The organism is Amycolatopsis sp. NPDC043887 (genome assembly GCF_056435665.1).
The window spans coordinates 937,516-993,648 of sequence record NZ_JBWKEB010000001.1 but is presented as its reverse complement, the minus strand read 5'-3'; the positions used below and the strand labels follow the sequence as shown (position 1 = coordinate 993,648).

Sequence of the window (56,133 nt, the reverse complement as noted above, 5' to 3'; positions counted from 1 at the left end):
GCACCGGCCCCCGCGACCTCGCCGGCGAGGATCCTCCGCTCCAGCAACCGCAGTTCCGGCCCGGGTTCGAGGCCGAGCTGATCGACCGAGACCCGGCGCGCACGCCGATACGCCGCCAGCGCGTCGGACGTGCGCCCGGCTCGCCAAAGAGCGTCCATCAGGAGGTACTGGGCACGCTGCCGCAACGGGTTCCGCCGCACCAGATCCGCCAGCTCGACGGCCGCGCTCGCGTGCCGCCCGAGGTCCAGTTCGGCCTGGTAGAGCTCTTCGAGCAGGACCAAGCGGTGCTCCGAAAGCCGCATCGTCTCGTCCGAAAGCAGCGGGACGTCGAGGCCTTCGTAAGGCGCGCCATGCCAGTGCGTGAGGGCCTGCCGGATCAGCGAGGCGCGCTGCGCGGGGTCGGCGGACTTGAGCGCTTGACCCGCCAGCGTCTCGAAGGTCTCGACGTCGAGTTCGCCGGGGTGGACCTCCAGCCGGTAGCCGCCGTTGTCGAAGCCGAGCCGGTCGCCTTCGGGCAGGGCCTGCCGCAGCTTGTGGACGTGCCAGTGCAGCTTCGGCACCGCCCGCGGCTCCCACTTGCTCTCCCACAGGGCCTCGGTGAGCACGTTCACCGGCACGAAGGTGTTCGCGCGGACCAGCAGCACGCCGAGGAGCGTTCTCCTCATCCGGCCGTGCAGCGGGACCGACCGCGATCCGGAAGAGATGCTGAACGTGCCCAGTACTTCGAACCTCACGTGCCGTCCTCTCGCTCGATGGCGTGAGGGGACGATGAATGCCGGTTGTACAAAAGAGATACAAAGTGATCATGTGTGTGCGGAGAGCATTCCCCGCACCGACCGTGGCCAGGCGAATTCCTCCGCGCGAGCCCGCGCCGCCGAGCGCCGCACGTCCTCGGGACTCTCCAGCAGACCAGTGACGGCGCCCGCGAACGCCGGGGCGCGATCGTCGACGGCCTCGCCGCAGCCGGGCCGCACGATCTCCCGCAGCGCCGACGACGCCGAGACCACCACCGGCGTGCCCGAAGCGAGCGCCTCCAGCGCGGCCAGCCCGAACGTCTCGTGTGGACCGGGCGCGAGGGAGACGTCGGCGCTGGCCAGCAGCCGGGCGACGTCGCCGCGTCCGGAGAGGAAGCCGAGAAAGGTCACCGGAAGGCAGTGTGCCCGCCGTTCCAGCGCCCGCCGGCGTGGCCCGTCGCCCGCGATGACGAGCCGTACGCGGTGCCCCGTCTCGGTGAGCTCGGCGACGGTGTCCACACTGCGCTCGACGTGCTTCTCCGGCGACAAGCGTCCACAGTGGACGATCAACGCGTCGGCGTTCCCGGTCAGCGCGTGCCGCCAACCGTCGTCGCGCCGGGCCGGGGCGAAGGTCGTGAGGTCGACGCCGAGCGGGACGCGCCGCACGTTCGGCGCGGCGATCCGGTCGAACTCCGCGCGGGCGAAGGCCGTCGTGCAGACGACCGTGTCGTAACGCCGCGCCATCCGCCGGTTCGCGACGTCCGCGACGCGCCGCGCGACGGGTTCGGGCATCAGGAACTGCTCCAGCAGCCTGTCGAGACGCTCGTGCGAGATCACCATGCTGGGTACGCCGTTGCGCCGCGCCCAGACGCCCATGCCGCGCAGAGTGAGCCTGTCGGACACTTCGAGCCTGTCCGGCTCCAGGCGTTTCAGCACCGCGCGCACCCGATGCGGATCGACCGCGCGGTAGCCGCCGGCGCCGGGGATCTGCGGCGCGGGAAGGGAAAACCGGCGGACTCCCGACGGCAGCGTCTCGTCCGCGTAGCGCTGCCCGGGCACCACGAGGGTCACCTGATGGCCGCTGGCCACGTAACCGGCGCCGAGGTGATGCAGCGCCGTCCGCAGCCCGCCCGAGCGTGGTCCGTAGAAGTTGGCCAGCTGGACTATATGCATTCCAGTCCACCTCGTGCCCGGTCTCTTCCCGGCCGCTGCATCGGTCAGGCCGCGCGCGCGATCTTGCCCTGGACTGCCTCGTAATGGCCGACCAGTTCATGGCAGACGGCGGGCCAGGTCCGGCCCAGCACGACCTTGCGCGCCTTCTCCCCCAGCCTGGCTCGCAACGCTTCGTCGCGCAGGTCGTTCACCTTGTCCACCAGCGCCGTCGCGAACCCGGCCCGGTCGGCGGGCAGCAGGTACCCCGTGCGGCCGGGCAGGACCAGATCCTTCGGCCCGCCCGCGTTCGGCGCCAGCACCGGCAGCCCGGACGCCATCGCTTCCTGGATGGCCTGGCAGAACGTCTCGTGCGGTCCTGTGTGGACGAACACGTCGAGGCTCGCGTACGCGGCGGAAAGCTCTTCGCCGTACCGGGCGCCGAGGAACGCCGCACCCGGGATCCGCTCGCGCAGCATCGGCAACTCCGGCCCGTCACCGACGACGACCACGCGGATGCCGTCGACCCCGGCGAGCGCGGTCAGCCGCTCGACCTCCTTCTCCGGCGCGAGCCTGCCGACGAAACCGACCAGCAGTTCGCCGTTCGGCGCCAACTCGGCCCGCAACGCGGGGTCGGCGTGGACCGGCGAGAACCGCTCGATGTCGACGCCACGCGCCCAGCGGTGCACCCGCGGGATCCCGTGCAGTTTCAGCTGCTCCACCGAGTCCGTCGACGGCGCGAGCGTGCGGTCGGCCCGCGAGTGCAGGCGGCGCACCCAGCGCCAGGCCGCGCGGGCGGCGATGCCGAAGCCGTACGCGGCGGCGAACCCGGCGATGTCGGTCTGGTACACCGCGACACACGGCACCCGCAGCCGTCTGGCCGCAGCGAGCCCGCGGGCGCCGACCACGAACGGTGACGCCAGATGCACCACGTCCGGGCCGAAATCGGCCAGCGCGGTGAGCACCGTCCTGGTCGGCACGCCGACCGGGAGGGAGTTCACGCCGGGGAAGTCGAGGGCGGGGATGCGCACGACCGGGGCGCCGAGGTACTCCACGGGACCCGGCCCCGGAGCGATGATCAGCACGTCGTGCGCGCGGTCGCGGAGGTGTTCCACGACGCGGAGCACGGAGTTGGTCACGCCGTTCACCTGGGGCAGGAAACTTTCGGTGACTATCGCGACTCGCACGCGGATCACTGTCGCATCCGGTTGTGACGCCCACGCCAACAAAAACGGAACAGACGACATGTCATCTCAAGGTCGTGTTCCGTAAACCAGGCTCGGCCACACTAATCAGGCATGACCCTCCTGTCGTCAAGGCCGCCTCAGCCCGTCGAGCCAGGGCTGGTGTCGAGGGCCCTCGAAGTGGCCGGGCGGCTGGCCAACGACGCGACCGACGTGATCACCGCGACCGCAGGCCGGGGCGCCCAGCCCGATCCGAAGGACTCACCCTTCGACTGGGTGACCGACACGGACCGGATCTTGGAACGCCACACCCGCCGCGTGCTGACCGCGGAATTCCCCGGCATCCCCGTCGTCGGCGGTGAATTCGGTGCCGACCACGGGGCCGACGTCGCGGAGTACCGCTGGGTGGTCGACCCGGTCGACGGCACCGCGAACTACGTCGCCGGTGTCCCCTGGTGCGCGTACAGCCTCGCCCTGATCGACGCTTCGGGTCCGGTGGTCGGCGTGGTCGCGGACCCGTACCGCGCCCAGATCTACGCCGCCGCGCGCGGCCGCGGCGCCCGGGCGAACGGCAAGCCGATCACGCTCACCGACCGGTGCGGGACCGCGGGGGCGATCGTCTGCACGGAGCTCACGCGGAAGGGTGTCTGGCCGGGGATGGGCCAGTTCATCGAACGGGCCGCCGCCGCGCACGCCGGGGTCCGGGTGCTCGGCTCGGCGGCGCTGGCGATCGCGCAGGTCGCGCTGGGGCACGCGGCCGCGGCGGTGCTGCACAGCTACCGCGAATGGGACGTCGCCGGATCGGTCGCGCTGGCCATCGAGGCGGGTGCCGTGGTCCTGGACCGGCACGGGGAAGGCGCGGCCCTGCCCGTCGACGCGCTCCTGGTCGCGGCGCCGGGGGTGGCCGACGAGGTCTTGGGCTGGTGGCAGGAGTCGGTCGGCTGAGTTCGCCTTCCGATCACGCGAGTTCCGTCCCCCATCACGCGAGTTACGCCTCCAAGCACGCGAGTTCGCCTCCTGATCACGCGAGTTCGCCGATTCCGCACAGCAGGCTCGCGGGGCTGGGCACGGAACTCGCGTGCTTGGCGGCGGGACTCACGTGCTTGAAGGCGTAACTCGCGTGATCAGGCGGACGACTCGGCGAGCGAGTGCCGGTAAGCCAGCCGTTGCCGCCGGATCCACCACAGCAGCGGGCCGGCGATCAGCCAGGTGAAGAAGATCATGCTGCCCAGCGGCAGCAGCGTGTTCGACGCCGAGCGGCCCGCCACCCGCGCGAGTTCCGGGTCGCCGACGTCGTACTCGATGTTCACGAGCTGCCCGGCGGCGAGCCCGGCCGGGTAGAGCACACCGTTGGCCGGGCTGTGCATGATGCCGTCGGGGGTCGCGTAGTTGATGATCGTTCGGTCGAAGGCCACCGACTCGACCTGCGCCGTCGCCTGCCCGAGCTGCGCTTCGATCGCGCTGTCGTTGCGGATGGCGGCGAACAGCAGCGAGACGCCGAGCACGGTGACGAGTGAGGCGACAACGAGGGTGGCATACCACCCGATGCGCCTCACCCGCTCCGCTTTGGCCGTCACGCCGCGAGCGTAGCGCTACCCGTCAGTGGGCGTGTCGCTCGGCGAGGAATTCATGGGTCGCCTTGATCTGCGGGTAGGACTTCGGTGCGACAGGCGCCACAGCGGCCCGGAGAGCCTGCGTGCCGTTGGGGCTCGCCGCGGGCTTGCCCTTGGTGTACAGCCACGTCTGGAACAGGTCGTACAGCGGCTTGCCCGAGATCTTCTCCGCCAGCGCGATGAACTCTCCGATCACCGCCGACTTGGCCTTCTTCACCTGCTGCCAGGTCTGCAGGATCCGGAAGAACGTGTCGTCACCCACAGCCTTGCGCAACGCGTGCACGGCGAGCGCGCCGCGGTCGTAGACGGCCGCGTCGAACTGGTTGTCCGCGCCCGGGTCGGCGGGCAGGACCTGCCAGAACGGGTCCTCGGCTGGCACCGAGTCGTAGATGTACTGGGCGAGTTCGTCTGCCGTGCCCTCGCCGCTCTCCTCCGACCACAGGAACTCGCCGTAGGAGGCGAAGCCCTCGTTCAGCCAGATTTCGCTCCACTTGCCGAGCGTGACGCTGTCGCCGAACCACTGGTGCGCCTGCTCGTGGCCGACGATCGACGTGTTGGAGCCGGACCGGAAGGCCCTGGCGCCGTACACCGGCCGCGTCTGGTTCTCCAGCGCGAAGGTGATGCCGGTGGTGACGACGCCGCCCTGCGCCTCGAACGGGTAGGGCCCGAACTTCGAAGCGAGGAATTCGGTGATCTCCGGCGTCCGCTCGATGCTGGCCTTGGCCGCGCCGAGCGATTCGCCGAGGTCGGCGCCGTAGGCGGTGATGAACGGCTTGCCGTCCGGCGTGGTCTGCTCGTTCACCTCGAACTTGCCGACCTCCAGCGACGTGAGGTACGTCGCCTGCGGTTTGGTGCTGCGCCAGTTCCATCGCGTCCAGCCCGGCCGCTGCACCGTCTTGCGCACGAGCGTGCCGTTCGACAGCGCGGCGACGTCGTTCGGGACCTCGACCGAGACGTCGTAGGTGGCCAGGTCGGTCGGGTGGTCGTTGGACGGGAACCACCAGGCCGCGCTCTGCGGTTCGTCGACGGCCAGCGCGCCGTCCGGGGTCTTCTTCCAGGCGGTTAAGCCGTCGATCTTCACCTTCGACGGCGTGTCCGCGTAGGCGACGACGACCGTCGCCGTCTGGCCTTTCTTCAACGGCGAGGCCGGCGTGACGGTCAGCTCACCGGTGCCGTCGGTCGATGTCGCGAACTTCGCGGGCCGGTTGCCGACCCGGACGCTCGACACCTTCAGCCCGAAGTCGAGGTTGAACGCCGAGAGGTCCTGCGTCGCGGTGAGCAGGATCGTCGTGGCGCCGGACAGCAGGTCGGTGGACGGCTGGTAGGTCAGCCGGAGGTCGTAGTGAGCGACGTCGTAGCCGCCGTTCCCGGCGTGCGGGTAGTACGGGTCGCCGATGCCGATCGAGCCGGGCGCGGGTGCGGCGGCCGCGCTGCCGGCGAGTAGCACCGAGACGACGCCCGCGGTCAATCCGGCGAAGCCGGAGCGAGTCTTCAAGCGCATTGCGAATCCTCCCAGGATTTGTCAGCGCGCTCGAACGTAGCCAGACGATCAACGCGGAGACACGTCCGAAGGAGGGGTTCCTAGCCCCTGGACTGAGATCAAAAACGGCTAGACAGCGCGTACGGCCGACGAAACCGCCGTACGGAGGCGCGCGTGCAGGTCACGGTGTCGCGTTCGGTCCACGCGGACCTCCACCACCCGCAGCCCCGGCGCGGGCTTGAGCGCCGCACGGAACTCGGTGAGCGTCTCGGCGACGACGTGCGGCACGCGGTAACCGGCGCACAGGGCACCGAGGTCGGCGCCGTGCGGTGTGCCGAAGACCCGCTCGAAGCTGGCGTTGTGCTCGGGCGCGCCCTGCTCCAGCAGGGAGAAGATGCCGCCGCCGTCGTCGTTGAGCACCACGATCGTCAGGTCGGGGCGCTGTTCGGCGGGCCCGGTCAGCAGGCCGCTCGCGTCGTGCAGGAACGTCAGGTCGCCGAGCAGGGCGTACGAATGTCCCCTGTGGACGGTCGCGGCGCCGATAGCGGTCGACACCATGCCGTCGATCCCGGCGACGCCGCGGTTGCGGTGCACGAGGACGTCGGGCCGCAGCCGTCCGGCGAGGGCGACGTCACGGGTCGGGTTGGACGAGCCCACGACCAGCAGCGACCCCTCCGGGACCGCGTCGACCAGCTCGGTCGCCAGGCGCAGCCCGCTCGGCCACGGTTCGTCGGCCAGTGTTTCGGCCACCGCCGCCGACGCCGCCTTGTCCGCGCGCTGCCAGCCGGCGAGCCACTCCGGATCGGCCGGTTTGGTCGGCTCGTCGAACCACTGGCCGACCTGGCGGACGTTGTGCGCGGGCGCGGGCCAGTCCGAATCGGGCCGGACCAGCAGCACCTCGACGTCCGGATCGGACAGCACCCGCTGGACCTGCCGGAACACCGTCGGGCGCCCGATGCACAGGACCTGTTCGGGCTTGTGCCGCGAGATGAACTCCTCGACGCCGAGCAACCAAGCGCCCGACGAGATCGCCGTCGCGCCCGCCATCCCGATGCCGCCGGTCTCGGAGACGACCGGCCAGCCGTGCAGTTCGGCCCATTCGCTGGCCGCCTGCACGCCGGTGTCGCACGCGATGACCAGGCCGTGGCGGGCCGAGGGCACCACGAACGAGGGAAGCGCGCCGAAGTCGGGAAGCTCCGTCCAGCGAGCGCCGTCGGGACGCCCTTCGAGTGACTCGTACCACTCGCCGTCATCATCGATATCGGGCACGAGCGGCTCCCGGAACGGGATGTTCAGGTGCACCGGCCCGCAGCGCCATTCGCCGTAAGCGGCGTTCCAGGCGCGGCAGATCTGGCCGCGCCAGTACGAGTTCTGCCCGGCGCGGCGTTCGGCGACGGCGAGCTCGTCGAAGTAGCGGACGGCGTTGCCGTAGAGCTGGTGCTGGTCGATGACCTGGCTCGCGCCGGCGGCCCGCATCTCGGGCGGCCGGTCGGCGGTCAGCACGATCAGCGGGACACCGGCGCGGTCGGCCTCCAGCACGGCGGGGTGGAAGTTCGCGGCCGCGGTGCCCGACGTGCACAGCACGGCCACAGGGCGGCCGGTGCGCGCGGCGATGCCGAGGGCGAGGAAGGCGGCGCCGCGTTCGTCGATGCGGACGTGCAGCTGGAGCCGTCCGGCGGCCGCCGCGTCGTACAGCGCGATCGACAGCGGGGCGTTGCGTGAGCCCGGGCAGAGGACGACGTGCGAGACGGTGTTGCGGACGAGTTCGTCGACGATGACCCTGGCCTGCGCGGTGGATGGATTCACCGGCAGACCTCGGGTTTCACACTACGACTCACGGCCACACGTCCTATTCTCCCAAACGTGGATGACGCCCAGGTTTCCGAGCTGTTCGACCCCGCCTTGTGGACCGAGGTCGAAGGTTTCGACTTCACCGACATCACCTATCACCGCTCCTCTGAGAGCCGCTCAGGCAAACGTGTCGTACGTGTCGCGTTCGACCGTCCCGAGGTCCGCAACGCCTTCCGCCCGCACACCGTCGACGAGCTGTACCGCGCGCTCGACCACGCGCGGATGAGCTCGGACGTCGGCTGCGTCCTGCTCACCGGCAACGGCCCCTCGCCGAAGGACGGCGGCTGGGCGTTTTGTTCCGGTGGTGACCAGCGTATTCGCGGACGCTCCGGGTATCAGTACGCGGATGGGGAGACCTCCGACACGATCGATCCGGCCAGGGCCGGAAGGCTGCACATTCTCGAGGTCCAGCGGCTGATCAGGTTCATGCCGAAGGTGGTCATCGCGGTCGTCCCGGGCTGGGCCGCCGGCGGCGGGCACTCGCTGCACGTCGTGTGCGACCTCACGCTCGCCTCGGCCGAGCACGCGCGGTTCAAGCAGACCGACGCCGACGTCGGCTCCTTCGACGGCGGCTACGGCTCGGCGTACCTGGCCAAGCAGGTCGGGCAGAAGTTCGCGCGGGAGATCTTCTTCCTCGGCCGCGAGTACACCGCCGAGCAGATGCAGGCGATGGGCGCGGTCAACTCCGCCGTCCCGCACGCGGAGCTCGAGGCCGAGGCGCTGGACTGGGCGTGGGCGATCAACGGCAAGTCGCCGACGGCGCAGCGGATGCTGAAGTACGCGTTCAACCTCACCGACGACGGTCTGGTCGGCCAGCAGCTCTTCGCCGGCGAAACCACTCGACTGGCGTACATGCAGGACGAGGCCGTCGAAGGGCGCGACTCCTTCCTGGAGAAGCGTTCCCCCGACTGGTCGGCCTTCCCGTACTACTACTGACCCCTCGCATTTCGTCCTCTGAATGCGGTAGTTGCGTGCGCAACGATCGCATTCAGAGGACGAAATGCGGGACGTAGGGTGGTGGGATGCGTGCGGTGGAGGTGGACGGGAGTCCAGGGTCGGTCGACGAGCTGACCTCGGCACTGGCCGAGGCGCTCGACGGCGGCCAGGCCGTCCTCCCCTACACGTCCGAGGTCCTGCGGGACGCGATGGAGCCGACGCGCCCGGCCGAGCCCGGAACGGCGGTGATCATCGCCACCTCCGGCTCCACCGGCGAGCCGAAGGGTGTGCTGCTGTCGGCGTCGGCGCTCACCGCGTCGGCGCACGCCACCCATGCGCGGCTCGGCGGACCGGGCCACTGGTTGCTCGCGACCCCGGCGCACTACATCGGCGGGCTCCAGGTGCTGGTGCGCTCGCTGCTGGCCGGGACGACGCCGTCCGTGCTGCACGCGTCCGGTTTCCGGCCGGACGACTTCGCGGAAGCCGCCGCGCCGTTGCTGTCCCTGGACGGCCCGCGCTACACCGCACTCGTGCCGACCCAGCTCGGGCGGCTGCTCGACGCGGGCGGCCCCGGTCTGGCGGCGGCCCGCGCCTTCGACGCGATCATCGTCGGCGCCGCGGCGACGACAGCGGATCTGCGCGAGCGCGCCGCCGAAGCGGGCGTGAAGATCGTGCCCGCGTACGGCATGAGCGAGACCGCGAGCGGCTGCGTCTACGACGGCGTACCGCTGGACGGAGTACGCGTCGCACTCGAGGACGAGCGGGTCTGTATCACGGGTGACGTTCTCGCGCACGGCTACCGGCTGCGACCCGACCTGACCGCGGAGGCGTTCGAGGACGGCCGGTTCCGCACTTCCGACCGCGGTCGGTGGTCGGCCGACGGGCGGTTGGAGATCCTCGGCCGGATCGACGACATGATCAACACCGGCGGGGTGAAGGTGGCCGCCGCGACCGTCGAGCGGATCCTGACCGCGCAGCCCGGGATCCGGGACGCGTGCGTGGTCGGGGTACCTGACCCGGAGTGGGGCGAAGCCGTCGTCGCGCTCGTCGTCGGCGCTGGTCGCGACGTCGATTCGCTGCGTGCCGCGTGCCGTGAAGAGGCCGGCGCGGCCGCTGCTCCGAAGCGGGTCGAATTCGCCGAAGAGCTGCCGTTGCGAGGCCCCGGCAAGGTCGACAGGACGGCCGTCAGGAATCTCCTACGAAGGTCGTGAATTCCCCACCGATTACTGGGACGTTGTTGACACGATCATTACCCGCGGGTTTACGTCTACGTATGACGCGCTGGACACGCACAGTATTGGCCTGCACCGCCGTCACGATGGGACTGGTCGCTTTGGCCGGACCCGCGCTGGCGGACGAACCGGAGACCGCCGTTCCGAACAGCGGCACCCTCACCTGGACGCTGGAAGACGTGATCGACGACCTCAAGTAGCGCGACTCGTCACCTGCTCGCGATGCCTCGAGCAGGTGACGAGCCCCGCATACCGGCCGGTAGTGGCCAGGGCCAGAATGGCGGCATGGCGACTGCTGGTGAATGGATCGAAGGGGCACGCCCGCGGACGCTGCCCAACGCGGTGGCGCCGGTGGTCGCCGGAGTCGGCGCGGCGATCGCGCTCGACGGCTTCTCCTGGGTCCGTTCGATTCTCGCGCTGCTCGTCTCGCTGGCGCTGATCGTCGGCGTCAACTACGCCAACGACTACTCCGACGGCATCCGCGGCACTGACGAGAACCGCGTCGGCCCGCTGCGGCTGGTCGGCTCCGGAGTCGCGAAGCCGAAGGCCGTCCTGGCGGCCGCTCTCGTGGCCCTCGGGCTCGCCGGAGTCCTCGGGCTCGTGCTGGTCGCGATCAGCGGGCTGTGGTGGCTGCTGGCGATGGGCGCGGTCTGCATCCTCGGCGCCTGGTTCTACACCGGCGGTAAGAAGCCTTACGGCTACTACGGTTTCGGCGAGATCGCGGTCTTCGTCTTCTTCGGGCTGGCCGGGGTTCTGGGCACCGTGTACGTCCAAGCCGGACAGCTCAGCTGGACCGCCCTCGGCTGCGCGGTCGCCGTCGGCTCGTTCTCGACCGGCGTGCTGACCGCCAACAACCTCCGCGACATCCCGACCGACATCGAGTCCGGCAAGCGCACGCTCGCCACCCGGCTCGGCGACGACGGCACCCGGCGCCTTTACCTGACGCTGGTCGCCATCCCGTACGTAATGAGTGTGCTGCTCGCCTTCGTGACGCCGTGGGCGCTGCTGGGCCTGTTGACCGCGCCGCTGCTGCTGAAGTCGGTCAAGGCCGTCGGCGGCGGGGCGCGGGGACGGGCGCTGATCCCGGCGCTGCGGGACACCGGGTTCGCGATGCTGGGGTGGGCGGTGCTGACGGCCGTCGCTCTCGCCTTGTGAGTCCCCCTTGATGCGGGACTGTGTGGATTTCGGGGCGTTGGGTGACCCGGAATCCACACAGTGCGGCGCGAGAGGGCCGGTCACGACCAGTCGGGCTCACGTCGGCCCCTGCGGGATGAACGCACCGTTCATCCCTTGAGCTTTTGCCTTAGGGCCACTACCTGTAGTGCTCCGACGCCTGGGCGACCACTAAATGCGGCCCACGCGATAGCAAAGGTCCCTTGCTCTTTTGGTGATCCGGCGCCCCTGAGGTAGGCCGCCCAGCCGACGTTGCGAAAGACCCCAGTGCCTCAGTCCTCTGGGGCGAGCTTCCCGCTCCCCAGGAACTCCCGGTACTTCTCCAGGTAAGGCGCGATGTCGATGTTCTTCTGCGCTAGCCACGCGTCGTCGTAGTACGTGTTGGCGTACCGCTCCCCGCCGTCGCACAGCAGCGTGACGATACTGCCCGCCTGGCCTTCCGAGACCATCCGCGAGATCAGCGTGAAGGCGCCGAAGAGGTTCGTCCCGGTCGAGCCGCCCGCCCAGTGCCCGGTCCGCTCGCGCAGCACGCGGATGGCCGCCAGCGAAGCGGCGTCCGGCACCTGGAACATCTCGTCGATCACGCCGGGCACGAACGACGGCTCGACGCGCGGCCGCCCGATTCCCTCGATCCGCGAAGGCATGCCGGTGCTGTAGTCAAGCGCCCCGGTCTGCCAGGCGCCGAAGAACGACGAGTTCTCCGGGTCGACGACAGCGATCTTCGTGGTGTGCCGCTTATAGCGCACGTAGCGGCCGAAGGTCGCGCTCGTGCCACCGGTCCCGGCGCCGACGACGATCCACGTCGGCACAGGGTGCCGCTCGGACTGCATCTGCGCGTACACCGACTCGGCGATGTTGTTGTTCCCGCGCCAGTCCGTCGCGCGCTCCGCGTAGGTGAACTGGTCGAGGTAGTGGCCGTTGCACTCCGAAGCGAGCCGTTCGGCCTCCGGGTACATGTCCGGCGCGCGGTCGACGTAGTGGCATTCGCCGCCGTAGAACTCGATGAGCGCGATCTTCTCCGGCGAGGTGCTGCGCGGCACCACGGTGATGAACCGCAGCCCGAGCATCCGCGCGAAATACGCCTCCGAAACCGCCGTCGAGCCGCTGGACGCCTCGACGAGCACGGTGTCCGGCCCGATCTGACCGTTCACCAGGCCGTACAGGAACAGCGAACGCGCGAGCCGGTGTTTGAGCGAGCCGGTCGGGTGGACGGACTCGTCCTTCAGGTACAGGTCCACGCCCCACTCCGGGGGCAGCGGGAAGACGTGGAGGTGCGTGTCGGCACTGCGGTTCGCGTCGGCCTCGATGATGCGGACGGCTTCGCGGACCCAGCTGCGGCTGTGCAGGAGGCTCACGCTGCGCCGTCCACCCGGTCGCCGCGGAGCTGCGAGCGCAGTTCGGCACGGGCGCGAGCGCGCTTTTCGTTGCGGCGGGCGAGCCCGGCGGTCACGCGCGCGTTCAGCGGGCGGAACAGCAGCAGGCCCAGCGGCAGCCCCACGACCAGGCCGATCAGCAACGCGACGAGCAGCGGGACGTTGACCAGCAGCAAGCCGCCTGCGATGACCCCGACCAGGAGGAACCTGGCCAGCACGTACAGCGTCAGGTCACGGGGCAGGTGATTATCGCTCACACCATGGCAGGCTACGCGCTGCCGTTGCGGCCCTCATCCAGGCCCGCGTTGTTGGGCCGTCCTTCGAAGCGGGTGGAGAGCACGACGGTGGTGTTCGTGCGGCCGACACCGGGGATCCGCCGCAGCCTGCCGAGGGTCCGCTCCAGATCGTCGACGGTCGCCACCCGCACTTTGACGACGAAGGCTTCGTCGCCCGCGACGGCGTAGCAGCTTTCGACCTCGTCCAGTGCCCCGAGCGCCTCCGCGACGTCGTCCTCGGTCGCGGTGTCGGTGGGGTGGATGCCGACCAGCGCCGTCACCCCGAGTCCGACCGTGTTCGGGTCGACCATGGCGTGGTAGCCGGTGATCACGCCGGCGGCCTCGAGTTTGCCGACCCGTTCGTGCACTGATGAAGCCGAGAGCCCGACAGACCGGCCGAGGTCGGCGTAGGTAGCCCGCCCGTTCTCCCGTAATGCCGCGATGATCTTCCGATCCACCTGGTCCACCGCTACACCTTAGGTGCCACGGCCCGATTCGCGTGATCAGGGCGCGTTTTCGTACATCCGTGACAAGACCGCGGGGCCGGAAGGCGCATGTCGCGGTTGTCGGTTTTGACCTTTAAGGGCTCTTTACTGTTGGACAACCGTTCGAGTACCTGACGGGTGAGATGCAACGATTGCCGTGTTGGCTACCCGGCACGACGGGCACAGGGCCCGCCTCCGGTTTAGCACTGGAACCGTGAAGGAGGCGGAAAATGACCGCGACCATGGGCGGCAGGTTGCTCACCCCCGGCGAAGTGGCGGCTCTGTTCCGGGTCGACCCCAAGACCGTGACCCGCTGGGCGACCGCGGGCCGCATCGGCTCGATCCGCACCCCCGGCGGGCACCGCCGGTTCCGCGAGGCCGAGGTGAACGAACTCCTCGCCGAGCTCACCACCGACGCCAGCGAGCCCGCTCGCAAGGTCTGAGCAGGCATTTCCCGCAAAAAGGACTCCAGTGACGAAGGGCTCGTAACCGCCCTTCGTCACATTGGGGTATCCATGAGTCCCCCCGCGCGCGGCAAAGGGGCTAGCCTCGTGGGATTGAGCAACGTCCTCCACGCGGAAAGGGACCGAGCATGATCTATCTGCTCGCGGCCATCGGAGCGCTCACCGTCGCCGTGGTGTTGTGGCGGGCGTTCGGGATCGAGCGTGTCGGGGTGCCCTCGTCGCGACCGACGCTGGCCCCGGACGACGACCCCGACTTCCTGCGCAAGCTAGGTGAGCAGCAGCGCAAAGGTAAAGACGAGGACAAAGACTAGGCCTGGGAGCCCCGCTCCTCCGTTGAGGGTGGCGGCGGGGGCATGGATGGACTAAGGCTGGATCGGCTGGTACTGCTGGCCGCCGAAACCGTCGGCGACGGTGGCGGCCAGTTCCAGCAACGCCAGCCGGGTGTCCGCGTCGAGCCGGTCCAGCTCGATCTCGGCGCCCTCTTCCAGATGCGGGTCGAACGGGATCCGGCACACCGAACGGACGCGCGCGCCGAAGTGCGCGGAGAGCTTGTCGAGATCGACGGAGCCACCCTTCGGCCGCACCGAGTTGATCACCGCGACAGAGCGTTTGACCAGGTCACCGTAGCCGTGCGCTTCCAGCCAGTCGAGCGTGGCCGACGCACTGCGCGCCCCGTCGACGGAGCCTGAAGAGACCACCACCAGCGCGTCCGCGACGTCCAGAACGCCCTTCATCGCCGAGTGCATCAAACCGGTCCCGCAGTCGGTGAGCACGATGTTGTAGAAGTGCTCCAGCAGGTTGACCGTGCGCCGGTAGTCGTCCTCGGAGAAAGCCTCCGAAACCGCCGGGTCCTGCTCGCTGGCGAGGATCTCCAGCCTGCTCCCACCCTGCGAGGTGTACGAACGGACGTCGCTGTACCTGGTGATCTTGTCCGCGTCCCGCAGCAGGTGCCGCACGGTCGCGGTGGTCTCGATCGGGATCTTCTGCGACAGCGTCCCGCGGTCCGGGTTCGCGTCGACGGCGACGACCCGGTCACCGCGCAGCGAAGCGAACGTCGAGCCCAGCGTGGTCGTCGTGGTGGTCTTGCCGACGCCGCCCTTGAGGCTCAGCATCGCGATCTTGTAACACCCGCGCAGCGGCTGGTTGATCTGCGCGATCAGCTCGCGCTTGCGCGTGTCCTTGGGGCTCTCGCCCGGGTTGACGAGCTTGCCGGTGCCCACGTAGAGGGCCTTGCGCCAGCCCGACTGCGGCTTGCGCTTCTGCGGCTTCACCAGGCTCGCGGTGGCGAGCTCGTCCGGGAGCGCGTGCCTGCCCTGCGGCTGCGGAAGCCCCGGCACCGCCTGTTGCTGCGGCGGCTGCGCGTACTGCTGCTGCGGCGGGTACTGGGCGGCAGGCTGCGGCGGGGACTGCTGGGGCTGCTGAGGGTGCAGCGGGGGCAGGTTCTGGTCGTAGGGCTGCTGATACTGCCCTTGCGACGGCTGCGGCAGCGGCGGCTGCTGCTGCGGGTACTGGGCCTGCTGCGGCGGGTACTGCGGCTGGACGACCTGGGTCGGCTCGGCCTCGAAGCCGCTCGCCGTCGGGTGCGGCGCCGAATCCGTCCGGTCCTCGGAGAACAACTCCGAGGGCTGGACGCTCTCGGTGGGTTCGGGGTGGCCAGGAGCCGATTCTTCGCTGGGTCCGGTCACCGCTGAATTCCTCCTCCGCGCACGTCTTCCCCGATTACCTCAGTATTGACGGTAGTCGGCACGCGCGCAGGGGCGGCGGTCAGCCCCCGGCGTAGGAGTGCAGGCCCGACGTCACCAGGTTCACGAAGAACATGTTGAAGATCGTCGCGGAGAACCCGACGATGTTGATGATCGCGGCCCTCTTCCCGCGCCAGCCCGCGGTGGCACGGGAGTGGAGGTACGCCGCGTAGACGACCCACGCCACGAAGGCGACGGTCTCCTTGGGGTCCCAGCCCCAGAACCGGCCCCACGCCGCCTCGGCCCACACCGCGCCGCAGAGCACGCCGAAGGTGAAGATCGGGAAGGCGAAGATGGTGGTGCGGTAGGCGATGCGGTCGAGCACGTCCGCGGCGGGCAGCTTCGGGCCGAACTTGGCGAACTTCGCCGGGTTGTCGTCGTGTGCGGCGCGGAAAAGGTAAAGGACGCTCGCGACACCCGGCACCAGGAAGACACCCGAGCCGATGATCGCCGCGGAAACGTGGATGATCAGCCAGTACGACTGGAGCGCGGGCTGCACCGGCGCGGCCGTCGTGTACAGCATGGTGCCGTTGACGAACATCAGGATCACGACCGGCAGCAGCAGGAAGCCGGTGAGGTGGCGGACCGGGAACTTCCGCATGATGACGAGCCAGGTCACGACGGCGATGAAGGTCGTGGCCATGCCGTATTCGTAGAGGTTGCCCCACGGCGCGCGGTGCACGGCGAACCCGCGCAGCACGATCGCGGCCAGGTGCAGCACCGCGGCCAGCACCAGCAGCGCGGCGCCCATGCGGCCGATGCGCTCGGGGCGGCCGATCTCGCGCGGGGGCTCGACGGGCGTCCCGTAAGCCGGCGGCGGGCCGCCCGCGCCGACCAGTTCGCGGGAGCGCTGCATGCTGCGCTGCGCCGCCAGACGGCCCTTCGCGCCGAAGCCCTGCTCGATGAGGGCGAACATCAGCGCGAGGACGTAGATCGCCGCCGCGGTGGTGTAGGAGTAGTCGCTGTACTGGGACAGCGTCTCGTTGATCGGCATGACCTCTAGTTGCCTCTCTGCCCCTGGACCAGCTTGTCGCTGATCCGCTGGAACTCTTCGCCGTAGCCCGCCTGATCGGTGCGCGCCAGCCCGGCGACCTCGATCACGGTACCCGTCTCACCTTCGCGCGCCGGGGTCACCCGCACCCACACCCGGCGCCGTTTGACCAGCAACGATCCCGCCAGCCCGATCAGCATCGCGACCGCGCAGACCAGCACCCAGCCCTGCACCGGATCGTGCGAGACCTGGATGGCGACCCATTCCTGGACGCCGTCGAAGCGGACTTTCGTGCCGTCGTCCAGCACGGTCTCCTGGCCCTGGTCCAGGTTCTGCCGCGTGAGCTTCTTGAGCCTGCCGTCCTCGACGAGCGACTGGTCGATCTGGAAGATCGACTGCCCGCGGCCGGCGTCGAGACCGAGGTCGCCACGGTAGATGTCGACGGCCACGGCCGGCTTGTTCGCCTCGGGCCGCGAAGACGTGAGCACGTTGCCGTGCATGAACGCGGTCGGCGCGAGCAGGCCGGTGATCGCGAGCTGGCGGGTGCGGCGTTCGATCGGGTCGGTGATCCCCGGCTGGTCGATCTTCGTCGCGCCTTCGGAGAGCTTCGTCGGCTCGTCGGCGGGACGCCACGGAGTGATGTTGGTACGCACGGTGCCGTCGGGGAAGGTCACGGTGAACTTCGGGGAGTAGCCGAAGTTCAGCAGGTAGACGCGGTCTCCCGCGGTGCGCAGCGGCGAGTTGACCTCGAGCCCGTACGGCTTCCAAGCACCGGTCTTCAGGTCTTCGCCGGACTGGTACTCCATGTTGGAGTGGTAGTAGTTCGCCTGCCCGCTCTCGGTGTAGCGCGCCTCGAAGTCCTTGAGGCGGATGCAGAACGCGTTGAGGTCGGTGCCGTCGACGCGCAGCCCGGCGTTGAAGGTGTCGTAGCCGAGGATCCCGGAGTTGCACCACGGGCTGCCGTCGGCCTGGACGATGACCTGGCCTTCGTAGCCGAACATCTTCCCCAGCGCGAAGAAGATGATCAGGCCGAGCATGCCGAAGTGGAAGACGAGGTTGCCGGTCTCGCGGAGGTACCCGCGTTCGGCGGAGATGCTCCGGCTTCCGTCTGCCTCTTCGCGCTCGACACGGCGCCAGCCCTTGAGCAGCGTGTGCGTGTCCTTCATGACCGTCTCGGGGGTCCGGTCGGTCGTGGTGGACACGTGATGCGGCATCCGCGAGAGCTTGCGCGGCGTGAGCACCGGCTTCGCGCGCATCGCCTTCGCGTACTCGAAGCTGCGCGGCGCGAGACAGCCGATGAGCGAGACCATCAGCAGGATGTAGATCGCCGAGAACCAGACGCTGCCGTAGACCTCGAAGAACTGCAAGCGGTCGAGCAGTTCGCCCCACCAGCCGTGCGCGGCGATGTACTCGTCGGTCTTGGCGACGTTGAGGTTCCGCTGCGGCAGCAGCGCGCCGGGCATCGCGGCGAGCGCGAGCAGGAACAGCAGCACCAGCGCGGTGCGCATCGACGTCAGTCCGCGCCAGGTGTTGCGCAGGAAGGCGATGGCGCGCTTGAGCGGCGTCGGGCGGTATCGGGTGGTCACAAGGGCAGCCTGAGGTCGTTCACGAGGGTGTTCCGGATCCAGCCGATCATGTCGCCCCACAGCCCGGTCACCAGCAGGATGCCGACGATCATCAGCAGGACACCGCCGAAGACCTGCACCTGACGGCCGTGGCGGCGCAGCCAGTCGGTGGCGCGGACGGCCCAGCGGGCGCCGACCGCGATGAGGAGGAACGGGACGCCGAGGCCGAGGCAGTACACCAGGATCAGCGCGTAGCCGCGGACGGCGGCGCCACCGGTGGCGCTGGCCAGGGTGGTGACCGCGGACAGCGTCGGCCCGATGCACGGCGTCCAGCCGAGCCCGAACACCGCGCCGAGCACCGGCGCGCCCCACAGTCCGCCGCGCGGCACATGGTGCGACCGGAACTCGCGCTGCAGGCCAGGGATCCAGCCGAGGAAGACCAGCGCCATCGCGATGGTCAGCACGCCGCCGAGGCGCTGGAGGAGATCCATGTTGAGCTGGACGACGTCGGCGATCCACACCAGCGTCCCCAGCGTCACCACGAAGACGACGGTGAACCCGAGCACGAACAGCGCCGCCGCGCCGACGACGGCGTAGCGGCCCTTCTTGCGCCCCTCGTCGGGGCTGACCGCGGGGGCGTCCGCGCCGACCAGCGCCGCCAGGTACGCGAGATACCCGGGCACCAGCGGCACGACGCACGGCGACGCGAAGGAGATCGTCCCGGCCAGCAGCGCCACACCCGCCGCGAGCAGCAGCGGCCCTGAGAGCGCCAGCTCGGTAACACCGTTCACGCAAAGGAGCGTAGGGAGTGTGGTTCAAGTGAAAACGCCGGGGCTGGCCCAACGGGACCTACGTCGCACCCGGTCAGGACCTTGGTCCCGTCCCCTTTACCGCGTTTCGTCCTCTGAACGCGGTAGTTGCACACGCAAGGACCGCATTCAGAGGACGAAACGCGTGAAGTGGTCAGGCGGGTTCGGCGGCCAGGCGCTGGACGACGGGCAGCAGGTCCGACGCCAGCAGGTCCCGCAGGAACACCGCGGCGACGCGGTGCTGTTTGTCCAGCACGATCGTCGACGGGATGATGTTGCGCGGATAACCCGAAAGCTGCAGCAGCGTCCGCCCCGACGGGTCGTAGATCGACGGGTACGTCAGTTTCCGGTCCCGCATGAAGTCCTGCGGCGGCTTCCGGTCGTTGTCGCGCAGATCGATGCCGATCACCTCGACGCCGGACGCCTTGGTCTGGTCGTAGACCTTCTGCATCTCCGGCGCCTCGACGCGGCACGGCCCGCACCACTGGCCCCACAGGTTCAGCACGATGACCTTGCCGGGGAAGTCCGCGATCGAGAGCTGCTTGCCCTCGTTCATCAGGTCGTCGCCGGACAGCGTCGGCGACGGTTGGCGGTCCGCGACGTCGTAGGTGATGTCGACCTTCCCGCCCGGCGACACGAAGTTGAACGAGCCGCCGGTGACGACGGCGTCCTTGCCGGTGGTGCAGCCGGTGACGACGAGCGCCAGCCCGACGACGGCCGCCACGAGTCGCTTCATGCGCCGGTCACCTTCGGGTCGGTCGTGCCGGCGGGCTCGCTGTAGACGATCCGCACGAGTTCCTCGCCCTCGAAGACCAGGCTGGTCAGCGACGCGAGCGAGCACTGCCGGTTGCGCGGGTCGTGCCAGAGCCGCTTCGCCTCCAGGAACCGCCGCACGGTCCAGATCGGGAGCTGGTGCGAGACGCACAGCGCCTCGTGGCCCTCGGCCGCCCGCCGCGCGCGGTGGATGGCGCCGAGCATGCGGTGCGCGATCTCGACATACGGCTCGCCCCAGGACGGCCGGAACGGGTTGACCAGCTTCGGCCAGTGCTTCGGCTGGCGAAGGGCGCCATCGCCGACGGCGACGCGCTCGCCCTCGAACTGGTTGTCCGCCTCGATGAGCCGATCGTCGGTGTCGACGTCGAGGCGGTGCGCGGCGGCGATCGGCGCCGCGGTCTCCTGCGCGCGCTGAAGCGGCGAAGCGACGACGTAGGTGATGTCGTGCTTCGCGACGGCTTCGGCGACCGTCAGCGCCTGACGTTGTCCGCGGTCGGAGAGCTTGAAGCCGGGCAGGCGGCCGTACAGGATCTTGTCCGGGTTGTGCACCTCACCGTGGCGGAGCAGGTGCACGATCGTCGTCTCGCTCACGCCTGGACCGCCTCGGCGGCGGCGCGTGCGGCGACGCGCAACGCGGAGGAGATGATCTCGAACTCGGCGTCGCCCATGGCCGCGTTGACGAACCACGCCTCGTACGCGCTCGGCGGCGCGTACACGCCGTTGTCCAGCAGCGCGTGGAAGAACGCCGGGAACCGCCAGGTCTCCGAGGCCTGCGCGCCCGGGTAGTTCGTCACCGGGTTCTCGCTGAAGAACACGCTGACCAGGTTGCCCGCGTACTGCACGGTGTGCGTGACACCCGCCTCGGTCAGCGACCGGTCGAACAGGTCGCCGAGCCGCTTCGCGTTCGCGTCGAGGGCCGCATACACGGCGTCGTCGGCCGCGCGCAGCGTCGCGAGCCCGGCGGCGACGGCGACGGGGTTCCCCGACAGCGTCCCCGCCTGGTACACCGGCCCGCCCGGGGCCAGCTTCGCCATCACGTCGGCGCGGCCGCCGAAGGCCGCGGCGGGCAGCCCACCCGACATCACCTTGCCGAAGGTGTACAGGTCACCGGCGACGCCTTCGAGGCCGAACCAGCCCGCCTTCGAGACGCGGAACCCGGTCATCACCTCGTCCATGATCAGCAGCGCGCCGTGCTCGTGCGCGATCTCCTTGAGGCCGGCGTTGAAACCGTCGGCCGGGGCGACGGCGCCCATGTTGCCCGCGGCGGCTTCGGTGATGATCGCGGCGATCGAGTCCGGGTTGTCCACAAAGGACTTCCGGACCGCGTCGAGGTCGTTGTAGGGCAAGACGATCGTGTCGGCCGCCTGCGCGCCGGTGACACCGGGCGAGGTCGGGAGGCCGAGGGTCGCGACGCCGGAGCCCGCTTCGGCGAGCAACGCGTCGACGTGACCGTGGTAGCAGCCCGCGAACTTGATGATCTTCGCCCGGCCGGTGAACCCCCTGGCCAGCCGGATCGCGCTCATCGTCGCCTCGGTGCCGGAGTTGACCAGGCGCACCTGCTCCACCGGCTCGACACGGCCGATGATCTCTTCGGCCAGTTCGACCTCGCCACGCGTCGGGGTGCCGAAAGACAGCCCGTCGACAGCGGCTTCACGCGCGGCGGAGACGACGTCCGGATGCGCGTGCCCGAGGATCATCGGGCCCCACGAGGAGACCAGATCGACGTAGCGGTTGCCGTCGGCGTCCCAGAGGTACGGGCCCTCGCCGCGCACCATGAACCGCGGGGTGCCGCCGACGGAGTTGAAGGCCCGCACCGGGGAGTTCACCCCGCCCGGGACCACGGCCTTCGCTCGTTCGAACCATGCCTTGGACTGATCGACTCCGGTAGTCACGTCCCCAGTCTCGCAAATCACGGATGACACCCGCCGTTAGGTCGTGTCCTGGTCCTCGCGGTTCCGGGCACGGCGTGACCAGGCCCACTAGGGTGGGAGCACTCCCGTCGAAACCCTCGCGGAGGAATCCACGTGTCCACGGTGCCGTCACCACCGACCCACCACCGTCGCCTGCGCTGGCAGGCCTTGGCCGGATTCATCGCCATGGCGGGAATCGTGGGCATCGTGGCCGGGCTGGCGGTCGCCACCCGCTCCGAAACGCACAACGCGCTGGCTCGCCCGTCGTGGGCGCCGCCGGGCTGGCTCTACGGGCCGATGTGGTCGGTCCTGCTGCTCCTGGTCGCCTTCGCGGGCTGGTGCTACTGGCGCACCGACGGCGAAACGCGCGGCTTCGCCTTCTACGGCGTCTGCCTGCTGCTGACCCTGCTGTGGACGCCGCTGTTCTTCGCCGGCGGCGCACACGCCCTCGCCCTGGCCGACGTCGTCGTGCTGGACTTCGTCGTGCCCATCACGATGGCGGAGTTCGGCCGCCGGTCGAAACTCGCGGCCTGGCTGCTCGTGCCGTATCTGCTGTGGCTGCTGTTCTCGACCGCGGTCAACGCCGCGGTCGTGTGGCTCAACTGAGCTTCGGTTCCTTGGGCTTGCGGCCCTTGGCCCGGATGGCGAGCAGGAACTGGCGGATCGCGTCCACCACCAGGATCGCGGCCAGCACGCCCAGCCCGATGGCGCCGGCGAGCGGGCCACCGAAGTAGCGCTGCGATTCAAGCGTCGTCGTCTCGCCGTAGGTGATCACGACCGGGACGACACCGGCCTTCCAGCACGCGAAGGAACCCCACACCGCGAGCGCGGCGAGGATCAGTTCGACCGCCCCCACGACGGCGCGCAGGGGTTTGTGCAGCCGGGCGTCTCGCCGGGAGTCCTCCGGTGGCCACAGATCGGCACCGGTCGGCTGGGGAAGGTCGATCACGGTGGGCAGTTTCTCATGACTCTGTGGTGCGGGCACGCACCAAATCCCCGAGTGCCTCGCGGAGGGCGTCCGGATCCTTGGCCCAGGCGCGCACGAAAACGCCGTCTTCGAGTTTCAACCCGACTTCGCCGTGCTTCTTGGGGATCGTCCAACCTCCGCCGAGGACCCGCGAGCCGACCGGGGCCTCGTCTTCGAGTACCTCGGCGATCCGGGCCGCCTCCAGCGTTTCCCTGCCCTGCCGGTAGCCGTCCGCGGTGACCTCGAGCGAGAGGTACCGGCGACGCGCGTACACCCAGGGCACGGTGATCGCCACCAGCCCCACCGCGACCAGGATCCAGGCGAGCCAGTGGACCGGGCCACCCGTCGCCAGCTCCGCGAGCAGCCCGGCGAGGGCGAACAGCGGCGCCCACAGCAAAGCCGTCCAGCCGACGCCGGGTTCGTCGTAGAGGGACGGCTCGGAGGTCATGGCAGCGTGCGCCCGACCTTCGGGAAATGGTCGGCGACGCTGGGCAGGTACATGAGCACCAGCGCGATCGCCACCAGCAGGGTGGACACCAGCAGGAACACGTTGAGCGAACCGCGCAGGATCAGCAGTTCCACCAGGACCAGGAAGACCGCGCCCACGGTGAGGACCGTCCTGGCCGACCGCGTTCCCTCACGGGCCTTGTACGCGAACAGCGCGAACAGGACCGCGAAGGTGAGCGCGCCGCCGAACAGCATCCACAGCAGGGTGTTCACGCCGGAAGCGACCTGCACCGGATCGGCGGGCTGACCGGGAACCGGGTTCTCCCTGATCTGCTTGAGGATGCCCTCGGTCAGTTCGTCCTTCAGCACCAGCAGGGCGATCTGCCCGGCCACCAGGACGACACCGGCGAGGATCCACAGCCAGAACGAGATGGCCACCGGCTTCGGCACCGTGATCTTCGGCGGCTTCTGGCCGGGGAGGATCGGATCCGGTGACATTCCCCGCTTGCGGCGCTCGTCGTCCGTTTCGTCGGCTCTGCTGTCGCTCACGCGAGGCAGCTTAGTCCAGCCAAGCAGCGGCTTCGGCGGCCCAGTAGGTGAGGATCATGTCCGCCCCCGCGCGGCGGATCGACGTCAGTACCTCGAGGATCGTGCGTTCGCGATCGAGCCAGCCGTTCGCCGCGGCGGCCTCGACCATCGCGTACTCCCCCGAGATGTTGTACGCCGCCACGGGAACCGTCGACGTCTCGGCGGCGGCCCTGATGACGTCCAGATAGGTCAGCGCGGGCTTGACCATGATCATGTCGGCGCCCTCGGCGATGTCCAGCTCGATCTCGCGCAACGCCTCGCGCACGTTGCCCGGATCCTGCTGGTACGTCTTCCGGTCGCCCTTCAGCTGCGAATCGACGGCCTCACGGAAGGGGCCGTAGAACGCGCTGGCGAACTTCGCCGAGTACGCGAGGATGCCGGTGTCCGTGCGCCCGGCGCGGTCGAGCGCGGCGCGGATGACGCCGACCTGGCCGTCCATCATGCCACTGGGACCGAGCAGATGGGCCCCCGCCTCCGCCTGCGCCAGCCCCATTTCCGCGTACACGCGCAGGGTCGCGTCGTTGTCGACACCGCCTTCGGCGTCGAGGACGCCGCAGTGGCCGTGGTCGGTGAACTCGTCGAGGCACGTGTCCGCCATCAGGACCGTCGCGTCGCCGAGATCGGACCTCAGGTCGCGCAGGGCGACGTTGAGGATGCCGTCCGGGTCGATCGCGCCGGAGCCCTCGGCGTCCCGCGCCTTCGGGATACCGAACAGCATCAGGCCGCCGACCCCGGCGTTGACCGCGTCGACGGCGGCTTTGCGCAGCGTGTCGCGGGTGTGCTGGACGACGCCGGGCATGCTGGAGATCGGGCGGGGCGCGTCGGCGCCCTCGGCCACGAACATCGGGAGGATCAGCTGGCGGGGGCGCAGCGTCGTCTCACCGACCAGCCTGCGCATCGCCGGAGTGGTACGGAGCCTGCGGGGACGATGTTCGGGGAACACCCCTACGACGGTACTCCCGCTCGCTAGAGGGGCGGTGAACGGCTCAGGGGCCAGGCGGCCGAACCTTTCCTAAGGAACGGTAAAGAGTCGCCTTTGTCCGATTCATACGCGGTGTGACGTGGGTTACCTTTCCCTCCATGTCGAGCTCAACGGTGACCGACCAACTGGAAGAACCGCCCGTCGGCTGGCGCGCACGGCTGCGCCAGGTCGGGCCAGGGATCATGGCCGCGGCGACCGGGGTCGGCGCGGGTGACCTCGTCGCGACGATGGTGGCCGGATCGCGCTTCGGGTACACGCTGCTGTGGGCGGTACTCGTCGGCACGATCTTCAAACTCGCACTGGCCGAAGCCGTCGGCCGCTGGCATCTGACCTCGGGCCGGACGATCCTGTCCGGCTGGCGAACACTGGGGATCTGGGCGCTGATCTACTTCGGGATCTACGCGGTGATCTGGGGCTTCGTCTACGGCGCGACCGCGATGTCCGCGTCGGGCCTGCCACTGAACGCGCTCTTCCCCGCGCTTTCGGTGCGGTACTGGGCGATGATCTGCGGCCTGCTCGGCTTCGCGCTGGTGTGGTTCGGGCGCTACGCGATCATCGAGAAACTGATGACCGTCCTGGTCGGCATCATGTTCGTGACCGTGGTCGGGACCGCGATCCTCGTCGTGCCGAATTTCGCGGAACTGTTCAAGGGCGCTGTCCCGACCCTGCCCGACGGCTCGCTCGTCTACGTCCTCGGCCTGGTCGGCGGCGTCGGCGGCACGATCACCATGGCGGCGTACGGCTACTGGACGCTCGCGAAGGGCTGGCGTTCGTCGAAGTGGCTCCCGATGATGCGCACCGACAACGCCGTCGGGTACGTCATGACCGGGATCTTCGTGATCGCCATGCTGATCGTCGGCGCGGAACTGCTGATGGGCCAGAAGATCATCTCGGGCGACAAGGGCCTGCTGTTCCTCGGCGACACCCTCGCCGCGGACTACGGGCAATGGGCGCGGATCCCGTTCCTCATCGGCTTCTTCGCCGTTTCGTTCACGTCGGTGATCGGTGTCTGGCACGGCGTGAGCCTGCTCTTCGCGGACTGGTGGCGCATTCTGCGGCTGCCCAGGAACGCGACGGAAAGCGTTGAGGCGTATGAGAAAAAGGCCGGTGAGCGCAGTGTCGCGTACCGAGGATACGTGCTGTGGCTGACCTTCCCGCCGATGGCGTTGCTGTTCCTGGACCAGCCCTTCCAGCTCACCGTGATCTACGGCGTGCTGGGCGCGTTGTTCATGCCGTTCCTGGCGGCGACCTTGCTGGTGCTGCTGAACACTTCGCGGGTGCCTCGGGAAGGGCGTTCGCGGTGGCTGTCGAACGGGCTGCTGGGCGTGTGCCTGGCGATGTTCGCGTACCTGGCGTACACGGAGGTCGTGAAGTTCTTCTCGTGAGTGGTAAGGACGGTTCTAACCGTCCTTACCACTCACGAGACATGCCCCACCACGCCACCGCCACCCTTGCTCGCCCCTGCACCCGCCTGCATGTACTCGGGAAGGTGTGAAGGTCGAGTTTCCTCGGCTGAGCCGAGGAAGGGGGGCCTTCACGCGGCGCCGCTGTGACTGCTGAGGCTGCTGGTGTTGCTGGGGCTGCGGGTGGGCGATCGCGTAGTCCGTGAAGGCCTCCTTCCCTACCTTCAGGGTAGGGAAGGAGGCCTTCACGGACTCACGACCAATGCCGCCACACGAGGCCCGTATCCGCACGCCCGCCGGGGACACGCTGAACTCGGCGGGCGTGCGCCGAGACGGGAGAACGGTCGGTCACCGTGACCACTTGGACCGCGCACCCGGCCGGGGTGCAGACCTCGAAGGGCGTGGCGGCGGCCGCGGTGCCCGGGAAACCGAGGGCCAGCACACCCAGGGCGGCGACGGTGAAGGCCAGAGACTTCATGATCGCTCCCCCGTGCTTGTCGGAATCACCGAGGCTATGACCGGCCGCTACGCACACGGCGAAGTTTCACTGAGGAACGAAAAAGCCCCTCCTCACGCGAACGTGAGAAGGGGGCTTTTCGTGAATCAGGAGCGGCGGGCTCGCTTCGCCTTGCGAGGCGGCGGGAGCGCACCTTCGGCACGGAGCCGCGCGGCGTGCTCGGCGAGCGCGTCGACCAGGTGCGGGACGTCGGCCTTCTCGGGCTGGACGTCGACCCGCAGCCCGAACTCCACGGCGGTCTCCGCGGTCTTCGGGCCGATGCACGCGACCAGCGTGCGGGTGTGCGGCTTGCCGGCGATGCCGACGAGGTTCCGCACGGTCGAGGACGAGGTGAAGCAGACCGCGTCGAAACCGCCGGTCTTGATCATCTCGCGGGTCTCGGCGGGCGGCGGCGCGGCGCGCACCGTGCGGTACGCGGTCACGTCGTCGATCTCCCAGCCGCGTTCGCGCAGACCGGCCGAAAGGGTCTCGGTGGCGATGTCCGCCCGCGGCAGCAGCACGCGGTCGACCGGGTCGAGGACGTCGTCGTACGGCGGGAACTCGGCGAGGAGGCCCTCCGAGGACTGCTCGCCTTCCGGGATCAGCTCGGGGATGATGCCGAAGGAGCGGACCTTCGCGGCGGTCGATTCGCCGACACAGGCGATCTTCACACCCGAGAAGGCGCGGGCGTCGAGGCCGAACTCCTCGAACTTCTCCCACACCGCGCGGACGGCGTTGGTCGAGGTGAAGACGATCCACTGGTAGCGGCCGTCGACGAGCCCCTTGACCGAACGCTCCATCTGGGCGGGGCTGCGCGGCGGCTCGACCGAGATGGTCGGGACCTCGTGCGAGGTGGCGCCGTGGCCGCGAAGCCGCTCCGCCATCTCACCGGCCTGCTCCTTGGTGCGCGGCACCAGGACCTTCCAACCGTACAGCGCGCGCGACTCCCACCACGACAGCTTCGAGCGCTGGCCGACGGCCTGGCCGATGGTCACGATGAGCGGGCCGACGAGCTCGCCCGCCTCGTTCGCGACGGTGGCCAGCGTGGTGTCCAGGGTGCGCTGGGTGTTGATGGTGCCGTTGGACGTCACCGCGACCGGGGTGGTCGGCGCCAGCCCGTGCTCGGTCAGCGCGGACGCGGCCTCGGCCAGGTGCGCCGACGTCGCGTGCAGCACGATCGGGCCGGGGGTGGCGGCCAGCGCGGCCCATTCGACGTCGCCGCGGACGTCGACCTCGGTGTGCGTGCCACCGAGCGCGACACCGGCGTACGCCGGGACGGCCGCGCCGGGCGAGACGCCCGGGATGATGTCGAATACGGCGCTGGTCCGGGAAACGGCCTGCACCTCGGCGACGACGGCGGGCTGGGTCAGCGGGTCACCGGCGATCAGCCGGAGCACCAGCCGTCCGGCCTTGGCCTCGTTCACCAGGTCCTTGGCGACCTCGGTGGCCTCGCCGACGGCGGGGCGCACTTCGGCACCTTCGGCGGCGAAGGCCAGGACGCCTGCTGGGACGTCCGGGTCGGTCACCACGACCTCGGCCTTGGCGAGCAGCTCCTGAGCGCGGACGGTCAGCAGACCGGCGTCACCGGGGCCCGAGCCCACGAAGGCGACACGCCCGGTGGTCTTACGCGCGGGGGTCATCTGTGCGTTCTCCTCTTGAGCGGCCGCAGTCGAGCGCGGCCCTACCTTCAACGTTCTGACTCACTGGGCGGGGCCGGACAGCGCGCCGGCCCCCAGGTCGAGCAGCTCGGCGGCCAGTGTCCGGCCGAGCTGATCAGCATCGCGGAAGTCGGCGAGCGCGGAAGCGCGCACCATGTCGACCGCGTCCCCGTCCCCTTCGACGGCGGCGGTGCCCCGCAACGAGATCCGCTCGACGACCCGCCCTTCGGCGTCCAGGTCCTCGACGATCTCCGCCAGCGCTCCGACCGGTGCGCTGCACCCGGCTTCCAGCGCCGCGAGCAACGCCCGTTCGGCGGTCGCCACGGCGCGGGTGCCTTCATCGTCCACTGTGGACCCGAGCAGGTGCTCGATGTCCACGTCACCGGTCCGGCACTCCACCGCCAGCGCACCCTGTGCGGGCGCGGGCAGCATCTGGATCGGGTCGAGGGTCTCGGTGATCTCCTCCGCCCGGCCGATCCTGGCCAGTCCGGCACGCGCCAGGATGACGGCGTCCAGCTCTCCGTCGCTCACTTTGCGCATGCGGGTGTCGATATTGCCTCGGATCGGCACGATTTCCAAACCGAGACCGAGCGCGCGCAGCTGCGCGGTCCGCCGCGGCGAGCCGGTGCCGACGGTCGAGCCGGGCGGGAGCTCGCCCAGCGTCAGCCCGTCACGGGCGATCAGCGCGTCGCGCGGGTCCTCGCGGGGCGGCACGGCGGCGAGCGTGATGCCCGGCTCCGGCTTCGTCGGCAGGTCCTTGTACGAGTGCACGATGACGTCGACTTCCTCGCGCAGCAAGGCTTCGCGCAGCGCGGAAGTGAAGACGCCGACCCCGATCGTCGGGATCGGCGCGGACGACTTGTCGCCGGGCGTCGTCACGGTGACGAGCTCGACCTCTGCGCCGGTGGCGCGCAGGGCGTCGGCGATGGTGCCGGTCTGCGCGAGGGCGAGTTTGCTGCCGCGCGTCCCGATGCGGATGACTCTGCTCACTGGATGATCACTCGTCTTTCGGCGTCGCAGTAGGACTGGCCACCGCGGCGGGCGCCTGCGGGTCGAGGCAGAACAGCTCGCGCAGCGCGTTGGCGTAATCGGTGTCGGCCGTCTCGGCGGCCAGCTGCTTGACCCGCACCGTCGGCGCGTGGAGCAGCTTGTCGACCACGCGGCGGACCGTGCGGCCGACCTCCTCGCGAACCCCGGGTTCGAGGTCCGGCAGGCGGTTGTCCAGCCGCAGCAGTTCGGCGTCGACCACCTCGGCCGCCCGGCGCCGCAGCGCCGTCACCGTCGGGGTGACCTCGGCGCTGCGCTGGCCGGCGAGGTACTCGCGCACCTCGTCGAGCACGATTCCGGCGGCCTTCGCGGTCTGCCGTTCGGTGGTCGGGGTGCCCGCTTCCCGCATGCGGCGCTGGATGGTCTCGAGATCGACCACGGTGACCTCGGCCAGTTCGGCGACGTCGTGGTCGACGTCACGCGGGAGGCCGAGGTCGCAGACCACCAGCGGGCGTCCGGCGCGGGCCGGGACGTGCTCGGCGGTGAAGACGGCGGCCTGCGCGCCGGTGGAGCAGACGACGACGTCCGCCTCGGCGACCGCGTCCGCGATGCCGCTCATCTGGACGGCCTTGGCGGGCACGCCCTGCTCGACACTGGCGGCGGCGAGGCGGGCGGCCCTCGCCTCGGTGCGGTTGGCGATGGTGATCTCGCCGATCCCGGATTTGCGCAGGTGGGACGCGGTCAGCGCGCCCATCGAACCGGCGCCGACGATCAGCGCGTGCTTGCCCGCGATGTCGCCCGCGGCGGCCAGCGCCTCGGAGACCACCGAAGCGCCCAGCTGGTCGAGGCCGGTCTCGGTGTGGACGCGCTTGCCGACGCGCAGCGTGGTCTGGATCAGCTCGTGCAGCGTGCGGCCGACGGTGCCGGCCTCACGCGCGGTGGCGTACGAGGACCGGATCTGGCCGAGGATCTGCGTCTCGCCGACGACCATCGAGTCCAGCCCGGAGGTGACCGAGAACAGGTGCTCGATCGCGGCGCCCGCGTAGTGCACGTACAGCGAGTCGTACAGGTCCGCGGGCTGCATCCCGGCCTGGCGGGCGAGCACGTCGGAGACGTCGTTCAGACCGCCGTGGAAAGTCTCGACGACGGCGTAGACCTCGATGCGGTTGCAGGTCGAGACGAGGATCGCCTCGCTGACGTGCTCGGCCTGCTGCAGCTCGTTGAGCACCTTGGTCACGTCGGTCGCGGGGACCGCGACGCGTTCCAGGGTGCTCAGCTCGGCGCTGCGGTGTGAGAGCCCGACCGCCAACACGCTCATTTCAGCGCACCACCATTCCGTTGCCGTGGCCGTTCACGCTGCCATTCTCGGGGCTCCCGGGGCCACCGTCTCCTCCGCCGTTGCCGTTAGCGGCCAGATCGGCGCGACGAGCGACGTGGAACGACAGGATCTGCAGTTCGACCGCGAGATCGACCTTGCGCACCTCGATATGTGCCGGAACCTGCAGCACCACCGGGGCGAAATTCAGGATGCACTGCACGCCACCTGCGACAAGCCGGTCGCAGACCGACTGCGCGGCGGTGGGCGGAGTGGCGATGACGCCGATGGAGATCTGCCGTTCGGCGCAGACTTTGGGGATCTCGTCGAGATGCGAGACCGGGAGGCCGCCGACCGGGACGCCGACCAGATCCGGGTCGAGGTCGAACAGCGCCTCGACCGGGAACCCGCGGCCGGGGAACCCGCCGTAGTTGGCCAGCGCGTGCCCGAGGTTACCGATACCGACCACGGCGACCTTGTGCTTGCGGGTCAGGCCGAGGATCCGCTCGATCTGGCTGACCAGGACCTGGACGTCGTAGCCGACGCCGCGGGTGCCGTACGAGCCGAGGTAGGACAGGTCCTTGCGCAGTTTCGCGGAGTTGACGCCCGCGGCCTGCGAGAGTTCCTCGCTGGAGATCGTCGTCGCGCCCTGCTCGGCCAGCCCGGAGAGGACACGGAGATAGACGGCGAGGCGGGCGACAGCGGCCTCGGGGATCGACTTCGCGCGGACCGCTTCCGGTTCGGCGGTGGCCTCGACGGCGGGCATCTCCGCGGTGGGCGCGTTGTCGGCGTCCGGTGTCACCCGGGTGCGCCGGCCTCGTTGCGACACCACGCTTGTCCGCTCCTCTGGTCCTGCTGACGACATGATTCGCCCGAACCTGGAAATCGGCTCTTGACCCGCGGCGCTGAGTCCGGTTCGATGCCGGGCGCTTTCGGAGGCGACGTATCTACGGTAGCCACTTGTGAACGCAGGCACAAAGTCACAGGTGAGGGCTGTGTCCAATGTCGCGCGGGGGCTTCTACCGCTACCGGCGGACCGTCCGCTCGGTAGCGCGTCAGCGCGACGAGGGGACTTCACCGGCGCGCGCCTCTTTCGGGCCGAAGGCCCACGGAAACGTTTTGCAGGGCGCCCTTCGCACCTGGGTGACGCGTAGAACGGCCCCGCGCCCTGCGAAAGGTTTCCGTCAGCGCGCGTTAAAAGACACCGTGTGCCAGCCGGTTGCGCCGTCGGGCACGGTTCCGGCGCGCTCCGGCGTCTGCGTGTAGCCCGACTGGTCCGTCGCCCGGACGGCGATCTCGTGCTGACCAGGGCCGGCCTGGACCTCGGTCCACCACATCCGCCAGGTGTCCTTCGACGTCTCGGCCGACAGGACAGCCTCCTGCCACGGCCCTTGATCGACCCGGACCTCCACCTTCGCGACACCGGTGTGCTGCGCCCACGCGGTCCCGGACACCACGACCTTCCCCGCGTTCACCGCCGAGCCGGGCGCGTCGATCCGCGACTGCGTCTTCACCGGCGCCTCCCTGGCCCAACCGCGGCCGAGCCAGTACGCCTGGCGCTCCTCCCACGTGGTGATCTCCAGCTCGGTCACCCATTTCGTGGCGGACACGTAGCCGTACAGCCCGGGGATCACGATCCGCGCGGGGAAGCCGTGTTCGATCGGAAGCGGTTCGCCGTCCATGCCGAGGGCGAGCATCGCGCCGCGCCGCGGGTCCAGGGCGGCTTCGACCGGGGTGCCGCAGGTCCAGCCGTCGACACTGGTCGCGAACATCTGCTCGGCGCCCGGTTTCACGCCCGCTTCGTTCAGCAGGTCGCGCAGGTCGATGCCGATCCAGCGGGCGTTGGAGATGTACGGGCCGCCGACCTCGTTGGAGACGCAGCACAGGGTTACGTCGCGTTCGATCAGCGGCCGCGAGCGCAGATCTTCATACCTATAGGTGACCTCCCGCTCGACCATGCCGCGGATCTGCAGGCTCCAGTCCTCGGTGCGGACCTGCGGGACCACCAGCGCCGTGTCGATCCGATAGAAATCCTTCGAAGGAGTGATGTACGGCGGGGTGCCGAGCTTCGCGAAGTCCGCGTCGGGCGGGATCGGCGGCGCGGTCCTCGCCGCGACGAGCCTGCCGACGGCGGCACGCGACTCCTCGGCGTTCTTCCTGGTCCCGACGATCTGACCGGTCAGCGCGGCGACACCGGCCCCCGCCGCCACGGAGGCCCCGGTGATCAGCACCTTCCGCCGGTCCGGGCCCTCGCCTTCACGGTCGTCGAAGAACACCTTCGGGCGGAAGAACGAGTGCAGCCGGGTGAACACGACGAGCGCGACGACGGTGGCGATCACCGGCGCCAGCAGCGCGATCTGCCCCAGGTCGGTGCGCACGAAGACGGCGGCGACACCCGCCGCGCCGAGAACGCCGACGATCACCTGGCCCGGCAGCGGAGTGCGGCGCGAGAGCCGCCCGGCGAGCAGCGCGAACAGCACCAGCACCACGGCGAGACCGATCTTGAGGACGAACTTGTCCCAGGTCTCCAGGGTCTGCTCGGCCCAGGCGACCACCGCGTGCGGGCTGTGGTCGATGACGAAGTTCGCGACGGCGACGAACGGCGAAGCCGTGTACCCGACGAAGCCCGCGACGAGATGCCCCACGCCGAGGGCGGCGGCCAGTGACAGGAGCCCGGTCAGCGCGGCTTGGGAAGCGGTGAGCCTGCGTTCGTCCACGACTCCATCTTCGCCACGGATACGCCCGGAAGTCGGCCGATCGCCCTTACGAGACTGTTACGCCAGCGCCTTCCGGAGCCTGTCCTCTTCGACGCGCCAGTAGCCGTGCTCGGCGTCGTCGATCAGGATCACCGGCACGCGGTCGCCGTATTCGGCGCGCCATTCTGGGTCGCTGTCGACGTCCCGCGCCGACCAGGCGACGCCCAGTTCGCCGCAGATCCGCTCGATGTCCTGTTCCGCGACCTCGCACAGGTGGCAACCCGTGCGGGTCATGACGGTCACGTGGTGGGCCATGCGTCCAATCCTTACCCGGTCCGAGGCACTCTTTCCCGCCGAGGGCCCATCAGCGCAGTCGCATACGGCGCAATTTTCCAGTGGCGGAATGCGGCAGCGACTCCGCGAACTCGACCGTGTGCGGCACCTTGTACCCGGCCAGGTGCTCCGCGCAGTGCTCGACGACCTGCTGTTCCGAGAGCGAAGCGCCGGGCGCGGGGACGACGACGGCCTTCACCGCTTCGCCGGTCCGCTCGTCGACGACGCCGACGACGCCCGCCTCGACGACCTCGTCCAGCATCGAGATCACGTTCTCGACCTCGTGCGGGAAGACGTTGAAGCCGTTGACGATGATCAGGTCGTTGGCCCGGTCCACCAGGTGCAGGTCGCCGTCGGTGTCCAGGTAGCCGACGTCGCCGGTGCGGAACCAGCCGTCCTCACCGGGGCCGTGCGAGCCGTCGGGCCAGTAACCGGAGAACAGGTTCGCACCGCGGATCGACACCAGACCGGTGCCGCCGTCCTCGTCGAAGGCGTCGCCGAGGTCGTCCGGGTCCAGCGGGACGGGCTCCGCGTCGCCGTCGCTGTCGACCAGCCGGAGCTCGACGCCGGGCAGCGGCCGCCCGACCGAACCCGGCTTCGGGTAGCCGGTGACCAGCGTCGTGGTGACCACCGGCGCGCATTCGGTGAGGCCGTAGCCCTCGTAGACGTCGAGGCCGGTGGCGCCGCGGAGCGCGGTGAGGACCTTCGGGTGCAGCGGCGCCGCGCCCGACGTCATCCGCCGGACGGTGGACAGGCCACGGCCGAGTTCCTCGGGGTCCATCGCGGCGAACTCGGCGTACATCGCGGGCACGCCGGCGATCGACGTCACCCGGAATTCGGCGCAGTCGGCCAGCGTGCGCTCGGCGAGGAAGCGTTCGGACAGGATCGCCGTCGCGCCGACCGCCGTGGTCTGCAACAGACCGGGACCGAGGCCGTAGACGTGGAACAACGGGATGGTGATGAGCACGCGGTCGCCGTGCACGAGCGGCGCCGGGACGATGCGGCTCAGCTGGCCGAGGTTCGCCAGCAGCGCCCGGTGCGACAGCATCACGCCGCGCGGCGGGCCGGTCGTGCCGGAGGTGTACGAGATGACCGCTATGTCCTCACCGGCGCCGGACTCGTCGACCGGTTCGGCTGCTCCATCCGAGGTAACAGGCGGTGAGAGGCTTGTCACTCCCTCGGGGAGCTCCTCGGAGACCTCGCGTTCGAGCACGAGCCGTGCGCCGCTGTGCTCCAGCAACCCGTTCAGCTCCGCCGCCGGCCCCTGCGGCGAGATCGGGACGACCACCGCGCCCGCCCGGAGCGCCCCGAACAGCGAGACGGCGAACGCGGCCGAAGTCGGCAGCCGCAACGCCACCCGGTCGCCGCGCTCGATTCCCGCGTCGAGCAGGGCGCGGGCCAACGCGTGGGCGGCGTTGTCAAGCTCCGACCAGGTCAGTGCGACCCCGCCGCCGGTCTCCTGGACGGCCGCTTTGCCTGGCCACTGACGGGCGGCCTCGGCGAGCAAAGTGGGCACGCTTCCTTCGGCAACCTGCTCCGCGCTCAACTGCGAACCTCTTCCCTCGGTGAACGGCGTTGTCAGTTTGTCATCTCGGCCACCGTCATGGGGGTCACTCGCTTTCGTCGCAGTTCCGTAACCCCGGCACCGCTACCTACTTCGCGGTAACTACACGTATGCTGCTGGGCGTCGTCGAGTGGTGTTGATCACTCGATGGTGAGAAAGGGAGTCCGGACGTGCAGATCTTGCAGGCCCACGCGGCGGTGGGACATGCGGGCCGGTGCTCCCTGTCCGGAACGGGAGGTGCGCCATGACTCTTCCCGCACCGAATCCCGTCTCAATGGTGGCGGGCCACATCCTCCGCCGGAGTGGTTTCCCCGCGGCGCCGTCGCCCCGGGCGAAGGTCGACGAGGGCGACGCCGCGGCCGAAGCCGCGAAGGCCGAAGCGTGGGATCTGGTCAGCGCCGCGCAAGGCGGTGACACCTCCGCATTCGGGCGGCTCTACGACCGCTACGTCGACGTCGTCTACCGCTACGTCCTGTTCCGCCTCGGCGACCGGGACCTCGCCGAGGACGTCACCAGCGAGACGTTCCTCCGCGCGCTGCGCCGCATCACGTCGGTGAGCTACCAGGGGCGTGACGTCGGCGCCTGGTTCGTCACCATCGCGCGCAACATCATCCTCGACCACGTGAAGTCGAGCCGGTTCCGCCTCGAGGTGGTCACCGACGAGGTGGCCGAGCCCAACGGGGCGCCGATCGGGAACGTGGGCGTGCAGGCGGTCGCGGGACCCGAACAGCAGGCCATCAGCCGCGCCACTCGAGCCGAACTGCTGCGCTGCGTCGCCGAACTCGGCGAGGATCAGCGCGAGTGCATCGTGCTGCGGTTCATGCAGGGGCTTTCGGTCGCCGAGACCGCGGCGATCATGAAGCGCAACGAGGGCGCCATCAAGGCCCTTCAGCACCGCGCGGTACGCCGTTTGGCACAACTTCTGCCCACCGGATTGCGTTAAAGTCCCATATTTGTCCCTCGCCGGGCCTTGCCGTAACCCTTGGGCGTCCCCGCTCGTTTTCACTGCCAGACCGGTGTCAGGACCGGGCTGAGCAGATGGAGACTTCGCCGTGGGCGTGCCGGGATGGTTCGCGCGGGAGCGGGCGGACGGTGACCGCTTCGCCGACCTTGTCGACGGCACCGAATCCCCGGACGACGACGAGTTCGCGCACGAACTCGCGCTCGTCGGCGGCTTGCGCGAACTCGGCGCCGGCGGCGCCCCCGACGCGGAGACCCGGCAACGGATCCGTGACGAGATCGCCGGACGACTCGCCGAGGCCGAGGCCGCGCCCAAGCGTCGCGGTCACACCGTCGCCAACCTCGCCGCGGCCGCCGTCGCGCTCGTGCTGGCCCTGGGCGGCATCACCCTGCTGCTATCCAAGGACGCGTTGCCGGGCGATCCGCTGTACGGCATCAAACGAGCGGGTGAATCGGCCGCGCTCGGGCTCACCTTCGACGAGCAGGACAAGGCGAAGAAGCATCTGGAGTTCGCCGCGAACCGCGTCGGCGAGCTCGACGAACTGACGCGGCAGGGCGCGCCCACCGACGCCTACTTCACCGGCCTCACCGATTTCGAGACGGATCTGCGAGCCGGTGTCTCCCGGCTGACCGCGTTCGTCACCGATCAGGGTGGCCAGACCCGGCTCGCCGAACTCCGCACCTGGGCGCGGCAGCAGTCCGACCGGCTCGGTCTCCAGGTCGACCAAGCCCCCGCCGAGGCGCGCGACAAGTTCGCCGCGGCCCGTGTCCTGCTCGACAAGGTCCAGGAGCGGACGACGGATCTCGGCTCGCGCCTGGTCTGCTACACGATCACCACGGGCTCTTCCGACGAACTCGGCGCGGTCCCGGCCGTCGGTGACTGCGTCCGCGACCCCGATTCCCCCCACGCGGTCCTGCCGCCGGTGACGTCTCCCCCGCCGTCGTCGGCACCGACCGGGTCACCGGCGCCGACCTCGGTGCCGCCGTCGTCGTCCGCCGTGGACACCGCGGCCCCGACCGGGCCGATCGCACCGCCGACCGGAGGCACACCGCCACCCGTGGTCCCCGTCCCCGGACCCACGAACCTGCCGCCACTGCCGACGACCACCACCACGCCGAAGCCGCCGCTGGTTTCGATTCCGCCGCTCATTCCGGGATTACCGCCGATAACCATCGGCTGACTCACCGTCGATGAGGGAGGCACCACACCCGGGGCAGCGTGGTCGGCCGCTCGCTACGCTGTGCACAGGCACCTGGGATTCCGGAGGCGGTGTGCGTGTCAGTTTGGCGGGGCAAGGATAAGAGTCAAGAGCTCGAACGACTGGCCGAGCTGGCGGGCGAGGCGTCGGCCGAGGCCGCCATGGCGACCGCGTCCGCCGAAGCACTCGAACCGCCCGCGCCGCCCGCTCCGCCGGACCTGACGGCGGCCGCGTTCTTCGACGTCGACAACACCATGATGATGGGCGCGTCGATCTTCTACTTCGCCCGCGGCCTGGCCGCGCGCAAGTTCTTCACCTCCGCCGATCTGGCCGGATTCGTCTGGCAGCAGGTGAAATTCCGGCTCGGCGGCCGGGAGAACAAAGAGGACATCAAGACCCACCGCGAGCGCGCACTGTCCTTTGTGGCCGGCCGCACCGTGCAGGAACTGACCGACATCAGCGAAGAGATCTACGACGAGCTGATGGCGGACAAGATCTGGTCCGGCACCCGGGCGCTCGCGCAGATGCATCTCGACGCCGGACAGCGCGTCTGGCTCGTCACCGCGACCCCGATCGAGCTCGCGGCCATCATCTCCCGGCGCCTCGGCCTCACCGGCGCGCTGGGCACCGTCGCGGAGACCAAGGACGGCGTCTACACCGGCCGTCTCGTCGGCGACCTGCTGCACGGCCGGGCGAAAGCCCACGCCGTCCGGGCGCTGGCGTCACGCGAAGGGCTGAATCTCAAGCGCTGCACCGCGTATTCGGACTCGCAGAACGACGTCCCGATGCTGTCGGTAGTCGGGACCGCGGTCGCGGTGAACCCGGACGGCGGTCTTCGCGACGTCGCGCGGGCGCGCGGCTGGGAGATCCGCGACTTCCGGACCGGACGCAAGGCCGCGAAGATCGGCGTGCCTTCGGTGCTCGGCGTCGGTGCCGTGGCCGGTGCCGTCGCGGCGGGCATGGCCTATCGGAAGCGCTGACCTTCCACGCAATCAGTCACCTACTTGCGGCGATCGCGGCCGTGAGCAGGTGAGTCGGCGGCCGGAGCGGGCCCGCCACGAAGGCCTGGCGCTCCCCAGACCGTCCATAAGGGACGCTAATCCTGATCAGGATGCCCGATTCGGGGATTTTGCGCAGATTCACGAGGGGTCGCGAGTAGTAAAGAGGGTTGGAACCCAATGCCACGTAGCTTAAGTTGATCTTGGATGGGGCCTGGATCGTAAGCGGTGAGGGCTGCCGCAGGTCACGCGCTCGGTTGCCCTGGCCGACAAATCCCACCAAAGGACCATCATCACTGTCGTGAGTGGCGTTTCGGGTTAGAACCCGAAACGCCACTCACGACCAACCCGACCCACGAACCGTACTTTGGCCATCAATCGGTCATTCAGGGCACGGCCGGCCTGAAGCCCGTCACTCGCGAGTTCCGGGTCTGATCACGCGAGTGACGCGTTCTAGCCCTTGAAGACGCTCTTCCGCTGCGAAAGGCGTTTGTACAGCGACTGCTGGATCGACTCCCGTACCTGGTCGGTCAGCGTGAAGACCAGCATCGGGTCGTCGACAGCGTCCGCGTCATAGGTGTCCGTGCGGATGGGCTCGCCGAACTCGATGCTCCACTTCGTCGGCAACGGGATCGCGCCGAGCGGGCCGAGCAGCGGGAAGAACGGCGTCACCGGGAAGTACGGCAGGCCGAGCACGCGCGCGAGGAGCTTGATGTCGCCGATCTTCGGATAGATCTCCTCCGCGCCGATGACCGACACGGGGATGATCGGCACGCCGGTCCGCAGCGCGGCCGAAACGAAACCACCGCGGCCGAACCGCTGCAGCTTGTACCGCGACGAGAACGGTTTCCCGATCCCCTTGAACCCCTCCGGCCAGACGCCGACGAGTTCTCCCTTGCGCAGCAAGCGTTCCGCGTCGGCGGCGCAGGCGAGTGTCTGCCCGGACTTGCGGGCGAAGGAGCCGACCAGCGGCACCTGGAACACCAGATCCGCACCGAGGCCGCGCAGATGCCTGCCGCCGGGGACGTGGTCGTGCACGGCGACGGCGGTCATCAGCGCGTCGAGCGGCAACGTGCCGGAGTGGTTCGACACCAGCAGTGCGCCGCCGTCGGCGGGCAGGTTCTCGACGCCGAAGGTGTCGACGCGGAACCACTTCTCGTACAGCGCGCGCAGCGGCGGCAACAGCAGGGTCTCGGTGAGCTCGGCGTCGAAGCCGAACTCGTCGACGGTGTAGTCACCGGTCAACCGGTCACGCAGGAACCCCAGCGCCGTCCTGAGCGAGGCCGGGAGGAGATCCGCGTCGGCCGGACGGGTCCTGGCGGGCGCGACGCGCGCCGCCCCGGGGAATTCGACGACGGGCGCGTCCGCCCGGCGCTCCTGCTCCAGATGTTCTCGCGCTTCTTCCGACTCGCGAAGATCCCGTTCCGCTTCGACCGCCGGGTCCGGCTTCTCTCTGCCGGGGCCGTGCAACGGGATGACCTGCGCTTCAGCGCCGCTCACGTTTTCCGCCTCGCCTTCGTGAGAGTTTTCGGGATCGTTCTCGTGTGGCCTGCTCACCGGTGCGCCGCCTGTCCGGTCGCCGCGGCCACCAGCACCTTGCTCGCGAACCCGGCCAGCTTGCCGCCGTCCACCACGGGACGGAGCCCGCGGCCGGAGATGTAGTCGTCGAACGCTTCCCGCGTCGTCCAGCGCGGGGTGTAGCCGAAATCTTTCTTGAGCTTCGTGTTGTCCACGACGCGGCCGAAGTTCAGCAGCCGCACCTGGTCGGCGGAGAAGTCGACCACGCGGGCTCCGCGCAGCACTTTGCCGACCGACGGCACGACACCGCTGGGCATCGGCAGCTCGACCCGGCCGGCTCGCCGGATCGCCTGTGAGAGGGTGAGTACCCCGTCCGAACCGACGTTGAACACGCCTGGCTTGTCGTTCAGGGTCGCCTGCTCGAACACCGACAGCGCGTCCGAAGCGTGGAGCAGCTGGAGCCGCGCGTCGTAGCCGAAGACGGTCGGGACGAACGGCAACGCGAAGTAGCGCGAGAGCACGGTGTCGATCTCGGGGCTGATGATGTTGGCGAACCGCAACAGCGTCGTCGTGATGTCGGGACGGCGACGGAGTAGCCCGCGGACGTATCCCTCCATCTCGACGGCGTCCTTCGCGTAACCGCTGGTCGAGGTGGGGATGAGTTCGGAATCCTCGGTGAAGACGGCCTGCGAGCGCGCGCCCGCGCCGTAGACGGCGGCCGTCGACTTCACCACGAGCTTGCGCACGAGCGGCGAGCGCTGGCAGGCCGCCAAGAGCCGCATCGTGCCGATGACGTTGACCTCTTTGATCGCCGTCCGGCGAGCCGGGCCGGCCGGATGCGCGGTGCACGACGCGTGCACCACGGTGTCGACCTTGGCCGTGCTGATCACCTTGGCGATCAGCGGGTTGCGGATGTCGGCACGGACGTATTCGGCGTGCCCCATCCGCTGCAGGACCGACTTGCGCGGAGGCGTGGTGTCGACGCCGATCACCCGCTCGAACTCCGGATTGTTGCCGAGTCTGGCGAGCAGCTTCCCGCCAAGGTCTCCCCCGACCCCGGTCACGAGCACGATGTTCGACGGCATAGGACTCCCTGCGGCTTGGGCGGTTCTCGGACTTCGATCACGGGGTCCGGATGACCTTGAGCACTGGTCGATCCACCGAGTGTGCGCGTACCTGCACTCATGGGAAGCATCGCGCGGCTGCCCTTGAGATGTTACCGCTCATTAGGGGTAGTCGAGGCAGCGCTTACATGCTATTAACCAGCCGCTCGCAGAGGGGATGCACGTCTCACTCGGATGGGCGGAAACCGCCCACCAAATGGGAATGGCCCGTCCAGAAACTGGACGGGCCACTCACCGGCTGTGTCTTACTTGCCGGCCTTCCTACGCTGAACACGCGTCCGGCGCAGCAACTTGCGGTGCTTCTTCTTCGACATGCGCTTACGGCGCTTCTTGATCACAGAGCCCATCGTGAGCGCTCCTTCCTTCGTCGTCGGTCACGCTGCCCGGCGCAGCGTCCAACGGGTGGAGCGCACAGGCACGAGCGGTCTTCCAGGGTACTCGCGCCCCGGAAGACGCCCTCGGGCGGGCACGTTGTGCCCCGCGAAACGGGCCTCAGCCCACGTCGAAGTACGCGCCCTGCAGATACTCATGAACGGCCTTTTCGGGCACTCTGAACGACTTCCCGACGCGCACCGCGGGCAACTCGCCCGAGTGAACGAGGCGGTAGACGGTCATCTTGGAGACCCGCATCAGCGTGGCCACCTCGGCGACCGTCAGGAACTGGACCTGGCCCACTGAGGGCAGATCGTCTTTCTTGTTCGGCGGCATGTTTCACCGTGTCCTTCGACACGTGTCGCGCCACGAGGCTTCCCCACCTGTGGTATCGACACGCACGTGCTCTCCTGAGAGTAGCGGGACACGTGTGGCTAAAGCGACGCGAGTCACCGAGATGGGCCCGTACGACTACGCATTTAGTCCTCTAAATGCGGTAGTCAGACTACGAACTACCGCATCCAGAGGACTAAATGCGGGGATCGTGGGCGGCGCCCAGCTCGGTCGAGCGGTCCTTCGCGGCCTCGATGGCGGCCAGCAGCGCCGCGCGGACGCCGTGCTTCTCCAGCTCGCGGATGGCGTTGATGGTCGTCCCGGCGGGCGAGGTGACGGCTTCGCGCAGCAGCACCGGGTGTTCGTCGGATTCGGCGAGCATCTTCGCCGCCCCGACCGCCGACTGGATGATCAGCTGCCCGGCGAGCGCACGGGGCAGGCCGAGCAGGATCCCGGCGTCGATCATGGCCTCGACCAGGTAGAAGAAGTACGCGGGCCCGGAGCCGGACAGCGCCGTGACGGCGTCCTGCTGCGACTCGGGCACCTCGACGACCTGCCCGACGTGCGACAGCAGGTCCTTCACCACCGCGATGTGCTCGGCGGTCGCGTGCGCCCCCGCGGAGACCGCGCTCATCGCCTCTCCGACGAGCATCGGGGTGTTCGGCATGACCCGCACCACCGGGACGCCGTCGGCCAGCCTGCGCTCGTACAGGGCGGTCGGGAGGCCCGCGCACAGCGAGACCACCAGTGACTCCGCGCCGAGCAACGGCGCGAGCTCGTCCAGCACCGGTTCGATGTCCTGCGGTTTGACCGCGACGACCAGCACGTCGGCCCGGCGGGCGGCGTCGGCGACGGTGACCCCGTGCACGCCGTAGCGCTCGGTCAGCTCGGCCGCGCGCGCCGGGTACCGCTCGGTGAACAGCAGGTCGTCCGGGCTGTGCCCGCCGTGCAGCAGGCCCGAGAGCAGGGCCTCCCCGATCTTCCCGGCACCCAGAACCGCGATCACGCTCATGCCTTCTTCCCGTACTGGGTCACGTTCCGTCGCATGAGCGGGCACTGCGTCGATGATTCGCTCGCAAGCTCGCTCATGCTCTTCAGCGTGCCAAACGGCCGTCAGCCACCGGGCGCCGGGGCAAGCGCCAGCTGCCGCGCCTGGCAGACGAGCCTGCCCTGCGAGTCGACCACGAGCGCGTCCGAGTCGAACCAGGCCTCGTGCACCGACTGGCTCTGGACGAGCACCCGCAGCCAGCCCGGCGCTGGCCGCGTGCGCAGCAACGCGGTCAGCTGCACGGCCGGCGCCCAGCCGACCCGGCCGAGGTTGTAGACCACCGGCGGGTTCACGTCGCTCGCGAGCAGGGCGAAGAACGGATCCGCGAGCCCGTGCCTCGGCCGGACCCACAGCCGGATCCTCGGCGGGTCGCCGATCCGGCCGTGCAGGTAGCCGACGCTCGCGGGGTCGAGCCGGACCTCGCAGCCCTTCGCGAGGTTGAACCGGCCTTCGGAGGTCTCACCGGTCATGGGGACCGCGCCGGGCGGCGGCTCCGCGGGCATGGCGGGGACGTCGGTCCACTCCGGACGCCGCATCGGCAGCCGCCCGGTGGTCACCCTGGCCTCGACGCAACTGCGGCCCCGCTGCTCCAGCGTGACCGCGACGACCGAGGCGCGCCTTCCGACCTTCCGGACGTCCATGCGCAGCAACACCGGCCCCACCGCCGGCGGGTGCAGGAACTCCGCGCTGATCGCGAGCGGCTCGGACGGCGGCTCGCCGCGTTCGTGGAGGAAGGTGAGGGCGGCCCTGGCCATCAAGGCCATCAGGAAGCCGCCGTGGGGGTGTCCACCGATCGACCATTCGGTCCGGAGGACCGCCGTGAAAGTGCCGTCACCCAGTGATCTCGTCGCGCACGCCGCGTCGAAGGAGGTGCTCGTTTCGTCAGCCGCGCTCACCGAGCACTGACCCAGGCCACGAGCCGATCCATCGGGGTGCGGGAGATCAACAAGCGCAGCTGCTTCACGGTCGGAACTTTACGTGTACCAGCGCCTCGAGCGCAGGGAGGAATGAATCTCCGCACCCGGAGACGATCTTTGTCACTGGCCGAGGTGAAGCCTCGCGAACAGGAGTGACTCCGCGAGGTCCCGCGACCGCCGCGCCGCGCTCGGCGACCGCCGGGTGTTGATCTCCAGCACGACCTGCCCGGAGAAATCGCTGTTCACGAGCTTTTCGAGCAGTTCGGCGCAGGGCTCGATCCCGCGTCCGGGCACCAGGTGCTCGTCCTTCGGCAGGCCCGTGCCGTCCGCCAGATGGACGTGCGCGAGCCCGGAACCCATCCGTTCGGCGAGCGCGAGGGCGTCCATCCCGGCTGCCGCTGTATGGGACAGGTCGAGCGTGTAGTGGCGAAACCCTACGTCCGTAGGGTCGATCGACGGCCGGAAGGCCGACACGCGCGACGTCCGCGAGCCGCCGGGCGGCCGGACCTTGAACATGTTCTCGACCGCGATCTCGATCCCGCTGGCTTCTTCGAGCTCGTCGACGAGGTCACCGAACGCGTCGCCGTAGCGGCGCTGCCACCGGAACGGCGGATGCACCACGACCGTGCGCGCGCCGAGCTCCTGCGCCGCGTCCACGGACATCCGCAGGCGCACCTCGGGATCCGGCGACCACACGCGCTGGGTGATCAGCAGCGAAGGCGAGTGGATCGACAGCACCGGCACACCCGTACGGCGCGACCAGCGGCGCAGCGCGGAGATGTCCTGGCTGACCGGGTCCGCCCAGACCATCACCTCGACACCGTCGTAACCGAGGTCGGCGGCCAGCTCGAACGCCGTGCCCGCCCGCAACGGCCAGACGGACGCCGTCGAGAGACCTACCGGAATCTGCTGAACCATTCCGGCATCCTTCCCGAGGCCGCTAACGCGCGACCAGCAGGAGTGCGGCCGGTGAGACCGTCACCACCAGTCCGACCAGTACCGCGAGCACCAGGGTCTGGAGATCCTCCGCCTTGCGGATCTTCCGGACGATCCACACCAGCGCGACGATCACCAGCAGCGCGGCGACCAGCGCGGCGGCGGGGATGTTCACCCACAGCCAGTTGAAGCCCAGCCAGACACCGGCGCCGCCGACGACGCCGAGGGCGAGCTGGCCGGCCAGCGCCAGCCACTGCTTCCCCGGCGAGACCTTCTCGGCGGGTGCCGCGGGCTCGTCGTCCTCGACGACATCGTCGACGCTGTCGTCGTAGTCGTCCTCGTAGTCGTCGGCGCGGTAGCCATAGTCGTTGCGGCCGAAGTCCGGGCCGCCGTCCGGGTACGCCGGGTCGGCGAACTCGCGCTCGTACTCGTCGAGGTTGTCCTGCCGGTCGCGGTCGTCGAGCGAATGCGGTGGCACGAAGGGCATCGGCGCCGGATGCCCCATGGTGGGCGGACCGGCGTCGAACGGGTCTGGCTCGGGGTCGGCGTCCGGTTCGACGGGCGCGACCGGGGGCGGCACCGGCGGGATCCCGCCGATTTCGGTGTCCTCGGACTGCACCTTCTGCCTGCGCTTGCGCCATCCGGCGAGGCCGGCGGGCGGCGCCGGAGGCTCGACGGGCGCGGGGACCTCGGGTTCGGCCGCTGCTTCGTCACCGACCGCGGCGAACTGTTCGGTGCTCGGCTCGGCCTTCGGCTGGGGCGGGCGCGCCGCGGGACGGCGGCGCCGCGCCGGCTGGGCGGGCGGCGTCGCGAACGCGCCGCTGGCCATCGGGCCCGGCTGGTCCTGAACGTCTTCGGCCGGGGCGTCGAGGCCGCCGTCGAGCCTCGCCGACAGCCCCGAGGACGGGGGTCCGGCGGGCGGCTCCGGGCGACGGCGGACCGGCGGCATCGCGCCACGGGTCTCCTCCGGACGTGGACGGCCACGCGGGGGCAGGCCCTCGGAGTCCGGCGGGCGCTGCTGGTAACCGGACTGCTCCTGCGGCGGAGCCGGCCGGACGAACTGACCGGACTGCTGCGGGGGACGCTGCTGATAACCGCTCTGCTCCTGCGGCGGAGCCGGCCGCGGGAATTGACCCGACTGCTGCGGCGGACGCTGCTGATAACCGCTCTGTTCCTGCGGCGGGCGCACCGGCGGCGTCTGCCGGGTCGGGGTGGACGCGACGTCCGGCGGCACCGGCAGCGGCGCGGAGTCCTGCTGCGGCTGCGGAAGCGGACGCGCGCCGGAATCTTGCGGGCGCGAGCGGCGTGGCGGACGGTTGGCGGGCGGCGGGGTGTCGCCGGACACCCTGTCGATGATCGCCTGCGGCGCCGTATCGCTCGGGGACGGCGCGCGCCGCCCGCGAGTGGGCTCGGGAGCCTCGTCGTCGTCGGCCGCGCGGCGTCGCCTGCGGCGCCCGCCCTCGGGCTGGGCTCCGTGCTGCGCGAGCAGCTCCGCCACGGTCTTCTGTGGCTGGCCGCTCTCTGTCTCGTCCGTCATACCGTGCAGTCCAATGCGCGCTCAAGCCGTTGCGAACCGGCACGCGACGGGGCATCGGCGGCGTTGCGCGCGCTGTCCACCGTCATCCGCATTTCCGTCACCACTTCACCGTGCCCGTTCTCCGTCGACTAAGTCCAGTCGGGCGCTGCCGCCCACAGTCTCGTCCGCACCGTTCGAATGGTCCAGCCGTCGAAGGATGACACCTTCTCGCAGCGCCCACGGACAGATCTCCAGTTCTTCCAGGGAAAGCGCCCGCATGGTGGCTTGTGCGACGAGCGCGCCCGCCACCAGCTGATGCGACCTGCTCGCGCTGACCCCCTCGAGTTGTGCCAGGTCATGGGCGGTCATCCGGGAGATGAACGCGATGAGCTGGCGCAACGCGGTGTCGGTCAGGGTACGGCGCACATGCGGCCCGCCGGCCGACGGCGCCGCTCCGGTCAGCCGGGCGAGCGACCGGAACGTCTTCGACGTCGCCACGACCCGATCGGGTTCACCCAATTTGGCGACCTTCTTCGCGAGCGGGGCGAGTTGTTCTTCCAGCCACACCGAAGTCGCGATGAGCTCCGACCGGGTGGGCGGGTCGTGCTGGAACCGCGTCCGGGTGGTCCGGCCCGCGCCCAACGGCAGCGATTCGGCCAGATCCGGCTCCTCGTCGCGGCCCATCGCGACCTCCAGAGAGCCGCCGCCGATGTCGAGCACCAGCAGCTTTCCCGCCGACCAGCCGAACCAGCGGCGGACGGCGAGGAAGGTGAGCCGGGATTCGTCGATCCCGGAAAGCACCTGTAGTTCGACGCCGGTCTGCTCCTGGACCTTCGCCAGGACCTTCGGGGCGTTCTTGGCTTCGCGGACCGCGGAGGTGGCGAACGCCATGACCTCTTCGCAGCCGAGCCGCGCCGCGGCCGCTTTCGCCGATTCGACCGCACGCACGAGGCTGTCCGCGCCCGCGCGGCTCAGGTCGCCGTTGCGGGTGATCTGCTCGGCGAGCCGGAGGACGGCCTTTTCGGAATGCATCGGGGTCGGGTGGGCGCCACGGTGGGCGTCGACCACGAGCAGGTGGACGGTGTTGGAACCGACGTCGAGTACCCCTAGGCGCACGAGCGTCTACGGTACCCGCCCCCACATCAGGTCACGAAACCGTAACCGTGATCTGTATCGCAGGGGCGGGTACCGGACCTGTCACGTCTCGAACTTGTAGCCCAGGCCACGCACCGTGACCAGATGCCGGGGCGATCCCGGGTCCGGCTCGATCTTCGAGCGCAGGCGCTTCACGTGGACGTCGAGCGTCTTGGTGTCGCCGACGTAGTCCGCACCCCACACCCGGTCGATCAGCTGCCCGCGGGTGAGCACGCGGCCCACGTTGCGCAGCAGGTACTCGAGCAGGTCGAACTCCTTCAGCGGCAAGGAGACCTCCTGGCCGTCGACGGTCACCACGTGCCGCTCGACGTCCATCCGCACCGGCCCGGCCGCCAGCACCAGAGGCGCCAGATCGCCTTCGGAGCCCGGCTCACCACCGCGGCGCAGCACCGCTCGCACCCGCGCGATGAGCTCACGGGCCGAGTACGGCTTGGTGACGTAGTCGTCGGCGCCGAGTTCCAGGCCGACGACCTTGTCGATCTCGCTGTCGCGCGCGGTCACCATGATCACCGGTACGGCGGAACGCTGCCTGAGCTGCTTGCAGACGTCGGTGCCGCTCATCCCGGGGAGCATGAGATCGAGCAGGACGATGTCGGCGCCGTTGCGGTCGAACTCCTCGAGTGCCTGCTGCCCCGTCACGGCGACGGCGGCGGTGAAGCCCTCTTTGCGGAGCAAGAACGCGAGCGGGTCGGCGAACGACTCTTCGTCCTCGACGATGAGAACCCTCGTCACAGGTTTCCTCCATGGTCGGGGCTTTCTTGCCCTGTTGCCACGAGACGGGGTGTCCGCTCGGGGGTCTTCTCCGGCCGGGACGCCGGCGGAGCCTGTTTCGCGGGCGCGGCCGGTTCGGCGGGGATGTGCGCGGGGATCCGCAGCGTGAAGGTCGACCCGGTGCCGGGACGGCTCCACAGGCCGACCGAACCGCCGTGGTTGGCGGCCACGTGCTTGACGATCGCCAGCCCCAGCCCGGTGCCGCCGGTCGCCCGCGACCGAGCCTTGTCCGCGCGGTAGAACCGCTCGAAGACGCGCTGCTGCTCGTCCTCCGCGATACCGATGCCGCGGTCGGTCACCGCGATCTCGACCTTCCCGTCGACCAGCCGCCTGCTGATCGACACCGGGCTGCCCGGCTGCGAGTACGCGACGGCGTTCTCCAGCAGGTTCGACAGCGCGGTGACCATCAGCGTCCGGTCGCCCTCGATGAGGAGCCCGCTGGCCGCGTCGGTGGTGATGGTGATCTCGGCGGATTCCGCCGAAAGCGTCGTCCTGCCGAGCGCCTCGCGGACGACGGCGTCGACCTCGACGACGTTCAGGTCGGGCAGCCGCTCGGCGCCCTGGAGCCGCGAGAGCGCGATCAGTTCGGTGACGAGCTGGCCGAGCCGCGTCGATTCGCGGAGGATCTTGCCGCCGAAGCGGCGGACCTCCTCGGTGTCTTCCGCGGCGTCGAGGACGGCCTCGGTGAGCAGCGCGATCGCGCCGACCGGCGTCTTCAGCTCGTGGCTGACGTTCGCGACGAAGTCCCGCCGGACGGCTTCCAGGCGGATCGCCTCGGAGTGGTCGACGGCCTCGACCACGGTGAACCCGTCGCCGAGCGGGCGGACCTCGCCGAGGACGGCCTCGGGCTGACGCCCCCTCGCCTCCAGCGGGGAGAGGTCGATCTCCATCGGTTCGTCGGTCTCGACCACCTGCTCGGCGGCCTTGCGGGCCCGCGGATCGGCCTGGTTGACCTTCACCAGCCCGAGCTCGTAGGCACGCGGGTTGTGCAGGACCATGTCGCCGAACTTGTTGAGCACGACGACGCCGTTGTTGCTGGACCGCACGAGGCGTTCGAGCAGTTCGGCCACGGTGGGGCCGGTCGGTCGCCGCTCCTCGCGGCGGGTGCGACCCCTCGCGATCAGGAAGCCGAAAACCACACCGACGATCAGTCCGCCGACGGCCATGGCGAGTGCAACAGGCGTGGTCACAGGGGAATCGTAAGCGCGTGGGTAGGCTTTTGGCCTAGTCCCGGCCGCGTACTCGTGATGCCTATGACACCTGGGGACGCCCTGTTCGCCTGCAGGTCAGGCCTCGTTCACGTGGCCGAGACCTCCCGGGTGAGACGGGTCACCCGAAACGGGGAGATCGGTGACGACTCTTGCCCGGATTCCGACTTTCGTCGTGACTCTCCGGACCGTGTTCCGCCCACTCACCGGCGAATAGCGACGTTCCCGTCACGGCTGCCGGGGAATGTTGGAAGACTGTCGCCGTGGAACTCGTCAGTGACATCTCCCTGATTCGCGGAGAAGAAGAGCTGTTCGACCGGACGGCTCATCTGTTCGTCGCGGCGACCGACATCGCGTGCGCGGCCGACGACCTCTACACCTGGGCGCTTTCCCGGCCGTCGCTCACGCGGCAGGGTGAGCGGCTGGTGCGCGACAAGCGGATCCGCAAGCTGTACCGCCCCGGTGTCCTGCTGAACGAGCAGACCGCGGAGCACCTGCATCACCTGTCCGGCCTCGGCGCGCAGATCCGGATCGGCACCGAGGAGATCAACGAGACGATCCTGCTCGACGAGCGGGTCGCGATCATGGCGGGCGACGAGGGCAAGGCGGTGCGCTCGTACAGCGTCATCTCGCGCCCCGAGCTGGTGCAGGGCATCCTGTCGCTGTTCGAAACCGCATGGCTGGCGTCCACCACCCTGGAGACGTTCGACGCGCGGTTCGCCGACATCCGGATGGAGGCACCGCAGATCCTCGAGTTCCTGACCACCGGCTGCAAGGACGAGAAGGCCGCGAAGAGCCTCGGCATGGGTGTGCGCACCTATCAGCGTCGCGTCTCGGAACTGCTGGTCGCGCTCGGCGTGACGTCGCGGCTCCAGGTCGACGCGCGGGCGCGGGAACTCGGCCTCTTGTGAAGCGCTGGGCGGGGCTCGCGGTACTGCTCGCGCTCGCGGGCTGCACCACCACGGTCTCCGGCACCGCCCGGCCCGAGCCGGAAACCCCGCCCTCGAACCTCGCGCTGATCGACCCGGTGCGGACGGCCGCTGTGCTCACGGCGGTGAAGACGGCCACCGAGGCGGTGTTCTCCTACGACAGCACGGCCGTCCCCGCCTACGAGAAGGCGATCGACGGCAACCTGACGCCGGGCGCGCGCGAGGAGCTGGCGAAACTGTTCGCCGAGGTCCGGAAATCGGCGGAACCGATCAAACTCGTGACGAGGGTGATCGTCTCGGCCGCGGTCGAGGAGACGCCGGACAAGGCGCGGGTGCTGACGGTGCTCGACCAGAGCAGCACCAGAGCGGGCGCCACCAGCAAGGGCATCGCGTCGGTGCTGCTCGCGACCGTGCGCGAAGGCGACCGCTGGCGGATCGGGAAGGTCGAGGTGAACCCGTCCGCGCCCTCGCCCGCGGCGGAGAAACCGGGCGCCGGCGACCGGGTGTTCGCGAGGGTGCGGGATTCCGCCCGCGACGGCGCCCTCCGCGCCGCGGAAACCCTGCTGAACGTGGACCCGGCCGACCCCGAAGGCACGTACGCCCGCTACGAGTCGGTGTCCACCGGACCGTTGCTGACCCAGTTCCGGCAGGACAAGGCGACGCGGCTGAACCAGATCCGGTCCGGGGGCACGAAGGCGTCGCCGTCGCCGAACCCGGCCGCCGCGGTCATGGAGGTCGTGGACGACAAGGCGAGCGTGCTGCTCTTCGCGACGACGGACGTCACGGACGCGGCCGGGCAGGCGACGAAGCGGTACCTGCCGATCGTCCTGCGCCTCCAGCGGCTGCCCGAGGGGTGGAAGGCCGCGGGGGTCGAATCGGTCCAGCCGCTCCCCTGACGCAATTCGTCCTCTGAATGCGGTGGTTCGAGAGCGAACTACCGCATTCAGAGGACGAAATGCGTGGGTCTAGCGGCCCTGGTTCGCCACGGCGGCCGCGGCTTCCTTGGCGGCCTCCGGGTCCAGGTAGGTCCCGCCGGCGGTGACCGGCTTGAGGTCTTCGGTGAGGTCGTAACGCAGCGGGATGCCGGTCGGGATGTTGAGCCCGGCGATCGCGTCGTCGGAGATGCCGTCGAGGTGCTTCACCAGTGCCCGCAGCGAGTTGCCGTGCGCGGCGACCAGCACGGTCTTGCCCGCGCGCAGATCCGGCACGATCGCGGACTCCCAGTACGGCAGCAGCCGCGCGACGACGTCCTTGAGGCATTCGGTCAGCGGGGCGGCGTCACCGAGGTCGGCGTAGCGCGCGTCGCCCACCTGGCTGAACTCGTCGGCCGGGTCGATCGGGGGCGGCGGGGTGTCGTAGGAGCGGCGCCAGAGCATGAACTGCTCCTCGCCGAACTCGTCGAGGGTCTGCTTCTTGTTCTTGCCCTGCAGCGCGCCGTAGTGCCGCTCGTTGAGGCGCCAGTCGCGTTTCACCGGGATCCAGTGCCGGTCGGCGGCGTCGAGCGCCAGGTTGGCGGTCGAGATCGCCCGGCGCATCAGCGACGTGTGCACGACGTCCGGCAGCAGACCGGACTCCGCGAGGAGCTGCCCGCCCTTGCGCGCCTCCTGCTCGCCCTGCTCGGACAGCGGCACGTCCACCCAGCCGGTGAACAGGTTTTCGGCGTTCCACGTGCTCTGCCCGTGACGCAGCAGCACCAGAGTCCCAAGCTCAGCCATGGGGTTCAGCCTGCCAGAGCGAGCGGAAGCGCCGGTCAGAGGGCCGCGCTTCGCCTTGTTTCTACGGAGAGTGCGTTACCGGCGAGTAACACCTTCACCCGTCCAGAAGACGGGTTGCCAACAAGTCCCGATCTCCGGAAATCGGACTGCACTCCGTTATCCCCATTTTCCAAGTTCACTCGAACGGAGTAACCGGTAGTCTTGTGATTACAGGTGGAGATCTGACAGGTTGGCTACGTCCCGCGCGGCCGGATTCCACGCACTCCCCGGTTCGACGCGGGTGACGACCGCGACTCGTCTCCCCCCTGCCGAGTCGCGGCGCCCGCCGGCCCCGTTGGCATCCCCCTCGTCACCGGGTCCACCTTGGCGGGAACTTCAGCGGGGCGGCTCGAGATCGCGACTCCCCCCTCCCTCGAGCCGTCCCGCCTGTTCTCTTCGGGGCCCAGTCCCGCACACGCGTGCTTGAAGACCGAACACGCGTGCTTGGGGCCGGAACTCACGCTTCAGTCCAGCGGAGGCGCGGACGGCAGATCCGAGGCGGTCGCCATCGCGGGCTCCGCCGGACGGCGCCGCTTGCGCAGCCACCACACCAGCGCGGCCGCGGGGACACCGAAGACCAGCAGGAACGGCGCCATCGCGCCGAGCACGGTCAGCAGGCCGCCGCCGAAGGTCAGGAACGCGTCCCAGCCGTCGGCCAGCCCGCCGAGGAACCCGCTGCGGGATTCCTCCGCCGCCGCGACGGTCTCGGCCTTCACCTGCAGGGAGATCGTCGACATGGCGACACTTCCGGCCAGGCTCTCGCGCCGCTTCTGGAGCGACTCGAGCTCGGCCTCGCGGCTGGTGAGCTCACTCTCGACCGACGCGATCTCCGAGACCGACGTCGCCCTCGCGAGCAGCGCACGGATGCGCTCGACGCTCGCGCGCTGGGTGGCCAGCCGTGAATCGACGTCGACCATCTGCTCGGTCACGTCCGTCGCGGTGACCTCGCGTTTGACCTGCTTCCCGAGCTTCCCCAGCTGATCCAGCACGCCGTCGAGACGCTCGGCCGGCACGATGACGTTGACCGACGCCCGCTTCTCCTGGGTGCTCTCCTGCCCCGTGTAGCCGGCGGCGCCCTGGGTGATGACGCGCACCTGCGAGATCACGTCGGCGACGTTCGGCGCGGTGAGCTCCAGGCTCGCCGTGCGCACCAGCTTGCGGTCGGCGATCCCCGGCTGCCCCGCCGGCGCCGGGGCCTTGCCCGAACCCGCCTTGCTGTCGGTGGCCTCCTTGTTCGGCGTCCCCTGGTTCGGCGCCGCCTGCTTGGTGTCGGCCGACATCGGCATCGCGGCGGATTCACCGCCGGAATCGTTCGCCGAGCAGCCCGCCAGTGCCAGCACGATGCCGGCGGCGGCGACCCATCTCACTCGCTTGCGCATCAAGACCGTCTCCCTCCAGTGTCGCGGAAAGAGACGGAGCCGGATCCGGTGCCGTTGCACCGTTCGGGTCACGAGTCGGTCAAGGCTCCGGGTTCGTGTCCGTTCGAAGGCTCGACGAGATGTTTGAACGCCTGCAGGTTCGCCAGCGATTCGCCGCGGGAAACGCGCCAATCCCACTCGCGTTTGATCGATTCCGCGAATCCGAGTTCCAGCAACGTGTTGAAATCGCCGTCGGCGGCTTCCAGCACCTGCCCGAGGATCTTGTCCAACTCGGACTCGGTGACCGTGTCCAGGCCGAACCGGCCGACCAGGTAGATGTCGCCCATCGCGTCCACGGTGTAGTGCACGCCGTACAGCTTCGCGTTGCGGCGCAACAGAAACCGGTAAACGTCCTCATGGGACTCATCGGGACGGCGGCAGACGAAGGCTTCGACGGCGAAGGCGTGGTCCCCGGCGACCAGCCAGCAGTTGGTCTGCAACTTCTTGGTACCGGGCAAGGTGACGAAGTACTTTCCCTCGCCACGCCTTTCGTATTCCAGGCCCGCATTGTCCAAAGAGGACCGCAAGGTCTCGTCGAGCGTCAAACCGCCACCTCCGCGCGCTGTTCGAGGGCACGCCGGAACGCGCCGGTCGCCTGAGCGTACGTGTCCAGCAGCCGGTCCGTCGTACGGCGCCAGGAGAAGCGCCGCGCGTGGACGACGGCGTTGGCCGAAAGTTCGGCACGCCAGCCGGGCCGCAGCGCGACATTCGCGAGCGCACCGGCCCAGTCCTTCGCGTCGTGCGAAGGCACGAGCAGCCCGGAGACCCCGTGCGGGACCGCGACCGGCAGCCCGCCGACCTCGGCCGCGATCACCGGCGTCCCGCAGGCCTGCGCCTCGAGCGCGACCAGCCCGAACGACTCGTTGTAGCTCGGCACCGCGACGATGTCGGCCGCGCGGTAGACGTTGACCAGCGACTGGCCGGGCTGCGGCGGCATGAACCGGGTCTGCTCCTCGATCCCGAGGGAGACGGCCAGTTCGCGCAGGGCCTGCGGCTGCTCCAGCCCGGTCCCGGACGGCCCACCGACGATCAGCACCACCAGCCGCGACGCCAGCTCCGGCCGCTCGCGCAGCATTTCGGCCGCGGCGAGCAGGAGGACGTCCGGCGCCTTCAACGGCTGGATGCGGCCGGCGAAGGCCAGCACGATCGCGTCCTCCGGCAGGCCCAGGGCCCTGCGCGCGGCGGGCCGGGAACCGGGGGTGAATCGGTCGAGGTCGACGCCCGGCGGGATGGCGTGCACGGCGTGCGGGTCGGCGTCGTACAGCTCGATCAGCTCGCGGGCCTCGACGCGGGTGTTCGCGACCAGGCAGTCCGCCTCCTCGACGACCTGCTCCTCGCCGATCACGCGGGTGCGCGGCTCCGGGGTGTCGCCTTCGGCGAGCGCGGCGTTCTTGACCTTGGCCAGGGTGTGCGCGGTGTGCACCAGCGGCACGCCCCAGCGGTCGCGGGCGAGCCAGCCCGCCTGACCGGAAAGCCAGTAGTGCGAATGGATGAGGTCGTAGTAGCCCGGCTCGTGGAACGCCTCGGCCCGCAGCACCCCGGCGGTGAACGCGCACAGCTGCGCGGGCAGCTCGTCGCGTCCCAGCGGCTCGAACGGCCCGGCCGGGATGTGCCGGACCACCACGCCGGGCGCCAGCTCGGCGATCGGGGGCTGATCCGAGGACGTCGCCCGCGTGAACACCTCGACCTCGACGCCGCGGCGGGCCATCTCGGTGGCCGTCTGGCTCACGTAGACGTTCATGCCGCCGGCGTCGCCGGTACCCGGCTGCTCCAGCGGAGAGGTGTGCAACGACAGCACCGCGACGCGCCTGGGCGCGGCGTCGAACCCGTGCAGAGGGATCGTCACCTGGTCAACACTCCCGAAGTCCTACTGATCGGCGAACCGGCGCAGTAGATCACCGAACTCGTCCGCCGCTTCGGCGAACGGCAGATGCCCCACCTCAGGTAGCCAACGCACGACAGCCCCCTGAATCTTCCCCGCCGCGTATTCCGCCGACGTCGGATCGATCACAGCGTCCGCGAGACCATGGACGATAAGTGCCGGTTTGTCCAGATCGCGAAGGACGTCCTCGCTCCCGATGTCGCGCCGGAACAGCGCGGAACGCACCGCGGGTGGAGTGGAAAGGCACGCGCCGAGCAAGGACTGGGTGAGCGTGCCGGACACCGGGGCGGCGGTCATCCGCTCGCTGAACTGCACCAACGCGGGAATCGCGACCGCCGGATCGTCCGCCAGCACCGCCGGGATGGCCTCGCGCATGGCGGGCCCGACCTTGCCGCCGGGCCGGTTCTTGCCGATCTCTGTGATGGCGCCCACAAAGACGACGCCGCCGAGCCTCGACGAGCCGTGCACGCGGAGGTAGTCGGTGATCACGAGCCCGCCGTAGGACCAGCCGACGACGATCGCGTCTTCACCGGCGAAGTCGAGGACCGAGGCGAGATCTTCGGCCCAGACCCGCGGATCGTCGTAGCCGGCGGAGGGCACCTCGGAATCGCCGTGCCCGCGCAGATCCATCGCGACCAGGCGAAACCGCTCGCTGAGCGTGGGATCCGCCAGCTGCGGCGCCCAGGCCTTGGCGGACTGGGCCCAGCCGTGCACGAACACGATCGGACGGGTGTTCTCGGCGCCCTCGACCCACAAACCGATGCGGGTCCCGCCGTAGCCGACTACCTCGGTCTTCATGCGTCGCACTTTATGAGGTCGGCCGGGGTGGTCGTGGGGGGGGGTTTTGGTTTGGAACCCCAAAACCCCCCCCCACCAAACTTGCCCGACGGTCCACCCAACCCTTCGTCCCCCCTTGTCC

The 56,133-nt window shown here is 69.7% G+C and carries 58 protein-coding genes (1 of these 58 only partly in view); 14 read left to right on the top strand and 44 right to left on the bottom strand.

The window, feature by feature from the left end; all coding sequences use genetic code 11:
• The 3 genes from AC069H_RS04925 to AC069H_RS04915 form a co-directional block, all read right to left on the bottom strand.
• On the bottom strand, positions 1–734 hold the 5' portion of the coding sequence (locus AC069H_RS04925; RefSeq protein WP_340684870.1) for an AfsR/SARP family transcriptional regulator. Its footprint begins 37 nt before the window's first position; 734 of the gene's 771 nt are visible here — the first part of the coding sequence; the start codon lies at positions 732–734; the stop codon falls past the left edge of the window.
• 69 nt (positions 735–803) lie between these two features.
• Positions 804–1,907 carry a glycosyltransferase family 4 protein gene (locus AC069H_RS04920; protein ID WP_478231368.1) on the bottom strand — a complete coding sequence of 368 codons (1,104 nt, stop codon included), beginning with the start codon at positions 1,905–1,907 and terminating at the stop codon, positions 804–806.
• A 44-nt stretch (positions 1,908–1,951) separates the two neighbouring features.
• Positions 1,952–3,070: a glycosyltransferase family 4 protein gene (locus AC069H_RS04915; protein ID WP_465436149.1), complete on the bottom strand. Its 1,119-nt coding sequence runs from the start codon at positions 3,068–3,070 to the stop codon at positions 1,952–1,954.
• A gap of 111 nt (positions 3,071–3,181) precedes the next feature.
• Between AC069H_RS04915 and AC069H_RS04910 the strand changes: the two genes are divergently transcribed.
• A complete protein-coding gene (locus AC069H_RS04910) occupies positions 3,182–4,012 on the top strand; it encodes an inositol monophosphatase family protein (RefSeq protein WP_457958541.1) in 831 nt (276 codons plus the stop codon).
• A 179-nt stretch (positions 4,013–4,191) separates the two neighbouring features.
• On the opposite strand, the gene AC069H_RS04905 is transcribed toward AC069H_RS04910, so the two are convergent.
• The 3 genes from AC069H_RS04905 to menD form a co-directional block, all read right to left on the bottom strand.
• On the bottom strand, positions 4,192–4,644 hold the full coding sequence (locus AC069H_RS04905; RefSeq protein WP_478231367.1) for a DUF3592 domain-containing protein: 453 nt from the start codon (positions 4,642–4,644) through the stop codon (positions 4,192–4,194).
• 22 nt (positions 4,645–4,666) lie between these two features.
• Entirely contained in the window at positions 4,667–6,181 is a 1,515-nt protein-coding gene (locus tag AC069H_RS04900) for a M1 family metallopeptidase (RefSeq protein WP_478231366.1), read from the bottom strand.
• 108 nt (positions 6,182–6,289) lie between these two features.
• The gene (gene menD, locus AC069H_RS04895) at positions 6,290–7,966 is read right to left on the bottom strand and encodes a 2-succinyl-5-enolpyruvyl-6-hydroxy-3-cyclohexene-1-carboxylic-acid synthase (protein WP_478231365.1); all 1,677 of its coding nucleotides are present in this window, start codon (positions 7,964–7,966) and stop codon (positions 6,290–6,292) included.
• 57 nt (positions 7,967–8,023) lie between these two features.
• Between menD and AC069H_RS04890 the strand changes: the two genes are divergently transcribed.
• From AC069H_RS04890 to AC069H_RS04875, 4 genes are all read left to right on the top strand, one after another.
• Complete coding sequence (locus AC069H_RS04890; protein WP_038520089.1) at positions 8,024–8,947, top strand: 1,4-dihydroxy-2-naphthoyl-CoA synthase; 924 nt, start codon at positions 8,024–8,026, stop codon at positions 8,945–8,947.
• A gap of 86 nt (positions 8,948–9,033) precedes the next feature.
• A complete protein-coding gene (menE, locus tag AC069H_RS04885; protein ID WP_478231364.1) occupies positions 9,034–10,158 on the top strand; it encodes an o-succinylbenzoate--CoA ligase in 1,125 nt (374 codons plus the stop codon).
• Between the two features lie 62 nt (positions 10,159–10,220).
• Positions 10,221–10,379, top strand: coding sequence for a hypothetical protein (locus tag AC069H_RS04880; RefSeq protein ID WP_340684878.1), 159 nt, complete (start codon positions 10,221–10,223; stop codon positions 10,377–10,379).
• 85 nt (positions 10,380–10,464) lie between these two features.
• Positions 10,465–11,334, top strand: a complete 870-nt coding sequence (locus AC069H_RS04875; protein ID WP_478231363.1) for a 1,4-dihydroxy-2-naphthoate polyprenyltransferase — start codon at positions 10,465–10,467, stop codon at positions 11,332–11,334.
• 290 nt (positions 11,335–11,624) lie between these two features.
• On the opposite strand, the gene cds1 is transcribed toward AC069H_RS04875, so the two are convergent.
• The 3 genes from cds1 to AC069H_RS04860 are packed head-to-tail and all read right to left on the bottom strand — an operon-like array spanning position 11,625 to position 13,467.
• On the bottom strand, positions 11,625–12,707 hold the full coding sequence (cds1, locus tag AC069H_RS04870; RefSeq protein ID WP_478231362.1) for an L-cysteine desulfhydrase Cds1: 1,083 nt from the start codon (positions 12,705–12,707) through the stop codon (positions 11,625–11,627).
• Positions 12,704–12,982 carry a DUF4229 domain-containing protein gene (locus AC069H_RS04865; RefSeq protein ID WP_007030895.1) on the bottom strand — a complete coding sequence of 93 codons (279 nt, stop codon included), beginning with the start codon at positions 12,980–12,982 and terminating at the stop codon, positions 12,704–12,706. Before AC069H_RS04865 ends, cds1 begins: the two co-directional genes overlap by 4 nt.
• Before the next feature lie 11 nt (positions 12,983–12,993).
• Positions 12,994–13,467 carry an Lrp/AsnC family transcriptional regulator gene (locus AC069H_RS04860; RefSeq protein WP_034310644.1) on the bottom strand — a complete coding sequence of 158 codons (474 nt, stop codon included), beginning with the start codon at positions 13,465–13,467 and terminating at the stop codon, positions 12,994–12,996.
• Positions 13,468–13,715: 248 nt separating this feature from the next.
• Here AC069H_RS04860 and AC069H_RS04855 point away from each other — a divergent pair, with 248 nt between their 5' ends.
• Both AC069H_RS04855 and AC069H_RS04850 read left to right on the top strand, forming a co-directional pair.
• Positions 13,716–13,928 (top strand): BldC family transcriptional regulator, encoded by a 213-nt coding sequence (locus AC069H_RS04855; RefSeq protein ID WP_005151795.1) that lies wholly within the window; start codon positions 13,716–13,718, stop codon positions 13,926–13,928.
• A gap of 149 nt (positions 13,929–14,077) precedes the next feature.
• The gene (locus tag AC069H_RS04850) at positions 14,078–14,260 is read left to right on the top strand and encodes a hypothetical protein (protein ID WP_016330943.1); all 183 of its coding nucleotides are present in this window, start codon (positions 14,078–14,080) and stop codon (positions 14,258–14,260) included.
• 51 nt (positions 14,261–14,311) lie between these two features.
• On the opposite strand, the gene AC069H_RS04845 is transcribed toward AC069H_RS04850, so the two are convergent.
• The 7 genes from AC069H_RS04845 to hemL form a co-directional block, all read right to left on the bottom strand.
• The gene (locus AC069H_RS04845) at positions 14,312–15,634 is read right to left on the bottom strand and encodes a MinD/ParA family ATP-binding protein (protein WP_478231361.1); all 1,323 of its coding nucleotides are present in this window, start codon (positions 15,632–15,634) and stop codon (positions 14,312–14,314) included.
• Between the two features lie 79 nt (positions 15,635–15,713).
• Positions 15,714–16,685: a c-type cytochrome biogenesis protein CcsB gene (gene ccsB, locus AC069H_RS04840; RefSeq protein ID WP_478231360.1), complete on the bottom strand. Its 972-nt coding sequence runs from the start codon at positions 16,683–16,685 to the stop codon at positions 15,714–15,716.
• A gap of 5 nt (positions 16,686–16,690) precedes the next feature.
• Positions 16,691–18,190: a cytochrome c biogenesis protein ResB gene (resB, locus tag AC069H_RS04835; protein ID WP_478231418.1), complete on the bottom strand. Its 1,500-nt coding sequence runs from the start codon at positions 18,188–18,190 to the stop codon at positions 16,691–16,693.
• A gap of 74 nt (positions 18,191–18,264) precedes the next feature.
• The gene (locus tag AC069H_RS04830; RefSeq protein WP_125678892.1) at positions 18,265–19,038 is read right to left on the bottom strand and encodes a cytochrome c biogenesis CcdA family protein; all 774 of its coding nucleotides are present in this window, start codon (positions 19,036–19,038) and stop codon (positions 18,265–18,267) included.
• A 172-nt stretch (positions 19,039–19,210) separates the two neighbouring features.
• Entirely contained in the window at positions 19,211–19,792 is a 582-nt protein-coding gene (locus AC069H_RS04825; RefSeq protein WP_478229507.1) for a TlpA family protein disulfide reductase, read from the bottom strand.
• The gene (locus AC069H_RS04820) at positions 19,789–20,421 is read right to left on the bottom strand and encodes a histidine phosphatase family protein (RefSeq protein ID WP_340684885.1); all 633 of its coding nucleotides are present in this window, start codon (positions 20,419–20,421) and stop codon (positions 19,789–19,791) included. The genes AC069H_RS04825 and AC069H_RS04820 overlap by 4 nt, the downstream gene beginning before the upstream one ends.
• A complete protein-coding gene (gene hemL, locus AC069H_RS04815; RefSeq protein ID WP_340684886.1) occupies positions 20,418–21,722 on the bottom strand; it encodes a glutamate-1-semialdehyde 2,1-aminomutase in 1,305 nt (434 codons plus the stop codon). Before hemL ends, AC069H_RS04820 begins: the two co-directional genes overlap by 4 nt.
• Positions 21,723–21,854: 132 nt before the next feature.
• On the opposite strand from hemL, the gene AC069H_RS04810 reads away from it, so the two are divergent.
• Entirely contained in the window at positions 21,855–22,346 is a 492-nt protein-coding gene (locus AC069H_RS04810) for a TspO/MBR family protein (protein WP_340684887.1), read from the top strand.
• On the opposite strand, the gene AC069H_RS04805 is transcribed toward AC069H_RS04810, so the two are convergent.
• From AC069H_RS04805 to hemB, 4 genes are read right to left on the bottom strand one after another with little or no spacing between them, the layout of a single operon-like run.
• Positions 22,339–22,725: a hypothetical protein gene (locus AC069H_RS04805; protein ID WP_478229506.1), complete on the bottom strand. Its 387-nt coding sequence runs from the start codon at positions 22,723–22,725 to the stop codon at positions 22,339–22,341. The genes AC069H_RS04810 and AC069H_RS04805 overlap by 8 nt on opposite strands.
• Positions 22,703–23,155 (bottom strand): hypothetical protein, encoded by a 453-nt coding sequence (locus tag AC069H_RS04800; RefSeq protein ID WP_478229505.1) that lies wholly within the window; start codon positions 23,153–23,155, stop codon positions 22,703–22,705. The genes AC069H_RS04805 and AC069H_RS04800 overlap by 23 nt, the downstream gene beginning before the upstream one ends.
• Positions 23,152–23,703, bottom strand: coding sequence for a hypothetical protein (locus tag AC069H_RS04795; RefSeq protein ID WP_378434401.1), 552 nt, complete (start codon positions 23,701–23,703; stop codon positions 23,152–23,154). The genes AC069H_RS04800 and AC069H_RS04795 overlap by 4 nt, the downstream gene beginning before the upstream one ends.
• A 10-nt stretch (positions 23,704–23,713) precedes the next feature.
• Positions 23,714–24,685 carry a porphobilinogen synthase gene (hemB, locus tag AC069H_RS04790; protein WP_478229502.1) on the bottom strand — a complete coding sequence of 324 codons (972 nt, stop codon included), beginning with the start codon at positions 24,683–24,685 and terminating at the stop codon, positions 23,714–23,716.
• A 137-nt stretch (positions 24,686–24,822) separates the two neighbouring features.
• Between hemB and AC069H_RS04785 the strand changes: the two genes are divergently transcribed.
• Positions 24,823–26,109 carry an Nramp family divalent metal transporter gene (locus AC069H_RS04785; protein ID WP_478229501.1) on the top strand — a complete coding sequence of 429 codons (1,287 nt, stop codon included), beginning with the start codon at positions 24,823–24,825 and terminating at the stop codon, positions 26,107–26,109.
• Between the two features lie 271 nt (positions 26,110–26,380).
• Here the strand turns inward: AC069H_RS04785 and AC069H_RS04780 are convergent, their stop codons facing one another.
• From AC069H_RS04780 to AC069H_RS04745, 8 genes are all read right to left on the bottom strand, one after another.
• Entirely contained in the window at positions 26,381–26,605 is a 225-nt protein-coding gene (locus tag AC069H_RS04780) for a hypothetical protein (protein WP_478229500.1), read from the bottom strand.
• A 125-nt stretch (positions 26,606–26,730) separates the two neighbouring features.
• Positions 26,731–28,263 (bottom strand): bifunctional uroporphyrinogen-III C-methyltransferase/uroporphyrinogen-III synthase, encoded by a 1,533-nt coding sequence (locus tag AC069H_RS04775; protein WP_034310603.1) that lies wholly within the window; start codon positions 28,261–28,263, stop codon positions 26,731–26,733.
• Positions 28,264–28,323: 60 nt separating this feature from the next.
• Positions 28,324–29,271 (bottom strand): hydroxymethylbilane synthase, encoded by a 948-nt coding sequence (gene hemC, locus AC069H_RS04770; protein WP_478229499.1) that lies wholly within the window; start codon positions 29,269–29,271, stop codon positions 28,324–28,326.
• Positions 29,272–29,278: 7 nt separating this feature from the next.
• Positions 29,279–30,586 (bottom strand): glutamyl-tRNA reductase, encoded by a 1,308-nt coding sequence (locus tag AC069H_RS04765; RefSeq protein WP_478231359.1) that lies wholly within the window; start codon positions 30,584–30,586, stop codon positions 29,279–29,281.
• A 1-nt stretch (position 30,587) separates the two neighbouring features.
• Positions 30,588–31,415, bottom strand: coding sequence for a redox-sensing transcriptional repressor Rex (locus AC069H_RS04760; protein ID WP_478229497.1), 828 nt, complete (start codon positions 31,413–31,415; stop codon positions 30,588–30,590).
• A 352-nt stretch (positions 31,416–31,767) separates the two neighbouring features.
• Entirely contained in the window at positions 31,768–33,300 is a 1,533-nt protein-coding gene (locus tag AC069H_RS04755; RefSeq protein WP_478231358.1) for a molybdopterin-dependent oxidoreductase, read from the bottom strand.
• A 57-nt stretch (positions 33,301–33,357) separates the two neighbouring features.
• Positions 33,358–33,594: a glutaredoxin family protein gene (locus AC069H_RS04750; protein WP_007030874.1), complete on the bottom strand. Its 237-nt coding sequence runs from the start codon at positions 33,592–33,594 to the stop codon at positions 33,358–33,360.
• A gap of 49 nt (positions 33,595–33,643) precedes the next feature.
• Positions 33,644–35,128, bottom strand: a complete 1,485-nt coding sequence (locus tag AC069H_RS04745; RefSeq protein ID WP_478231357.1) for an AMP-binding protein — start codon at positions 35,126–35,128, stop codon at positions 33,644–33,646.
• Between the two features lie 292 nt (positions 35,129–35,420).
• Here AC069H_RS04745 and AC069H_RS04740 point away from each other — a divergent pair, with 292 nt between their 5' ends.
• The 3 genes from AC069H_RS04740 to AC069H_RS04730 all read left to right on the top strand — a co-directional run bounded on the left by AC069H_RS04740 (position 35,421) and on the right by AC069H_RS04730 (position 38,315).
• A complete protein-coding gene (locus AC069H_RS04740; RefSeq protein ID WP_478229494.1) occupies positions 35,421–36,119 on the top strand; it encodes a sigma-70 family RNA polymerase sigma factor in 699 nt (232 codons plus the stop codon).
• 109 nt (positions 36,120–36,228) lie between these two features.
• Positions 36,229–37,317 (top strand): DUF5667 domain-containing protein, encoded by a 1,089-nt coding sequence (locus tag AC069H_RS04735; protein WP_478231356.1) that lies wholly within the window; start codon positions 36,229–36,231, stop codon positions 37,315–37,317.
• Between the two features lie 95 nt (positions 37,318–37,412).
• Positions 37,413–38,315: an HAD family hydrolase gene (locus tag AC069H_RS04730; protein ID WP_192747707.1), complete on the top strand. Its 903-nt coding sequence runs from the start codon at positions 37,413–37,415 to the stop codon at positions 38,313–38,315.
• Positions 38,316–38,786: 471 nt separating this feature from the next.
• Here the strand turns inward: AC069H_RS04730 and AC069H_RS04725 are convergent, their stop codons facing one another.
• The 11 genes from AC069H_RS04725 to AC069H_RS04675 form a co-directional block, all read right to left on the bottom strand.
• Positions 38,787–39,890, bottom strand: coding sequence for a lysophospholipid acyltransferase family protein (locus AC069H_RS04725; protein ID WP_478229492.1), 1,104 nt, complete (start codon positions 39,888–39,890; stop codon positions 38,787–38,789).
• On the bottom strand, positions 39,887–40,936 hold the full coding sequence (locus tag AC069H_RS04720) for an NAD-dependent epimerase/dehydratase family protein (RefSeq protein WP_340684902.1): 1,050 nt from the start codon (positions 40,934–40,936) through the stop codon (positions 39,887–39,889). Before AC069H_RS04720 ends, AC069H_RS04725 begins: the two co-directional genes overlap by 4 nt.
• A gap of 284 nt (positions 40,937–41,220) precedes the next feature.
• Complete coding sequence (locus AC069H_RS04715) at positions 41,221–41,322, bottom strand: 30S ribosomal protein bS22 (protein WP_007030867.1); 102 nt, start codon at positions 41,320–41,322, stop codon at positions 41,221–41,223.
• 145 nt (positions 41,323–41,467) lie between these two features.
• The gene (locus tag AC069H_RS04710; RefSeq protein ID WP_016330918.1) at positions 41,468–41,683 is read right to left on the bottom strand and encodes a helix-turn-helix domain-containing protein; all 216 of its coding nucleotides are present in this window, start codon (positions 41,681–41,683) and stop codon (positions 41,468–41,470) included.
• A 193-nt stretch (positions 41,684–41,876) separates the two neighbouring features.
• Positions 41,877–42,692, bottom strand: a complete 816-nt coding sequence (gene proC / locus AC069H_RS04705; protein ID WP_478229491.1) for a pyrroline-5-carboxylate reductase — start codon at positions 42,690–42,692, stop codon at positions 41,877–41,879.
• Between the two features lie 101 nt (positions 42,693–42,793).
• Positions 42,794–43,624 (bottom strand): thioesterase family protein, encoded by an 831-nt coding sequence (locus AC069H_RS04700; protein ID WP_478231355.1) that lies wholly within the window; start codon positions 43,622–43,624, stop codon positions 42,794–42,796.
• A gap of 141 nt (positions 43,625–43,765) precedes the next feature.
• Positions 43,766–44,563: a sugar phosphate isomerase/epimerase family protein gene (locus AC069H_RS04695; protein ID WP_126733212.1), complete on the bottom strand. Its 798-nt coding sequence runs from the start codon at positions 44,561–44,563 to the stop codon at positions 43,766–43,768.
• 22 nt (positions 44,564–44,585) lie between these two features.
• Complete coding sequence (locus AC069H_RS04690) at positions 44,586–46,118, bottom strand: hypothetical protein (protein WP_478231354.1); 1,533 nt, start codon at positions 46,116–46,118, stop codon at positions 44,586–44,588.
• A gap of 105 nt (positions 46,119–46,223) precedes the next feature.
• A complete protein-coding gene (locus tag AC069H_RS04685) occupies positions 46,224–47,213 on the bottom strand; it encodes a Ppx/GppA family phosphatase (RefSeq protein WP_478229488.1) in 990 nt (329 codons plus the stop codon).
• Positions 47,214–47,294: 81 nt separating this feature from the next.
• Complete coding sequence (locus AC069H_RS04680) at positions 47,295–47,984, bottom strand: response regulator transcription factor (protein ID WP_034310560.1); 690 nt, start codon at positions 47,982–47,984, stop codon at positions 47,295–47,297.
• A complete protein-coding gene (locus tag AC069H_RS04675) occupies positions 47,981–49,213 on the bottom strand; it encodes a sensor histidine kinase (RefSeq protein WP_478229487.1) in 1,233 nt (410 codons plus the stop codon). The genes AC069H_RS04680 and AC069H_RS04675 overlap by 4 nt, the downstream gene beginning before the upstream one ends.
• Positions 49,214–49,494: 281 nt before the next feature.
• On the opposite strand from AC069H_RS04675, the gene AC069H_RS04670 reads away from it, so the two are divergent.
• Together AC069H_RS04670 and AC069H_RS04665 are read left to right on the top strand one after the other, a co-directional pair.
• Positions 49,495–50,142 (top strand): hypothetical protein, encoded by a 648-nt coding sequence (locus AC069H_RS04670; RefSeq protein WP_034310555.1) that lies wholly within the window; start codon positions 49,495–49,497, stop codon positions 50,140–50,142.
• The gene (locus AC069H_RS04665) at positions 50,139–51,056 is read left to right on the top strand and encodes a hypothetical protein (protein WP_478231353.1); all 918 of its coding nucleotides are present in this window, start codon (positions 50,139–50,141) and stop codon (positions 51,054–51,056) included. The genes AC069H_RS04670 and AC069H_RS04665 overlap by 4 nt, the downstream gene beginning before the upstream one ends.
• 69 nt (positions 51,057–51,125) lie before the next feature.
• On the opposite strand, the gene AC069H_RS04660 is transcribed toward AC069H_RS04665, so the two are convergent.
• From AC069H_RS04660 to AC069H_RS04640, 5 genes are all read right to left on the bottom strand, one after another.
• Positions 51,126–51,875, bottom strand: coding sequence for a phosphoglyceromutase (locus AC069H_RS04660; RefSeq protein WP_034310552.1), 750 nt, complete (start codon positions 51,873–51,875; stop codon positions 51,126–51,128).
• 503 nt (positions 51,876–52,378) lie between these two features.
• Complete coding sequence (locus AC069H_RS04655) at positions 52,379–53,293, bottom strand: DUF4349 domain-containing protein (RefSeq protein WP_478229485.1); 915 nt, start codon at positions 53,291–53,293, stop codon at positions 52,379–52,381.
• Between the two features lie 68 nt (positions 53,294–53,361).
• Positions 53,362–53,877 (bottom strand): type III secretion system chaperone family protein, encoded by a 516-nt coding sequence (locus tag AC069H_RS04650; protein WP_034310547.1) that lies wholly within the window; start codon positions 53,875–53,877, stop codon positions 53,362–53,364.
• Positions 53,874–55,178: a D-inositol-3-phosphate glycosyltransferase gene (mshA, locus tag AC069H_RS04645; RefSeq protein WP_340686842.1), complete on the bottom strand. Its 1,305-nt coding sequence runs from the start codon at positions 55,176–55,178 to the stop codon at positions 53,874–53,876. Before mshA ends, AC069H_RS04650 begins: the two co-directional genes overlap by 4 nt.
• Before the next feature lie 21 nt (positions 55,179–55,199).
• A complete protein-coding gene (locus AC069H_RS04640; RefSeq protein WP_478229484.1) occupies positions 55,200–56,012 on the bottom strand; it encodes an alpha/beta fold hydrolase in 813 nt (270 codons plus the stop codon).
• Between the last annotated feature and the right edge of the window lie 121 nt (positions 56,013–56,133).

What these genes read in the sequence shown, in the direction of transcription:
- proC (WP_478229491.1), bottom strand. Translation starts at nt 42,692, where the DNA reads ATGAGCGTGATCGCGGTTCTGGGTGCCGGGAAGATCGGGGAGGCCCTG.
- AC069H_RS04780 (WP_478229500.1), bottom strand. Translation starts at nt 26,605, where the DNA reads ATGAAGTCTCTGGCCTTCACCGTCGCCGCCCTGGGTGTGCTGGCCCTC.
- AC069H_RS04740 (WP_478229494.1), top strand. Translation starts at nt 35,421, where the DNA reads ATGACTCTTCCCGCACCGAATCCCGTCTCAATGGTGGCGGGCCACATC.
- AC069H_RS04655 (WP_478229485.1), bottom strand. Translation starts at nt 53,293, where the DNA reads ATGCGCAAGCGAGTGAGATGGGTCGCCGCCGCCGGCATCGTGCTGGCA.
- menE (WP_478231364.1), top strand. Translation starts at nt 9,034, where the DNA reads ATGCGTGCGGTGGAGGTGGACGGGAGTCCAGGGTCGGTCGACGAGCTG.
- AC069H_RS04920 (WP_478231368.1), bottom strand. Translation starts at nt 1,907, where the DNA reads ATGCATATAGTCCAGCTGGCCAACTTCTACGGACCACGCTCGGGCGGG.
- AC069H_RS04715 (WP_007030867.1), bottom strand. Translation starts at nt 41,322, where the DNA reads ATGGGCTCTGTGATCAAGAAGCGCCGTAAGCGCATGTCGAAGAAGAAG.
- AC069H_RS04750 (WP_007030874.1), bottom strand. Translation starts at nt 33,594, where the DNA reads ATGGCCCACCACGTGACCGTCATGACCCGCACGGGTTGCCACCTGTGC.
- AC069H_RS04710 (WP_016330918.1), bottom strand. Translation starts at nt 41,683, where the DNA reads ATGCCGCCGAACAAGAAAGACGATCTGCCCTCAGTGGGCCAGGTCCAG.
- AC069H_RS04850 (WP_016330943.1), top strand. Translation starts at nt 14,078, where the DNA reads ATGATCTATCTGCTCGCGGCCATCGGAGCGCTCACCGTCGCCGTGGTG.
- AC069H_RS04640 (WP_478229484.1), bottom strand. Translation starts at nt 56,012, where the DNA reads ATGAAGACCGAGGTAGTCGGCTACGGCGGGACCCGCATCGGTTTGTGG.
- AC069H_RS04660 (WP_034310552.1), bottom strand. Translation starts at nt 51,875, where the DNA reads ATGGCTGAGCTTGGGACTCTGGTGCTGCTGCGTCACGGGCAGAGCACG.
- ccsB (WP_478231360.1), bottom strand. Translation starts at nt 16,685, where the DNA reads ATGCCGATCAACGAGACGCTGTCCCAGTACAGCGACTACTCCTACACC.
- AC069H_RS04875 (WP_478231363.1), top strand. Translation starts at nt 10,465, where the DNA reads ATGGCGACTGCTGGTGAATGGATCGAAGGGGCACGCCCGCGGACGCTG.
- AC069H_RS04765 (WP_478231359.1), bottom strand. Translation starts at nt 30,586, where the DNA reads ATGAGCGTGTTGGCGGTCGGGCTCTCACACCGCAGCGCCGAGCTGAGC.
- resB (WP_478231418.1), bottom strand. Translation starts at nt 18,190, where the DNA reads ATGCGCACCGCGCTGGTGCTGCTGTTCCTGCTCGCGCTCGCCGCGATG.
- AC069H_RS04785 (WP_478229501.1), top strand. Translation starts at nt 24,823, where the DNA reads ATGTCGAGCTCAACGGTGACCGACCAACTGGAAGAACCGCCCGTCGGC.
- AC069H_RS04825 (WP_478229507.1), bottom strand. Translation starts at nt 19,792, where the DNA reads ATGAAGCGACTCGTGGCGGCCGTCGTCGGGCTGGCGCTCGTCGTCACC.
- AC069H_RS04775 (WP_034310603.1), bottom strand. Translation starts at nt 28,263, where the DNA reads ATGACCCCCGCGCGTAAGACCACCGGGCGTGTCGCCTTCGTGGGCTCG.
- AC069H_RS04910 (WP_457958541.1), top strand. Translation starts at nt 3,182, where the DNA reads ATGACCCTCCTGTCGTCAAGGCCGCCTCAGCCCGTCGAGCCAGGGCTG.
- AC069H_RS04690 (WP_478231354.1), bottom strand. Translation starts at nt 46,118, where the DNA reads ATGACGGACGAGACAGAGAGCGGCCAGCCACAGAAGACCGTGGCGGAG.
- AC069H_RS04695 (WP_126733212.1), bottom strand. Translation starts at nt 44,563, where the DNA reads ATGGTTCAGCAGATTCCGGTAGGTCTCTCGACGGCGTCCGTCTGGCCG.
- AC069H_RS04880 (WP_340684878.1), top strand. Translation starts at nt 10,221, where the DNA reads ATGACGCGCTGGACACGCACAGTATTGGCCTGCACCGCCGTCACGATG.
- AC069H_RS04855 (WP_005151795.1), top strand. Translation starts at nt 13,716, where the DNA reads ATGACCGCGACCATGGGCGGCAGGTTGCTCACCCCCGGCGAAGTGGCG.
- AC069H_RS04900 (WP_478231366.1), bottom strand. Translation starts at nt 6,181, where the DNA reads ATGCGCTTGAAGACTCGCTCCGGCTTCGCCGGATTGACCGCGGGCGTC.
- AC069H_RS04800 (WP_478229505.1), bottom strand. Translation starts at nt 23,155, where the DNA reads ATGACCTCCGAGCCGTCCCTCTACGACGAACCCGGCGTCGGCTGGACG.
- AC069H_RS04720 (WP_340684902.1), bottom strand. Translation starts at nt 40,936, where the DNA reads ATGCCGTCGAACATCGTGCTCGTGACCGGGGTCGGGGGAGACCTTGGC.